We start from the raw sequence: 57,671 nt of genomic DNA on the forward strand, positions 1-57,671 counted from the left end.
GCGAGCATTAGTTCCGCGAACGGCAGCAGCGTGGGTGCCTTCAGCCGAGTCAGCGCGCTGGGAAGACGCAGGCTGACAAACGCTTCACCGACCGTCTCGCGGTCCACGAGCTTGGCCACCCCCGAGGCTGCGAGTACGAGCGACAGGAGCAACGGAGCAGTGGTCAGTGGCGCGTCATACACAGCGCTCAGCATAGGTGGCACCCCGCGCGTCGTCGGGCGCGGTGACGGTGCGCCACTACACTCGGTGCCATGACTTCCGCCCCCTCACGAAGCGTCGCCGTCGTCACCCTCGGGTGCGCACGGAACGAGGTCGACTCCGAGGAACTGGCCGGTCGCCTCTCGGCCGAGGGCTGGACCCTCGTCGACGACGCCGCTCAGGCCGACGTCGCCGTCGTGAACACGTGTGGCTTCGTCGAGCAGGCGAAGAAGGACTCCATCGACGCTCTCCTCGAGGCGAACGACCTCAAGGATTCGGGCCGCACGCAGGCCGTCGTCGCCGTCGGCTGCCTCGCCGAGCGTTACGGCAACCAGCTCGCGGAGCAGCTTCCCGAGGCGGACGCCGTGCTCGGCTTCGACTCCTACTCCGACATGAGCTCCCACCTCACTGCCGTGCTCAACGGCCACAAGCCGGAGGCCCACACGCCAGGGGACCGTCGTAAGTTACTGCCGATCTCGCCGGCCAAGCGTCAGGAGGGAGCCTCCGGCCTCGCGCTGCCTGGCCACGGCGACGCTCCGACGCTCGAGCCCTCCGACGTGGAAGTCGCCTCGCCCGTCAGTACGCCGCGCGTCATCCGCGCCCGCCTCGACGGTCGCCCGTGGGCCCCGCTCAAAATCGCGAGCGGTTGCGACCGACGGTGCGCGTTCTGCGCCATCCCGGCCTTCCGCGGCGCGTTCCTGTCCCGCCGTCCCTCCGACGTTCTCGCCGAAGCGCGTTGGCTCGCGGAGCACGACGTCAAGGAGGTCTTCCTCGTCTCGGAGAACTCGACGTCGTACGGCAAGGACCTCGGCGACCTGCGTCTGCTCGACACCATGCTTCCCGAACTCACCGCCATCGACGGCATCGAGCGTGTGCGTGTGTCGTACCTGCAGCCTGCGGAAATCCGACCCGACCTGCTCGACGTCATGGCGAACACGCCCGGCGTCGCGCCGTACTACGACATCTCCTTCCAGCACGCCTCCGGGCCGCTCCTGCGCACGATGCGCCGCTTCGGTGACCGCGAGTCGTTCCTCACGCTCCTCGACGACGTGCGCCGCCGCACGCCGAACGCCGGCATCCGCTCGAACGTCATCGTCGGCTTCCCCGGCGAGACCGAGAAGGATCTCGAGGAACTCGAGCAGTTCCTCGTCGCCGCGCGTCTCGACGTCGTCGGTGTCTTCGGTTACTCCGACGAGGACGGCACCGAGGCCGAGAGCTACGCGGACAAGCTACCCACGGACGAGATCGAAGCCCGCCTCGAGCACTTCCGTACGCTCACCGAGGAACTCAACCTCCAGCGAGCCGAGGAGCGCGTCGGAGAACGCCTCGACGTCCTCGTCGAGGCGGAGGACGAGGACGGCGAACTGCGCTTCGTCGGCCGCGCCGGACAGCAGGGCCCCGACGTCGACGGCGTCACCTACGTCGAGACGAGCGACGAGCGCCCCCTCGCCACCGGCGACATGGTGAGCGTCGAGGTCGTCGCCACCGAAGGCATCGACCTCGTCGCCGAGGTGCGGTGAAGCGGATGAGCGATCACGAGACCGAGACGCCCACCGCGGCGCGCAAGCCCGTCAGCACCTGGAACCTCGCGAACGTTCTCACGATGGGCCGTATCGCCCTCGTACCGTTCTTCGCCTGGTTCCTGCTCGCCGACGGCGGTGAGAACACCACCTACCGCATCATCGCGTTCGTCCTGTTCGTCGTCGCCTCGATCACCGACCGCATCGACGGCCAGATCGCCCGATCCCGCGGCCTCGAGACCGAGTTCGGCAAGCTCATGGACCCGATCGCCGACAAGGCGCTCATGGGCATGGCCTTCATCGGGCTGTCGATCATCGACGTGCTGCCGTGGTGGGCCACGATCGTCGTGCTCGCCCGCGAGCTCGCCATCACCGCGCTGCGCTTCGTCGTCATCCGTCACGGCGTGATGCCCGCGAGTCACGGCGGCAAGCTGAAGACAGCCCTGCAGGCGCTCGCCGCCGGGCTCTTCGTCCTGCCGCTTCCGGACTGGGGCCACATCGGGGCATGGGTCGTCATGGCGGCCGCCATCGTCGTCACCGTCGCGACAGGCATCGACTACTTCTTCCGCGCCGCCAAGCTGCGACGTGAGAGCGCCCGGACGGCGCGGGCGCGCTCGACGCAGTCATGAGCGAGCAGGACCGACGCGCCGTGACCGAGAACGACTCGGCCGATCTCGCGACGCGTCTCGTCGAGCAGCTGCGTGACCGTGGCCTGACGATCGCCACGGCCGAGTCCCTCACCGCCGGCCTCGTGAGCGCGGGTATCGCCGACGTTCCCGGCGCCAGCGCCGTGCTGCGCGGGGGAGCCGCGACCTACGCGACGCCCACCAAGGCCGCGGTGCTCGGCGTCGATGCGGACCTGCTGCGTGAGCGCGGTGCTGTCGACGCCGACGTCGCTCTCGAGATGGCTCACGGTGCCGTACGCCTCTTCGCGGCAGACCTCGCCGTGGCCACCACTGGCGTCGCAGGACCCGCCATCCAGGACGGCCAGGACGTCGGAACCTGTTACGTCGCCGTCGCGTTCTCCGGGGAATCTTCGGGTGAGCGAGGGCGTTGCCATGTCGACAGGTTTCAGTTCGTGGGGGATCGCGCCGAGATCCGTCGGGCAGCCGCCTGGGCGGCCTGGCAGATGGCGCTCGACCACACGCGGTGAACACCCGTTGGGGTTGTCACCCCTCAGCGCTATGTTGGAACCTGACATCGCCAATCGCGCGCACCGATGCGCCGTCGCCAGGAGGAAAGCATGATCTTGCTTCGCGAACAGCTCGGTGACGTGCTGCGCCAGCAGCGCCGCGCACAGGGGCGCACCCTGCGCGAGGTTTCGAAGACGGCCCGCATCTCGCTCGGATACCTCAGCGAGATCGAGCGCGGCGAGAAGGAAGCCTCCTCGGAGCTGCTCGCTGCGGTTTGCGAGGCTCTCGAGCTGCCCATGTCCGAGACGCTGTCGCTCGTCGCCGCGAGCGTTCAGGCCGCGGAGAAGGCCAGCGCCCCCGTCGTGCTGCACCCGCAGCGTGACGCGGTGGCCCGCGCCGCCTGACGCATCACGCCAGGACGAGGCCCGTCACCCGCTTCGAGCGGGTGGCGGGCCTTCGTCATGCTCGGACCGCGGAACGTCAGCGGCGTTTGCGGATGCCCTGGGGTGAGGAATGGAAGCCCGCCTCCAGCAGCGCCGCGACGAGGGGAGCCTCGTTGCCGAGGGCGGTGAGGCCGTTGACCGTGCGCACGGTGAGCGACGAGAGCGCACCACGCGTCACGAGGTCGGCGAGGGCGTGGGCTACGGGTGCCCAGGCGGCGTCGTCAGCCGGCCACGTGAGGGCGGTTCGACCGCCACGTTCGAGATAGGTGACGAGCTCGCCGTCGGCGATGACGACGAGGGCACCCGCCTTACGGCCAGGACGATGCCCGGCGTGAGCATCCTGGGCGGCCGGCCACGGCAGGGCCGCGCCGAACGGGTTGGCGGGATCGCAGGCAGCGAGCACGAGGATCTCCGGTTCGCGTCGACCCCACGGATCGGGCTCGGGCGCTCGCGTGGCACGCAGCGAGTCGACGGCGACGGCGGCACCGAACTGGGACGCCCCGAGGCCCTCGACGAAGTAACCGCGGCGCACGAGGCCACGCTCCTCGGCGCCGGCGAGCACCCGGTAGACGGCGGAGAACCCGCCGGGTATTTCTTCGTCCACGACGGCGCCGCGCGTGACGACCCCGTGTCGGACGAGCAGGAGTTCAGCAGCCATGAACGTGCGCTCGGTGAGGTCGTCGTGGGCCTCCGGCAGGAGCCGCCACCGGCCCGCGCCGTGCGCCGGTCCACGACCCGTCGCGAGACCGGCGGCGCTCGGTCGCGAGCGGGTGGAGAGCGACGGGCCACGCAGGCGCGCGTACCGAGAACCGCGGTTACTCGGAACCCGCGGCTTGTGGGCACTGGTGCCGCCGCTGAGCAGGGCCCGAACCGGCGCGAAGGTGTCACCGCTCGCGGCGCCCTCCCACACGAGTTGCCAGAGGGCTGTCGCGACGGCGGTGTCATCGTGTGATCCGAGAGCTCCCGCGATGTCACGGAACAGGTGACTTCCGCCGCGGGCGAGGACGTCGCGCACCGAGCGCGACGTGACGCGCTGCGCAGCGACAGCGGTCTCGTGGCTCGTGGTGGTGTCAGTGTCGGTGGTGTGCGCTTCGGTGTGATCGGTGGTCTCGTCGTGGGCGCGCGACGCAGGAGCGTGAGCATCGACTGAATCGCCGGCCGGTGCGTCGCCGGCGCCCGACCGAAGCGTCAACGGTGCCGAGTCGGGCGTGTGGAAACTGATCCATCCGTCGTCGGCCGAGATACTGCCGTGGCCCTGCCAGAGCAGTTCACCAGAGGCGAGCAGTTCGTCGAGGTCGGCGGGCCGGTAGCCGCGAACTCGTGCGGGCAGGACGAGGCTCTCGATCGCGGACGCCGGCATGGGCACACCGAGCAGGGGTTCGAGCGCGGCCAGCACGCCGTCGGCACCGCGCAACGTGTCGCCAACCTGCTGCCAGCGGGGCAGGAACCGGGCGTACTGCGCGGCGGACACCGGTTCGATCTCGGCGCGAAGAGCCGCGAGGGACAGCCGACGCAGGGAACGCAGGACGGCGTTGTCGCAGTATTCGCCGGAGACGTCGCCGCCGCCCAGCGCGTCGGGCAGCAGGGCGCCGTGCGTGAGGCGTCCGGCTCGTGTGAGGCGCGTGAGGGCGTTTGCGACGACGGACACCCCGAGGGCGAAGGCCTCGGCCGCCTGCTGCGCCGTGAACGGTGCGTGGCACGCGGCGTACCGCGTGAGCAGATCGTCGAGGGGCGTGTCGCCGGGCTCGAGGAAGGCCTGTGGGACGCCGGGCGGCAGGGCGACTCCGAGTGCGTCGCGCAAGCGAGCTGCGTCCTCGACGGCTGCGAGCCTCGTCCGAGAGCCCCACCGAACCTCGATGGCGCGGCGCTCACCGACGAGGGCGTTCCACCAGGCACGGCACTCGTCGGAACTCAGATTCGGGGCGGCATCGCTGTCCGGTGAGGCATCAGGTTCCCCGGGATCCCGGCTCCCGGAATCATCGTCAGCGGAGTCGTGACGCCCCGAGCGCGCAACGATCTCGTCGAGCGTCAACGGGCCGAGGGTGCGCAATGCGTCCGCGAGGTCTTCCGCGTGACGCATCCCGCGGCTCGGATCGAGCAGTTGCAGTCGGCGTTCGTGGCGACGGACGACGTCGGGGTCGAGCAGTTCCGCGATCGACAGGCCACCGGCCGAGCCGAGCAGGTCGGCGAGCAACTCCGGGTCGAGGGACAGCGCGGCGGCGCGGCGTTCGGCGAGCGGCGAGTCGCCCTCGTAGAGGAACTGGGCCACGTAGCTGAACAGCATGGCCTTGGCGTACGGACTGGGTGACGTCGTCTCGGTGTGCACCACCTGGATGGCGCGGCGCTCCACCGAGCGCATGAGCTCGACGAGGCCCGGCACGTCGTAGACGTCCTGGAGGACCTCGCGCACGGCCTCGAGCACGATGGGAAAGCTCGGATAGTCGCTCGCCACCTCGAGGAGCTGGGCGGCCCGCTGGCGTTGCTGCCACAGCGCCTGGCGGCGTCCCGGGTTCTGACGCGGGAGCAGAAGCGCCCGGGCGGCGCACTCCCGGAAGCGGGAGGCGAACAGCGCGGTGCCGCCCACCTCGTCGGTGACGCGGGCGGTGATCTCGTCGGGGTCGAGCACGATCGCTTCGAGCAAGGCCGCCGTGAGGGTGTCGTCGTCGCCCTCGGTGTCGAGCAGCCGGAAGACGAGACCGTCATCGGTGTGCATGGCCTGGACGTCGGCGCCGAAGCGTTCGCGCATCCGCGCGCCCACGACGAGGGCCCACGGCGCGTGGATGGCTGCGCCGAACGGGGAGTGGACGACGACCCGCCAGTCGCCCATCTCGTCGCGGAAGCGTTCGACGACGATGGTGCGGTCGCTGGGAAGGCGTCCGGTCGACTCCTGCTGCTCGCGCAGGTACGTGACGAGGTTGCGGGAGGCGAGGTCGTCGAGACCGACGGCGCGAGCCCGGGCGGTGGCTGCGGCGTCGTCGAGGTCGCCGAGTTCGCGGGCGAACGCACCGATGGCTCGTCCCAGTTCAAGCGGACGACCGAGGGAGTCGCCCTTCCAGAACGGCAGGCGCGCCGCCTGACCCGGAGCCGGCGTCACGAGCACCTGGTCGCGCGTGATGTCCTCGATGCGCCACGTGCTCGTGCCGAGCGTGAAGACGTCGCCGACGCGGCTCTCGTAGACCATCTCCTCGTCGAGCTCACCGACGCGACGGCCGGGGCCGTCACCGCCCGCGAGGAAGACTCCGTACAGCCCACGGTCGGGAATCGTGCCGCCGGACGTGACCGCGAGACGTTGGGCGCCCGGGCGTGAGCGCAGGACGTCGTCGGTGCGATCCCACACGATGCGTGCGCGCAGCTCGCGGAACGAGTCGCTCGGGTAGAGGCCGGACAGCATGTCGAGGACGGAGTCGAGCACCCCGGAGGTGAGCGAGGCGAACGGCGCGCTGCGCTGCATGAGCGCGAGCAGATCGGCGCGGGGGACGTCGTCCATCGCCACCATGGCGACGACCTGCTGGGCGAGGACGTCGAGGGGGTTGCTCGGCACCCGGAGAGGCTCGATCTCACCCGAGCGCATGCGCTCGACCACGACGGCTGCCGAGAGGAGGTCGCCACGGTACTTCGGGAAGAGCACACCGTGGCTCGTCGCACCCACCTGGTGGCCCGCGCGTCCGATGCGCTGCAGGCCGCTCGCCACGCTCGGCGGCGACTCCACCTGGACGACGAGGTCGATGGCGCCCATGTCGATGCCGAGTTCCAGCGAACTCGTGGCGACGACGGCCGGCAGGCGCCCGGCCTTGAGTTCGGTCTCGATGTCGGCGCGCACGTCCTTGCTCACGGAGCCGTGGTGCGCGCGGGCCAGGACCGCCGGAGCGCCTCGGCTCGTGCCGGCCCCACCGATGAGTTGGGCGGCCGGCTTGCTCGCCCGGGCGTCGTACCCGTGCATGAACTCCCCGGAATCAGCGTCGGCTTCCGGCTCGTGCGCGTCTGCGGGGTCACCGGGGCCCTCGGATTCCCCTGCGCTCGTGGCACGCTCGGCCTCGGCCGCCTCGAGGCGTTCGCTCCAGATCTCGTTGAGTCTCGCCGTGAGGCGTTCGGCGAGGCGCCGAGAGTTGGCGAACACCAGTGTCGAGGTGTGCGAGGCCACGAGGTCGACGATGCGCTCCTCCACGTGAGGCCAGATGGAGGCCGTCGCTTCGGGCGCGTGATCGTCGTACGAGGCCTCGGCGTCCGGTGTGGGCGTCGTCGCGAGGTCGGCCATGTCCTCCACGGGCACGACGACGTCGAGCTCCCAGTTCTTCGTGCTGGGCGGCTGCACCGTCGTGACCGGGCGGCCGCCCGCGAGGAAGCGCTCCACCTCGCTCACCGGGCTGACCGTCGCCGACAACCCGATGCGCTGCGCCGGAGAGTCGAGCAACGCATCGAGCCGCTCGAGCGTCACGGCGAGGTGCGCTCCGCGTTTGGTGCCGGCGACGGCGTGGATCTCGTCGACGATGACGTACTCGACGCCCCGCAGGCGCTCGCGGGCGCTACTCGTGAGGAGGAGGAACAGCGATTCCGGCGTCGTGATGAGAACGTCCGCCGAGCGCGACGCGAACGCGCGGCGCTCCGCCGGCGTCGTGTCGCCCGAGCGGACGGCGACGCCGAGATCCGGCTCCTCGAGGCCGAGGCGCGTGCTGGCGTGCCTGATGCCGACGAGCGGTGAGCGCAGGTTGCGCTCCACGTCGACGGCGAGGGCCTTCATCGGCGAGACGTAGAGCACTCGGCAGCGACGGTCGACGTCGTCGGGGCGTGGCGTGCTCGCGAGCCGATCGAGCGCCCAGAGGAACGCACTGAGGGTTTTGCCCGAACCGGTCGGGGCGACGACGAGCGTGTGCCGACCTTCACTGATGGATTCCCACGCGCCCTCCTGCGCGGGAGTGGGCTCGCCGAACGTTCCCGTGAACCACTCACGCGTGGCAGGGGAGAAGCGCTCGACGACGGAACTGCTCATGACGGCAGCCTCCCACGAGCCGCCGACAACCCCGTCGTCGCGGTGTTTACCCGAAGCGCCACCGGCGTCGGTGGGCTCTCAATCACGCCGTGCGTCGGGGCGCATCCGGTTCGACGCGCAGCACACGCAGCGTCGTGGCGAGCATGACGTAGTGGTTGGTGAGCTGGACGAGTTCGATGGCCTCGCGCTCACTGAGCTGACCGCGCACTCGCTGCCAGGTCGCGTCGGTGAGGTCACCCGTGCGGGCCACCTCGTCCGCGGCTGCGAGCACTGTGAGTTCCCGCTCGCTCCACAGCGCCGGGCTGAGGTCGCCCGTGTCGTTGGCGTCGTCGACCTGGGCCGCGTTCAAGCCCGCGCGCTCGCCGAGGTGACGGTGGTGGGCGCTCTCGTAGGCGCACCCAGTGACGGCCGCGACGCGCAGGATGACCGACTCGCTCTCGCGCCGCGTCAGCGTGCCGAAGGGCATGAGTGAACCGGCGAACGCGAGCCACCCCCAGAACTGCCGCCGTCCCCGCCCGAGCGTCGTGATGAAGGCCGGTGGCTCGGTTCCTGTGACCCGACCCGCGATCCGCGAGCCCAGCCAGGCGACGGCTCCGATCTCGCGACGGCCGCCGGGTGCGATGCGCGCCGTCATCGTGCGTGCTCCCCGTGACGTGCGCTCGGCCTGCCGTCGGGCTGCGGAGTCGTCCACGGGGCGTCCTCGCTGCGGGCCAGCTCGAGGGCTTCGCGCAGGTTGGGAAAGCCCCGCAACTCGACGGCACGCTGGGCCAAATGACGCAGCGGGACGACAGGGCGCACCCACGCCGGGGCGCAGACGGTGCGAGAACGGCGGGCGATACCGCGTTCGATGCGGTCGACGGCCTGGGGCAGGGAGCCGAGGCCACTCAACGTGCCCCGGGACCCGAGCAGGGCGTGCGCTGCTCCCGTGTCGAACCCGCGGGAGGTCATCTCTGTGTCGAGTTCGGCGAAGTAGGCGACGCCGACGCGGGCTCCGTCGGGGCGCAGTTCGATGCGTAGGGTGTCGCCGACCGCCTCGACGGCCGCCTTCGACGCCGAGTATGCACCGAGCAACGGTAGGTGCACCGCCGCCGCGAGCGAGGACGTCATGAGGAGGTAGCCGCCGAGGTGCGCCACGTGTCGCGCGGCCGCGCGGGCCGTGTAGTACGCGCCGAGGGTGTTGACCTCGAGCATGCGCTCCATGACACTCGGGTCGCCGCCCGTCATCGGCAGTTGCCGTGCGATGCCGGCGTTCGCGACGACGACGTCGAGGCCGCCGAAGTCGGCTGCGACGCGATCGACGACCTCGTCGACGGCGTCACGGTCGCTGACATCGAGTGCGTACGAAGGGCTGTCGGCGGCCGAAGCAGCCGCTTCGAGCGCGTCGGGCTCGATACCGGTGAAGGCGACACGTGCGCCGTGGGAGGCGAGTTGCGTGGCCAGCGCGGCTCCGATGCCACGTGCAGCGCCGGTGACGAGCACTCGGGTTCCGGGGCGGACATGGGCGGGCGTACGTTCCAGCATGTTCTCCACCCTGGCACGCAGGGACGTGGCGCGTCCGCGGAGTCGGGGAGGTCGGCCGTCAGGCAAAGCGCTCGTTTGGCGAACCGAGTGCGGGCGGGAGAGTCTGGGGGAGTGCGTGAGAGTGAGTTCAATCGTCTGATGCTCGGCGAGTTCGGTGATGCCTACGGCCCGATGGTCGCTTCGAGCCACGTGCTCACCGACCTCGGCGGGCGCACCGCGAACGAGGCGCTCGCCGAGGGGGTACCCGCGCGCCGCGTGTGGGAGGCCGTGTGCGACGCCTTCGAGGTGCCGGAGTCGCGCCGTCTGGGTGAGGATCTCCCCATCGTCGAGCGCCCCTTCGAGTAGCCGGGACGCCTCCCGCCACGCCACGCTGCACGTGATCGAACGCGTGTTCTAACTTTCGTGTATCGTCATCCACAGATGCGACGCCGGGGAACCCCCGTCCACAACGTGCGTGGGCTGCCATTGCGGGGTTGTCGGTGTTCGCCTCTAGCGTCTGATTCGACACCAGGTCACCCGCACGTGGACCGAGGGCTCGATCGTCTGTAGGCGCGCTCATCCACGATTCGACGAAGGAGAACGCCATGGCCAAGTCCCAGGCTCCCACCACTTCCCCAGGCGGCGACAAGATGAAGTCGCTCGACACCGTGATGGCTCAGATCGAGAAGGCTCACGGCAAGGGCTCGATCATGCGCCTCGGTGAGGACGTGCGCCCGCCCATCGAGGTCATCCCGACCAGCTCGATCGCGCTCGACGTCGCGCTCGGTATCGGCGGTCTTCCGCGTGGTCGTGTCGTGGAGATCTACGGCCCGGAATCGTCCGGTAAGACGACCGTCGCGCTGCACGCCGTGGCCAACGCCCAGAAGTCCGGCGGCATCGCCGCCTTCATCGACGCCGAGCACGCGCTCGACCCGGAGTACGCCCGCAAGCTGGGCGTCGACACCGACTCGCTCCTCGTCAGCCAGCCCGACACCGGTGAGCAGGCGCTCGAGATCGCCGACATGCTCATCCGCTCCGGTTCGCTCGACATCATCGTCATCGACTCGGTCGCCGCACTCGTGCCCCGCGCCGAGATCGAGGGCGAGATGGGCGACAGCCACGTCGGTCTGCAGGCGCGCCTCATGTCCCAGGCACTGCGCAAGATCACGGGTGCGCTCAACTCCACCGGCACGACGGCGATCTTCATCAACCAGCTGCGCGAGAAGATCGGTGTCATGTTCGGCTCCCCGGAGACGACCACCGGTGGTAAGGCGCTCAAGTTCTACGCCTCGGTTCGCATCGACGTGCGCCGCATCGAAACGCTCAAGGACGGTTCGGAGCCCGTGGGTAACCGCACCCGCGCCAAGATCGTCAAGAACAAGGTCGCTCCGCCGTTCAAGCAGGCCGAGTTCGACATCCTCTACGGCCAGGGCATCTCCCGTGAGGGTGGTCTCATCGACATGGGTGTCGAGCAGGGCTTCGTGCGCAAGTCCGGTGCTTGGTACACGTACGAAGGAGACCAGCTCGGTCAGGGCAAGGAGAACGCCCGCAACTTCCTCAAGGACAACCCGCAGCTCACCGACGAGCTCGAGCTGAAGATCAAGCGGAAGCTGGGCATCCTCGTCGACCCGGACGCCGAGGACACGGCAGGCGTTCTCGATCCGGATGCGCCGATCGACGCCGAGGTTGCGGTCGACTTCTGATCGACGCCGGCGCGCGACCGGTAACCCGGCGCGCGCCGACTCGTGCACGCGCATGAACCACCGACCTGACGACGTCGGGCAGTCTCTGGGGCTGCCCGACTTCATCGACCCCTCCGACGTCGTCGAGGCGAGCTTCGACGCATCGACCACCTGGGGTGAGGCGCGCCCGAGCCCGGCATCGGGTGGTTTCGAGCCTCGCGATGACGAACCGTCGTCTTCGGCCGGCTGGCGAGGCTCCTCGTGTTCGTCCTTCGGCGAGGGCGCGCGGTCGGCGGGCCGTGGCGCCAAGGGCAAGGGGCGTAAGAAGAAGCAGCTCACGTGGGCCGAGAAGGCCGAGCGCCGGGAGAAGCGGGCGCAGAAGCGCCGCGAGGAGGAGGCGGCCGAGCGCGAGAAGGATCCGCTGGGGTTTGCTCGCGAGATCGTTCTGCGTCAGCTCACGGCCGCCCCGAAGAGTCGAGCGCAGCTCGCGGACAAACTGCGCGAGAAGGAGGTCGACGACGACGTGGCGGAAGCCGTGCTCGACCGCATGGAGGACGTGAAGCTCGTCGACGACGAGGCCTACGCGGGCATGCTCGTGCGTTCACAGGTCGCCTCCCGCGGACTGGCGCGCAAGGCGCTCGCGCAGGAGCTCAAGCGCAAGGGCATCACCCCCGAGGTGGCCGAGGGCGCCCTCGAACAGGTCGACGACGACGCCGAGCGCGCCGTCGCCCTCCAACTCGCGCGCAAGAAGATGACAACGATGTCGCGCCTCGACGAACAGACGCAGACGAGGCGTCTCGCCGGGCTCCTCGCCCGCAAGGGATATCCGCCTTCGCTCGTGTGGTCGGTCATCAAGGAAATCCAGGGTTCGGCCGCACCCGACGAGGCGCACTAGAATCGATGGGCCATGGCTAAGACGTATGAGGTGCGCACCCACGGGTGCCAGATGAATGTCCACGACTCCGAGCGCATCTCGGGGCTGCTCGAGCAGGCCGGGTACACCGACTTCGCTGCGGTGCCCGACACCGAGCGCCCGGAGAACCCCGACCTCGTCGTGTTCAACACGTGCGCGGTGCGTGAGAACGCCTCGAACAAGCTGTACGGCAACCTCGGCCACCTGCGCCCGGTCAAGGACAAGACGCCGGGCATGCAGATCGCCGTCGGTGGTTGCCTCGCGCAGAAGGACCGTTCCGACATCGTCAGCCGCGCCCCCTGGGTCGACGTCGTCTTCGGAACGCACAACGTCGGCTCCCTGCCGGTGCTGCTCGAGCGCGCGCGCCACAACGCCGAGGCGCAGGTCGAGATCCTCGAATCCCTCGAGGTCTTCCCCTCGACGCTGCCGACGCGCCGTGACTCTGCCTACTCGGGCTGGGTCTCCATCTCGGTGGGCTGCAACAACACCTGCACGTTCTGCATCGTGCCCGCGCTGCGCGGCAAGGAGAAGGACCGCCGACCCGGCGAGATCCTCAACGAGGTCAAGGCACTCGTCGACCAGGGCGTCGTCGAGATCACCCTGCTCGGCCAGAACGTCAACACCTACGGCGTGGAGTTCGGCGACCGCCAGGCCTTCAGCAAGCTGCTGCGCGCCTGCGGTGAGATCGAAGGCCTCGAGCGGGTCCGGTTCACGAGTCCGCACCCGGCCGCCTTCACCGACGACGTCATTGAGGCCATGGCCGAGACGCCGAACGTCATGCCGAGCCTGCACATGCCCCTGCAGTCGGGCAGTGACAAGGTGCTCAAGGACATGCGTCGCAGCTACCGCAGCAAGAAGTTCCTCGGCATCATCGACAAGGTGCGCGAGCGCATGCCCGACGCTGCCATCACCACCGACATCATCGTCGGCTTCCCCGGCGAGACGGAGGAGGACTTCCAGGGCACGCTCGACGTCGTCGAGAAGTCGCGCTTCAGCTCCGCGTTCACGTTCCAGTACTCCATTCGCCCCGGCACCCCGGCGGCCACGATGGACGGCCAGATCCCCAAGGAAGTCGTGCAGGAGCGCTTCGAGCGCCTCATCGAGCTCCAGGAGCGCGTCTCCTGGGCGGGCAACCGTGAGCAGGAGGGCCGCACGGTCGAGGTGCTCGTCGCCCCGGCCGAGGGCCGCAAGGACGCCGAGACCAACCGCATGTCGGGCCGTGCCCGCGACAACCGTCTCGTCCACTTCGCCGTTCCCGAAGGAGCCGAGCGCCCTCGCCCGGGCGACATGGTGACGGTCGAGGTCACCTACGGTGCGCCGCACCACCTCGTCGCGGACTCCGGTCTCGACGGGGGCACGTACGACGTGCGTCGCACTCGCGGCGGCGACGCCTGGCAGGCTCTGCAGGACGCGGCCTCAGCGGGAACGCCGGCCGGCGCGGCCAAGCCCGCCGTCGCGCTCGGCATGCCGTCGATCGGCAAGCCCGATACCCCGGCGCCGAGCGCCCCCGCCTGCGGCATCGGCTGACGCCGCTCCTCATCCCACGCCACGCGCCCCTACTGCCCGAAAGGTAGTGGGGGCGCTTCCGCGTCGGCGAGCGAACGTGCCACGGCGGGGAGCACCCGATCGGCGGCGCGCACGATGCCGATCTCGCGCGTGAGTGCCGGGTCGCACAGAGTCACGAGGCGCACACCGTCCGCGCCTGATCGACGCTGTTCGCGGGGGAGCAGGGCTACGCCCAGCCCCGCTTCGACGAGCCCGCGCACCGTACCCAACTCCTGGCACTCGGTCCCCAGACGCGGGCGGAATCCGGCCTCGGCGCAGGCCTCGTCGAGCACGCGTCGCATGCCGTAGTGAGCCGGCATGGTGACGAAGGTTTCCTCGGCTGCGTCGCGTAGCGTCACTTCCCCGCGTGAGGCCAACGGGTGGTCTTCGGGAACGGCCAGGGCGATGGGCTGCTGGATGAGCGAGCGCCACTGGAGGCCTTCCTCCACGCGCGGCTTCGGAGAGACGATCCCGACGTCGAGGTCGCCCTCGCGCACGAGGCGACAGATCGTCTCGGCGGCGTCCTGCACGAGTTGGAAGCGTGCGTGCGGGTGACTCCGACGCACGTGGCCCAGCAGGTGGGGCACGAGCCAGGGGCCGAAACTGTGGAGGAAGCCGAGGCGCAGTTCGTCGTCGCCCCCGTGCATCTCGGCGATGCGCGCGCGGGCGACGGCCATCGTGAAGTCCGCGCGGCGGGCCGCGTCGACGTAGATGCGTCCGGCGTCGTTGAGGCGCAGCCGCCGCCCCGGTCGATCGAACAACGACGCTCCGAGCGCTGATTCGAGCGTCGCAAGCCTCCGGGAGAGGGTCGGCTGGGTCGTCCCGAGCATCGCCGCGGCATCGGTGACGTTCTCCACCTCGGCCAGGGTCACGATCCAGTTGTGACCTGAGAGAACCTCCGGATCCTGCTCATGCGTCATGTGCATCAGTGTGGCATTGAGAACGTATTTCCGTATGTGGGCCGCCCGGCGCAGAGTGAGGGACATGACAGCGACAGCGGAGACCGAGCAGCCCGGGGCGGCACAGCACGCCGATGCACTGCGTGGCTATGTGCGCGGCGACGCCGGCTATACCCGCATCACGACGGCGCTCTTCGCGGCCGGTATGGCGACCTTCGTGTCGATGTACTCGGCGCAGGCCGTCCTGCCCGACCTCGCGCGTGAGTTCGATGCGTCCCCGGCCGTGGCAGCCCTCGCCGTCAGCGCGACGACCGGTGTGCTCGCCTTCGCCATCGTTCCGGCCAGCATCCTCTCGGAACGCTTCGGACGCAGCCGCGTCATGGTCGCCTCGGCGTTGCTCTCCGCGATCATCGGCCTGCTCATTCCTCTCGCGACCTCGCTCGAGGTCGTCCTCGCCGGCCGTGCCCTCCAGGGCCTGACCCTCGCCGGTGTGCCCGCCGTCGCCATGGCCTACCTCGCCGAGGAGGTGGACGGCGCGTCCCTCGGAACGGCCATGGGCCGCTACATCGCAGGCACGACGATCGGTGGGTTGGCCGGACGCATCGTGGCCTCGTTCGCGCTCGACGTCACGACGTGGCGGTGGGCACTCGAAGCGGCTGCCGTCGTCGCGCTGGTGTTCACCGCCCTCTTCGTGAAGCTCGCCCCCGCGAGCCGATTCTTCGAACCCAAGCGGATCGGTCTTCGCGCGTCGAGCGCCAACCTGGCCCACCACCTGCGCAACCCGCGCCTCATGGCGCTTGTCGCCGTCGCCTTCCTTCTCATGGGCGGTTTCGTCTCGATCTACAACGTGCTCGGGTTCCGCCTCCTGCGCGAGCCCTTCGCTCTGCCGCAGGCCGTGGTCGGCCTCGTGTTCTGCCTCTATCTGTCGGGCACGCTCACGTCCGCCTGGGCCGGACGCTTGGCCGACCGATACGGTCGCGGGCCGGTACTCGCCGTCTCGACCCTGACGATGGCACTCGGCCTGCTCCTCACCTGGTTCGACAACCTCGCGACGCTGCTCGTCGGCATGCTGGCGTTCACCGGTGGCTTCTTCGCCGCCCACGCGAGCGCGAGCGGGTGGGTGACGGCCCTCGCAACGCGCCATCGCGCCGAGGCGAGCTCGCTCTATCTGTTCGGTTACTACACGGGCTCGTCCGTCATCGGTGCGCTGGCCGGGTGGCCCTTCGCCACGCTGGGATGGGGCGGGACGCTCGTCCTCGTGCTTGCCACCGTCCTCGCGGCGCTCGGTCTCGCCCTCACCCTGTGGCGTAGCGCAGACCAGGCGCCGACTCCCGCCGCGGCGTAAGCACCGCCGTGCGCCGCTGGTGCAAGCGTGCTCCGAGCTTTGGGAGAATAGGCGCGTGAACACCCCCGGTACCGATCGAGCACTCGTGCGACCGCGCGTCATCGCCGTCGTCGGCCCGACGGCAACCGGCAAGAGCGATCTCTCGCTCGACCTTGCCGAGCGACTCGGCGGCGAGATCGTCAACGCGGATGCGTCGCAGTTCTACCGCGGTATGGACATCGGTACGGCCAAGCTGCCTGTGGGGGAGCGGCGCGGCATCCCGCACCACCAGATCGACACCCTCGACATCCTCGACGAGGCGACGATCGCGCGCTTCCAGCGCGAGGTTCGGGCCGACATTCAAGGGGTGCTGGCTCGTGGCAACGTTCCGATCGTCGTGGGTGGCTCCGGCCTCTACCTGCGGGCCGCGCTCGACGTCCTGGAGATCCCGCCGACAGATCCGCAGGTGCGCGCCCGCTTCGAGCGGCGCCTCGAGGACGAGGGCTCCGGCGCCCTTCACCGGGAGTTGGCCGAGCAGGATCCCGCGGCGGCTGCCGACATCCTTGCGAGCAACGGGCGCAGGGTCGTGCGCGCGCTCGAGGTGATCGCGTTGACCGGACGCCCCTTCAGCGCCACGGCGCCGACGAAAACCTTCCTCGAACCGACGATCGTGCTCGGCCTCCAGGCCGACCCGACGGAACTCGTGACCCGCATCGAGCGACGTGTCGACCTCATGTGGGAACGCGGGTTGCTCGACGAGGTGCGTGAACTCGACGCCCGAGGCCTGCGCAACGGGCGGACGGCGAGCCGGGCCATCGGCTACTCCCAGGCGCTCGAGCACCTCGACGGCCTCCTCGACGAGCAGGCCGCGAAGGAGGCGACGGCGATCGCGACGCGCCAGTTCGCCCGTCGTCAGCGCGCGTGGTTCCGCCCGGATCCGCGGCCGGTGTGGCTGCCCTACGACGCGCCGGATCTCCTCGCCCGCGCCCTGGCGGAAGTCGACGGCTACAGTCCGGCGCGGCACGGAAGGGTCGCGGCTGCGTCTGACGCCGTGTGACACGATGAGCGCGTGACGCGCATTCCATTCACCAAGGGCCACGGCACGCAGAACGACTTCGTCCTGGTGCCCGATCATGACGGCACCCTCGACCTCAGCGTCGACGACGTCGCCTTCCTGTGTGACCGCCGCGCCGGCATTGGCGGCGACGGCATGATCCGCGTCGTGCGCACGGCTGCGGTGCCCGAGGTCGCGGCGCTCGCCGGAGAGGCTGAGTGGTTCATGGACTACCGCAACGCCGACGGGTCGCTCGCCGAGATGTGCGGCAACGGAACGCGCGTCTTCGCCGAATACCTGCGCTCGCGCGGACTCGTCGCGAGCGAGCATTTCGCCATCGCGACGCGCGCCGGCGTCAAGGAGATGGTGTCCGTCCCGCACGGCTGGGCCGTCGAGCTCGGCCAGTGGCGCCTCGCCCGGGAAGAGGAGGCCGAGCGCCGCGGGATGGACTCTGTCGTCCAGGTCCACGGTTCGCCCGACCCCTTGCCCGCGCTCAGCCTCGAACTCGGCAACCCGCACACCGTCGTCGCGCTACCTCCGTCGGTGCACCTGGGCTCCCTCGAGCTGCACGAGGCACCGCACGTCGACCCTCACCCGGAGCACGGCAGCAACGTCGAGTTCGTCCATGCGATCGAGCACGCCCACATCAGCATGCGCGTGCACGAGCGCGGCAGCGGCGAGACGCGCTCGTGCGGCACCGGCGCTGCGGCCGCGGCTATCGCGACGTGGTGGTGGGGCGGCAAGCCTGAGGGCCAGCTCGACTGGAAGGTCGACGTTCTCGGCGGCACGCTCGGCGTGCACATCAAGGGCGACGAGGTTGCGCTCTCGGGGCCGGCTCAGCTCGTCGCCGACGGTGAGGTCGACCTGCCGCAACGCTGAGTCGCCCGGTCGGACAACGCTCGACGTGTGGTCGGCGAAACGGTTTGTGTCCCAACGAAAAACGTCGTCAGTGAACGTGAACCTGAGCGATACTCAATGGCCTAGACGTCCGCGTTTGGCGCCGGTGCGCCAGTGTCCTCCGCAGCCTCCAAGGGCGTGGGTCCGCCGTCGGACGTGCGCACCACTTCGAGAATGCGGAACCCCTTGACCGATGTCAGGCGCGTGACCTCGTAGGCGTCGCCCAACTGCTCCACGAGCCACTTCGCCAGTGAGTCCGAGCCGAGGTTGCGCTGGACGACGAGGTAGGCGCGCCCGCCGACGACGAGGCGGGGTAGCCAAGTGAGCAGCATCGAATGCAGCACCTTCTTGCCCACCCTGATCGGCGGGTTGGACCAGATGAGATCGAACCGAACGTCGGCCGGAACCTGCGACGGGCGAGCGGTCGTCACGTTTGAACACCCCTGAGCCGCAACGTTCGTCGCGCACAGGTCGAGGGCGCGTTCGTTGACGTCCACCGCCCACACGTGCGCATCCGGGCTCTCCAACGCGAGCGTCGTCGCGATCGGCCCCCAGCCGCACCCCATGTCCAGGAAAGTGCCTGCCTCGGGCGGCGCCGGTGCGTGGTTGAGAAGAACAGCAGTGCCCGAGTCGAGACGGTCGGGGCAGAAGACACCGGGTGCGGTCTGCATGGCGACGCTGCGCCCGGCCAGGCGCAAGGTGAGGGTGCGCCGTTCGTCGGGTGACGCCGGCTCCGCAGTGAAGTAGTGATCGCTCATCACGGCACAGCCTACGACCGCCGCATTGGCTCGAGAACCGGCGCGGGAGCGGAGAACTCCGCCCGGGCGAGTCGCAACCGCGGGAGTAAATCGCTGGCCTCGCTCGTTGAACCCTGCAACGATCGAACTCTGCGCGTCACCTCGACCGCAGCGACGCACAACGTGAGGATCAGCCCTGAACGAGCGCAACCCCGCCGACTTCCTTTCCCGCCGAGCCCAGGCGCTTGCGGACGGCGACGACGCAACGGTCGTCTACGACGACCGCGGATTTGTCGTCGACTCCTACGACGGTGACCAGATCGAGCGCGAAGAGCGCGCCGCTCTGCGCCGTGTGCACGGCCTGTCGACGGAGCTCGAGGACGTCTCCGAGGTCGAGTACCGCCAACTGCGCCTCGAGCGCGTCGTCCTGGCGGGCGTCTGGTCCGAGGGTTCGAGCGAGGACGCCGAGAACTCCCTGCGTGAGCTCGCCGCTCTCGCGGAGACGGCCGGCTCCCAGGTGCTCGCGGGCGTCGTCCAGCGTCGCCTGCGCCCCGACCCGGGCACCTGGCTCGGTAAGGGCAAGGCCGAGGCACTCAAGGAGATCGTCGTCGCCGAAGGCGCCGACACCGTCATCGCCAACGGCGAGCTCGCCCCGAGCCAGCGCCGCGCTCTCGAGGACGTCGTCAAGGTGAAGGTCATCGACCGCACCGCGCTCATCCTCGACATCTTCGCCCAGCACGCGAAGAGCAAGGAGGGCAAGGCCCAGGTCGAGCTGGCTCAGATGCAGTACCTCCTGCCGCGTCTTCGCGGTTGGGGTGAGTCGATGTCGCGTCAGGCCGGTGGTCAGGCCGCGGGTGGCCAGGGCATGGGGTCGCGCGGTCCCGGTGAGACGAAGATCGAACTCGACCGACGTCGCATCAACACGCGCATGGCCAAGCTGCGCCGCGAGATCGCGGAGATGAAGACGACTCGCGACACCAAGCGCAGCGGGCGCCGCAACAACAACGTGCCGAGCGTCGCCATCGCCGGCTACACGAACGCCGGCAAGAGCTCGCTCCTCAACCGCCTCACCAACGCCGGTGTGCTCGTGCAGAACCAGCTGTTCGCCACGCTCGACCCGACGGTCCGCCGCGCCGAGACGCCGGACGGGCGCGGTTACACGCTGGCCGACACCGTCGGCTTCGTGCGCGACCTGCCGCACCAACTCGTCGAGGCCTTCCGCTCGACACTGGAGGAAGTGGCCGACGCCGACCTGCTCCTGCACGTCGTCGACGGCTCCCACCCCGACCCGGAGTCGCAGATCTCCGCGGTGCGCGAGGTACTCGCCGACGTCGACGCGAGCGATGTCAAGGAAGTCATCGTCATCAACAAGGCCGACATCGCCGCCCCCGACGTCATCGACCGCCTGATGCGCCACGAGAAGCACTGCATCGCCGTGTCGGCTCGTACGGGCGAGGGGTTGCCCGAACTGCTGCAACTCATCGCGGACGAACTGCCCCACCCCGACGTGCGGGTCGAACTCCTGCTGCCGTACGAGCGAGGTGACCTCCTCAGCCGCGTGCACGCCGACGGTGACGTGCTCGGCGTCGAGCACCGCCCCGAAGGCACCCACGTGCACGCCAAGGTGACGAAGGAACTGGCCGGCGAGTTGGAGCCGTATCTGACGTCCAGCGTCGCCTGAGCTTCGCGCCACGGATTCGTCCGTCCCCAGCGGGCCTCAATAGGATGCGCTCGTGAGTTCGTCTTCCCGCACCACGGCCACCGCCGAACACCGCCGTCTGGCCCAGGCACCGAAGGACAGCGACCCGTGGCGTCTGTGGGGGCCGTACATGGCCGCTCGCCAGTGGGGCACGGTCCGTGAGGACTACTCTGCCGACGGCAACGCGTGGGCTTACCTGCCGTTCGACCACGCCCACCAGCGCGCCTACCGCTGGGGCGAGGACGGACTGGCGGGTCTGTGCGACCGCTTCGGGTTCTTCAACGTCTCGCTGGCGTTGTGGAACGGTGAGGACGACCGCCTCAAGGAACGTCTGTTCGGCCTGACGAACGGTGAAGGCAACCACGGCGAGGACGTCAAGGAGGTCTGGTGGCCCACCGACGCCACCCCCACCCACTCCTACGGCACGTGGCTCTATCGCTACCCACAGGCCGCGTTCCCGTACAACCACCTGCGCGCCGAGGCCGCCTCGCGCGGGCGAACCGACGACGAGTACGAGCTCATCGACACGGGAGTCTTCGACGAGAACCGCTTCTTCGACATCGAGGTCACGCACGCCAAGGCGAACCCGACCGACATCTGCCTCGAGTACACCGCGACCAACCACGGCCCCGACGCCGCGCCGCTCGACCTCGTGCCGCAGGCGTGGTTCCGCAACACGTGGTCGTGGGGACGAGACGAGCGTGAACCCTCGATCTCCCTCGTCACGGAGAACTGCGTGCGCGCCGAACACGGCTGGCTCGGCGACTACGAACTGCACGCCGACGGCGAGCCGCGCATCATCTTCTGCGACAACGAGACGAACGAGATCGCCGTGTTCGGCGCGGAGACCAACCCCCGTGAGCTGACGAAGGACGGCATCAACCAGCGCATCGTGGCGGGGGAGAGCGACGGCATCCGCCTCGACCACGGCACGAAGGTCGGCTTCTGGTACCACTTCGAGGCCATCGCGCCGGGTGAGAGCGTCACCGTGCGGCTGCGTCTGCGCGGCGTCGGGCGCTCGAGCGCCCACCAGCCCAAGGGAACCGCCCACCAGGAGCCGGTGCCCGGCGACCCGGCCTTCGGTGAGGGCTTCGACATCGTCCGTCGGGTGCGCGCCGAGGAGGCCGACGAGTTCTACGCCGCGGTCATCCCGGCAACGGTGAGCGACGACGACCGTCACATTGCCCGTCGCGCTTTCGCGGGCCTCTTGTGGGGCAAGCAGCTCTACCGCTACTACGTCGAGGAATGGCTCGAGGGCGACCCGGCCGTCAAGGCGCCGCCGCGTGAGCGCGTCACCGGCGTCGAGGGCCGACACGGACGCAACGTCGGCTGGCGCCACCTTGCCCTGGCCGACGTGATCTCGATGCCGGACGAGTGGGAGTACCCCTGGTTCGCCGCGTGGGATCTGGCGTTCCACACCGTGCCGCTCGCGCACATCGACCCCGAGTTCGCCAAGCACCAGCTCGTGCTCATGTGCCGGGAGTGGGCCCAGCACCCCAATGGTCAGCTGCCCGCGTACGAATGGGCCTTCGAGGACGTCAACCCGCCCGTCCACGCGTGGGCCTGCTGGCAGGTCTACGCCATTGACGGCGGACAGGACCAGGCCTTCCTCATCCAGGTCTTCAACAAGCTGCTTCTCAACTTCTCGTGGTGGGTCAACCGCAAGGACGCCGAGGGCTCCTACCTCTTCGAGGGCGGCTTCCTCGGCATGGACAACATCGCGCTGTTCGACCGCTCGACCGCCGTGCCCCCGGGCTACAAGCTGGAACAGTCCGACGCGACGAGCTGGATGGCGTTCTTCTCGCTGTCGATGCTGCGCATGGCCCTCGAACTCGCGCGCCACGAGCGGGCCTACGACAACACGGCCACGACGTTCCTGCAGTACTTCATCAACCTTGCCCACGCGATGGACCGCACGACGCCGGAGAAGGTGTCGAGCCTGTGGAACGAGGAGGACGGCTTCTTCTACGACGCCCTCCAGCGCGAGGACGGCGAGATCATCCAGCTGCGCGTTCGCTCGATGGTCGGCCTGCTGCCGCTCATGGCCGTGCTCATCGCCCCGAGTTGGGTGCAGCACGAACTGCCCGACTTCGTGCGCGAGGTCGAGTGGATGATGGAGCGCGAGCCGGCCATGATGAAGGCCATCACGCAGGCCGAGGCCGACTCCGGCGGCGAGAAGCTGACGATGACGCTCATCTCCAAGCGACGCCGCGGCCTGCTGCTCGAACGACTCTTCGACGAGAACGAGTTCCTCTCCGAGTTCGGTATCCGTTCGCTGTCCGCGGCCTACCGCGAGGAGTACACGGCGGAGATCGGCGGACGCTCGATGTCGATCCGCTACACCCCCGGAGAGTCCGACATCGACCTGTTCGGCGGCAACTCCAACTGGCGTGGGCCGGTGTGGTTCCCGGTCAACTTCCTCGTCGTCGACTCGCTGCGTCTGTACGCCGCGTCGGCGGAGGGCGACGTCGAGTACGAGTACCCGACCGGATCGGGGCGGATGGTCAAGCTGTCCGAGATCGTCTCCGACCTCGAGGACCGGCTCGTCAATCTCTTCCGTCTCGGACCCAACGGCCGCCCGGGCGACCAGCGTGAGTACCCGAACGGGCCGCTGTGGGACGAGCACGTCACGTTCAGCGAGTACTTCCACGGCGACACCGGCGTCGGCCTCGGCGCCGCGCACCAGACGGGGTGGACGGCGCTCGTGGCGCACTACATTTGCTCCGATCACGCGCCGCACCTGCCGGGGGTTCTGCCCGGCGAGTGAGCCGCATGCGGTGGCCTGTGCGGGCGTCGTCCACAGTGACGACGCCCGCACAGGCGTTTCCACAGCCGTGCCCGCGTCGCGACTCGGAGGGCGTCCCGGTGCTGCCATAGGGTGGGCGCATGCCCGAACTGCCCTCGCTCGACGAACTCATGTCCGCGGCCGTCTCCGGCGTCGGCGGCGTCCCGCGGCCGGGGCAGTCGACGATGGCGAACGCCGTCCAGGAGGCCATCGAGCGCGACGAGCACCTGCTCGTGCAGGCGGGTACGGGCACGGGAAAGTCGCTGGCCTACCTCGTGCCCGCGATCCGTCACGCGTTCGAGGTGAACAAACCGGCCATCGTGGCCACGGCCACGCTCGCCCTCCAGGCGCAGATCGTCGATCGCGACATGCCGCGCCTCGCCGACGCGCTCGAACCGCTACTCGGGCGCCGGCCCACGTACGCGCTCGTCAAGGGGCGGCGTAACTACCTGTGCCAGCACAAGCTCACCGGTGGCTACCCGGACGACGACGAGGGCGCGCTCATGGGCGTCGGCCAGGTCGACGAACACGCCGGACGCACCGGCCGCGAGGTCGTGCGCCTGCGGGAGTGGGCCGACGAGACCGAATCCGGCGACCGCGACGAACTCGTGCCCGGCGTGTCCGAGAGGGCGTGGCGCCAGGTCTCCGTCTCGAGCCACGAGTGCCTCGGCAGCAAGTGCCCCGTCGTCGAGGACTGCTTCGTCGAAATGGCGCGCGCCGACGCGAAGGAGGTCGACGTCGTCGTGACGAACCACTCCTTCATGGCGATCGACGCCTTCGAGGGGCGCCAGATGCTGCCCGAGCACGACCTGCTCGTCGTCGACGAGGCCCACGAGCTCGTCGACCGCGTCACCGCGACCATCACCGACGAACTGACGACCGGAACGATCAACGCGGCCGCCAAGCGCTGTGGCCGCCTCGCCGAGACCGACGACCTCAAGCGCGGGGCCGAGGTGCTGGGCGAGGCACTCGAGCAACACCAGGAAGGGCGGCTGCTCGGAGTCTCCGACGTTCTCGAGGCGGCCCTGCGCACGATTCTCGACGCCTCACGTTCCATCGCCTCGGAACTGAAGCCGAAGAACCCGCAGGACAACGACGGCGTTCGCCAGATGGCTCGAGCCGCGATCGACGAGATCTTCGAGACGTGCGAACGCATCCTCGAGGAGCGGGAGCTCGACGTCCTGTGGGTCTCCCACAACCAGCGCACCGGCGTCTCCGCGCTGCGTGTCGCGCCGATGAGCGTGGCCATGCTCATGCGGGACAAGATCTTCGGTGAGCGATCGGTCGTCATGACGTCGGCCACCCTCGAACTCGGTGGCTCGTTCGACGCCGTGGCCGGAACCCTCGGCCTGCGCGGAGCGGGCGGCCCGCAGTGGAAGGGCCTCGACGTCGGCTCGCCGTTCGACTACCCCAAGCAGGGCATCGCCTACGTCGCCCAGCACCTTCCTCCGCCCGGGCGTGACGGACTCTCACCGCAGGCCCTCGACGAGATCGAGACGCTCGTGCGCGCGGCCGGTGGACGCACGCTCGGCCTCTTCTCCTCGATGCGCGCCGCCCAGGCCGCCGCCGAGGCGATGCGGGAGCGCTTCGGCGACGAGATCCCCGTGCTGTGCCAGGGCGAGGACCAGATGGGCACCCTCGTGCGCACCTTCGCCGCCGACGCCCGCACGTGCCTCTTCGGCACGCTGACGCTGTGGCAGGGCGTCGATGTGCCCGGAAGCAGCCTCCAACTCGTCATCATCGACCGCATCCCGTTCCCGCGACCGGACGACCCCCTCGCCTCGGCTCGCTCGCAGGCCATCGCGAAGATGGGCGGCAACGGGTTCATGGCCGTCTCGGCCACCCACGCCGCGCTGCGCCTCGCGCAGGGCGCCGGGCGCCTCATCCGGCACACCGACGACCGTGGCGTCGTCGCGTTCCTCGACTCGCGCATGATGACGGCCCGCTACGCCGGTTTCCTCCAGCGCTCGTTGCCGCCGTTCTGGCCGACCACCGATCGTGCGCTCATCCTCAAGGCGCTCGCTCGTCTCGACGAGAACGCCCCGGACGTCACCCCTCCGCCGGCGGCCGGTACGCGCTCGACGAAGCAGCCGTCGGTTCCCAGCCCCTCGTCGAGTTCCGTCCGCTCGTCGGGCGCTTCGTCGGCGTCCTCGGCAGCGTCGTCGGGGTTATCGGCAGGTTCCGCGGCGGACGCGAAGGAGCGGGCGCTCGCCGCCGCAGCGGCAGCCGGTGTCAGCGGAATGGGGACGGCCAGCGCCATCAAGGCACCGACCAAGTCGACGCCGCCTCCGGTCGACGACACGGCCCGAACCGCCGTCACCGGCGGCGAGGCGTGGACGGCGGAGTCCGACGAGGAACTGCGCGAGGGCGTCAGCATGGGCCTGTCAGCCGAAGAGCTGGCCGACCACCTCGAACTCTCGGCGGAGTCGGTGCTCGCCCGTTGCGCGCAACTCGGCATCCGCCCGGCGGGGGAGTGACGTTCGCTGTGAGCAGCACGACGATCGGGGTGTTCGTCTCGCGAGGTGTGCTTCCCACGTCGCTGTTGCACCGGTCGGCGCCCCGGTTGTCGGTGGCCGATGAGAGGCTGACGCCATGAACGAATCGTCGGCGCTGCCTCAGCTGGTGCTCATCACCGGCCCCGAGCGTGTGCTCGCGCAACGAGCGCTCTCGCACGTGCTCGAGGCGCTCGGTTCGAGCCACCCCGACGCGGAGGTCATCCGCCTCGACGCGCTCGAGTACGAGCCGGGCCGCCTGACGATGGACCTGTCACCGAGCCTGTTCGGCGGGCACCGCGTCGTCGTCGTGCGCGACCTCGTCGAGGCCACCGATCCGCTCGTCGACGAACTCTCCGACGTGCTCAAGCATCCGCTCGACGACGCCCACCTCGTCGTCCTCCACAAGGGCGGCAACCGCGCCAAGCGTGTCCTCGACGCGATGAAGAAGGCGAAGGCGCACGTCATCGAGGCGCCGGCCATGAAGTCGGACCGCGACAAGTCGGCCTTCATCACGAACGAATTCCGGATCGCGCGCCGCAAGATCACCCCCGAGGCTGTACGGGCGTTGCTCGAGGCAGCGGGCAAGGACACGTCGGAGCTGGCTGCGGCGTGCAAGCAACTCGTCGACGACACGACGGGCGTCGTCGACGAGAACGTCGTCGCCACCTATCACTCGGGCAAGGTCGAGGCCACGGGCTTCCGGGTTGCCGACGCCGCCATCGCCGGCAATGCTCCCGAAGCGCTTCGACTCCTGCGTCACGCGTTCGCCTCCGGGCTCGACCCGGTTCCGGTCGTGGCGGTCCTCGCCTCACAGCTGCGGCAGGTTGCCAAGGTGGCCACCGCCGGGGGAGGACGCAGCGCTGAACTCGCCAAGCAGCTCGGTATGCCCCCGTGGCAGATCGATCGTGCCCGCGGCGCGTCGCGCGGCTGGGACGGCGTCAGGTTGGGCCGCGCGATTCAGACCGTGGCTGCGGCCGACTTCGCCGTCAAGGGCGGCGGGCGCGATCCGCAGTACGCCGTCGAGCACGCCGTGCTCGAGATCTGCAAGCAGCGTCACGCGCCGCCCGAGCGAGGCTGAAGCTGGTCGGACGCCGAGCGCTTAGGCCGATTGCGTGCCCGCGGGGTCCGGCTGGTAAGTTTGGACGAGTGCGTGTGGGCTCAGGTCGTGCGCACACGCAAGCAGTAACCAGCGGTCTCTCATCGCCAGGTGTCCCCACGCCATATCCGAGAGGCCGACTGTCGCCCTCACGACAGAATCATTCGACCGAAGAAGTGAGTTTTTGTGGCAAACATCAAGTCGCAGATGAAGCGGATCAAGACGAACGCTGTTCGTACGGAGCGCAACAAGTCCTACAAGGCTGAGCTGCGTACCTGGATCCGCAAGTTCCGCGCCGAGGTCGAAGCCGGTAACAAGGACGCCGCTACCACGGCCCTTGCTGCCGCTTCGAAGAAGCTGGACAAGGCTGTCTCCAAGGGAGTCATCCACAAGAACCAGGCCGCCAACAAGAAGTCGGCCATGGCGAAGCAGCTCAACAACCTCTGAGTGCTTCCGTGAGTCCTCACGAGGACTCAGCACGACGAAGGGTCGTCACCGTCCGCGGTGACGGCCCTTCGATGTTGAGCGGGGACCGCGGCACAGGTGCCGCGTTTCCGAGGCAACATCGAAGGTCGCCAGAGCCCGGTGCCCGGGCGGCGACGGCGGCTGCTGACATAATGACGGGCGAACAATCCGGCGTCGCGCTGACGCCGTACGACGCGAGTGAGGTACTTCCTTGAGCGACACCGAGCACGGCCACCGCTACACCGCCGAACTGGCGGGGCAGATCGAGAAGCAGTGGCAGGACGTGTGGGAGGAGCAGGGAACCTTCGAGGCCCCCAACCCCACGGGGCCGTGGGCCGACCCGCAGGGCGTGGCCGAGCGCGAGAAGGTCATGATCCAGGACATGTTCCCCTACCCCTCCGGTGCGGGACTGCACGTCGGGCACCCGCTCGGCTACATCGCCACCGACGTCTACGCGCGCTACCAGCGCACCCAGGGCAAGAACGTCCTCTACACCCTCGGTTACGACGCGTTCGGCCTACCGGCGGAGCAGTACGCCGTCCAGACCGGCCAGCACCCGCGCAAGACGACCGAGGACAACATGGTCAACATGCGTCGCCAGCTGCGTCAGCTCGGGCTGTCGCACGACATGCGTCGCACCTTCGCCACGATCGAGCCGTCCTACTACAAGTGGACGCAGTGGATCTTCCTGCAGATCTTCAACGCCTGGTACGACGAGGACGCGGGTAAGGCCCGTCCGATCGACACGCTCGTCGAAGCCCTCGAAAGTGGTCGCGTCGCCACGCCGGACGGCCGCGCATGGGCCGAACTGGACGCCACCGAGCGCGCCGCTGCCGTCAACGCCCGTCGCCTCGCGTACAAGTCGGACGCTCCGGTCAACTGGTCGCCCGGCCTCGGCACCGTCGTGGCAAACGAGGAGGTGACGGCCGACGGCCGCACCGAGCGCGGCAACTTCCCGGTCTTCAAGCGCAATCTGCCGCAGTGGATGATGCGTATCACCGCCTACGCCGACCGCCTCGTCGACGACCTCGAGCGCCTCGACTGGCCGGAGTCGATCAAGCTGCAGCAGCGCAACTGGATCGGTCGCAGCAACGGCGCGAGCATCCGCTTCGACGTCGAGAACCACGAGGGCGCTCAGCTCGAGGTCTTCACGACGCGCCCCGACACGATCTTCGGCGCGACGTTCATGGTGGTCGCCCCGGAGCATCCGCTCGTCGACACGCTCGTGCCCGACACGTGGCCCGAGGGCACGAAGGACGCGTGGAGCGGGGGCGCGACAAGCCCGCGCGAGGCCGTCGACACCTATCGTCGTGAGGCCTCCCGCAAGAGCGACCTCGAGCGTCAGACCGGCGAGAAGGGCAAGACCGGTGTCTTCACCGGTGCCTTCGCCACGAACCCGGTGACAGGTCGACGCATGCCCGTCTTCGTCGCCGACTACGTCCTCATGGGCTACGGCACCGGCGCCATCATGGCCGTGCCCGCGCAGGACGAGCGCGACTGGGACTTCGCGGCCGCGTACGACCTCGACGTCATCCGCACCGTGCAGCCGTCCGAGGGCCACCCGGAGAACAAGCCGTTCACCGGCGCGGGCGTCGCCATCAACTCGGCCACCTCGGGCCTCAGCCTCGACGGGCTCGGCATCGAGGACGCCAAGGTCAAGATCATCGAGTGGCTCGAGGCGAACGAGCGCGGAAGCGGCACGACGACCTACCGCCTGCGCGACTGGCTGTTCAGCCGCCAGCGCTACTGGGGCGAGCCCTTCCCGGTGGTCTACGACGAGAACGGCGAGGCGCACGCCCTGCCGGAGTCGATGCTGCCGGTCGAACTGCCCGACGTCGCGGACTACTCGCCGAAGACCTACGACCCGGAGGACGCCCAGTCCATGCCGGAGTCGCCCTTGTCGCGTGCGAGCGAGTGGGTGAGCGTCGAGCTCGACCTCGGTGACGGTCGCAAGACGTACACGCGCGAGACGAACACGATGCCCAACTGGGCCGGTTCGTGCTGGTACGAACTGCGTTACGCAGACCCCGCAAACGACGAGCGCTTCGTCGACACGGGCTGTGAGGAGTACTGGCTCGGCAAGGGCCGCGGCTTCGGCAAGGGCGTCGCGAACGACCCGGGCGGCGTCGACCTCTACGTCGGCGGCGCCGAGCACGCCGTCCTGCACCTGCTGTACGCGCGTTTCTGGCACAAGGTGTTGTTCGACCTCGGCCTCATCTCGAGCGAGGAGCCATTCCGCAAGCTCTACAACCAGGGCATGGTGCAGGCCTATGCGTACCGTGACGGGCGCGGCCAGCCGGTGCCGGCTGCCGAGGTCACCGAGCGCGAGGTCGACGGCGAGACGGTGTTCGAGTGGCAGGGCGAGCGCGTCACCCGTGAGTACGGGAAGATGGGCAAGTCGCTCAAGAACGTCGTCACGCCGGACGAGATGTGCGACGCGTTCGGCGCCGACACCTTCCGCGTCTACGAGATGTCGATGGGCCCCCTCGACGCGTCGCGTCCGTGGGAGACCCGTGCCGCCGTCGGCTCGCAGCGCTTCCTGCAGCGTCTGTGGCGCAACGTCGTCGACGAGGGCAGCGGCGAGGTCACCGTCACCGATGCGCCGATGGATGACGCCACGAAGCGCGCACTCCACCAGACGATCGACGCGGTGAGCGCCGACTTCGAGAACCTGCGTTTCAACACGGCGGTCGCTCGACTCATCGAGCTCAACAACACGCTGACGAAACTCGACGCCGTGCCGCGCGAGGCGGCCGAGGCGCTCGTGCTCATGACGGCGCCGCTGGCCCCGCACATCGGTGAGGAGCTGTGGAAGCGCCTGGGTCACGACACGACGCTGGCGTTCGAGCCGTTCCCGGTCGCCGACCCGGCGTTCCTCGTGCAGGACACCGTTGTCGCCGTCGTCCAGGTGGCCGGCAAGGTGCGCGATCGCCTCGACGTCGCCGCCGACATCAGCGACGCCGACCTCGAGGCCGCAGCCATGGCGAGCGAGCGCGTGCAGTCGTTCCTCGAGGGCAAGACGGTTCGCAAGGTCATCGTCCGAGCTCCCAAGCTCGTCAACATCGTCGCGAACTGATGGCTGCGCGACGACGGGACGCCCCTCGCGTGGGTGTCGTCACAGACTCGACGGCGTGCCTGCCGGACGAGCTCGTGGCGGCGCTCGGCGGGACGCTCGCCGTCGTGCCGCTGACCGTGACGATCGACGGGCGCTCGCTCGTCGAGGGTGAGGGCGTCACCGGGGAGACGGTGGCCCAAGCCGAACAGAACGAGCGGGAACTGTCGACGGCCCGGCCGGCGCCTGCGCGCATGGTCGAGGCGTACGAGTACCTCGCGGGTCAGGGCTGCACCGAGATCGTCTCCGTTCACGCGGCGGCCCAGCTGTCGTCCACGGTGAGTTCGGCGCGCCTCGCGGCGGCCGAATCGCCTGTGCCCGTCTCCGTCGTGGACTCCACGACGATGGGCATGGCGATGGGTTTTGCGGCGCTCGCCGGGGCTCGTTCGGCCGTGCGCGGTGAAGGCTTCGCCGCGGTCGAGGAGGTCATCCGTTCCGTGGCGACGACGTCGCGCACGGCGCTCTACGTCGACTCGCTGGAACCGCTGCGCCGCGGTGGTCGCGTCGGTCGGGCCGGTGCCCTTCTCGGCTCCGCGCTGTCGATCAAGCCGCTGCTGCGCCTCGAGGACGGGGTGATCGAGCCCTTGGCACGCGTGCGAACGACGGGCAAGGCCATCGAACGCCTGGGGCGGTGGGCGCTCGCGGAGGCGCGGGCCCTCGGACCGGGCCCGGTCGTCTGCGCCGTGCACTCCGTGACGCGACAGGACCTTGCCGAGCGACTCACGGGGCTCCTCACGGAAACGGCGGAGAAGGACACTGACGGAGCAGAGCCGGTGACCTGGGCAGAACCCATCGTGCAGGCACCGCTGGCCGCCGCTGTCACGGCGCACATCGGCAGCGGAGCGATCGGCGTGGCCGTGGCCCGGATGCCGGAGGATTCGTCGGGGGCCGACCCGAACGGGGAAACCGACGCCGCGTGACGGTCTGATTCCGTCGTGGGCCCGGTGCGCCGTGTCCGAGCTTCCTCCACAGGCGTGATGCCTGCGCATGACCCCGAACTGTCGCAGCAGGCGCTTCCACAGGCTCAAGCGGCGCAGGATGGTGTTCACTCCGGAGGCCTTCGTAGCGTCACGCCATGACGACTCGACACGACAGCGACGACCGGCTCGACGAAGTGCTCGCGGAGATCGAACGGGCACGTCGCGAACCCGCGTGGACCCCTGAGCCGGAGCGCACGCCCCGACGGCTCATCCGCCCTCCTGCTCCGCTCGACGAGGCTCGCTGGGCGCCGTCACGCACGGCCGTTGTCGTGGTTGCACTGTGTGCACTGCTCGCTGCTCTCGTCTTCGGTGTGCGTGTCATGCTCACGCCGGACACATCGAGCGCCGCAACAGGCTCTTCAGCCAAACCGCTGCAGGTCGCGGGTCGTGCCACAGTGTCGAGCACCCCATCGGGCGCTGCCGCGGCGCCCACGAACGCTGCCTCGACAGCGGCCACCCCCGCCGCTGCGGCGTCGCCGTCGGTGCTCAATATCCACGTCGTCGGGGCGGTGCGCACTCCCGGCGTCGTCACGGTCACACCGGGCGCCAGGGTCGAGGACGCCGTCAGGGCAGCCGGTGGGCTGAAGGGAGCCGATGCTTCCGGCATCAATCTCGCGCGGCCACTCGCCGACGGAGAGCAGGTCATCGTGCCGAGGCCGGGGGAGTCCCCGCCGGTTCCCAGCCCGCCCGCGGCTCCGGCGGGTGGTCAACCGTCAGCGGGTGCAGCGGCCATCACACCGGGAACCCCGGGGGCCTCTGCAGGGGCGTCCGCCCTCGTCAATCTCAACACGGCCGACGCGGCCGCGCTCGACACCCTGCCCGGAGTGGGACCGGTCCTCGCGCAGAGAATCCTCGACTGGCGCACGGAAAACGGCCGATTCTCGAGCGTCGAGGAGTTGGGTGAGGTCAGCGGCATCGGTGACAAGGCCCTGGAGCGGCTGCGCTCCAAGGTCACGGTGTGAGGAGCGAGCACGACCTCCGGCTGCTCGGCGCGGCATGTTGTGGCTGGGGCGTGCTCGCCGTGTTGCTCGCACTACGAGCCTCGGCCACCGAGGTCGTCGTGGTGGCGCTCGCCGCCGCAGCGCTGGGGGGAGCGCTGTTCCTGTCGCGGGTTCGGCGCGCGCTCGTCGTGGGCGTTGCCTTCTGTGCGGTCGTCACGGCGCTGATCGCCACGGCGGCCGGAGGACAACTCGCTCACCAACGTCAGGGGCCGCTCGCCGAGTTGGCGGCCGAACGAGCCAGCGGAACGTTCGAGGCCGTCGTCACGGGGCAACCCCGCGCCCTTGAACCTAAGGGGCCGGGCGCTGCGGAGACGCGGTATCTCGTTCCCCTCACCGTGCACCGAGTCCAGGCCCGCGGAACGCGGGTCGACGTGGCGACGCCGGTCGTCCTGATCGGTGACGGGCGGTGGCGGACCGTGCCGTGGAGAGCTCGGCTCGATGTGAAGGCCAGACTCGCGCCCTCGGAACGGCTCGGGTCTGCCCAGGCGCTGCTCGTGGCGCGCGGTGGACCTCATGTCCTTGACGGGTCGCCACCGGTCATCGCACAACTCGAAGTCTTGCGCCGGGGTCTGTCGCACGCGGCTCGAAACCTCCCGGACGACCCGCGCGGCCTCGTGCCGGCGCTCGTCGTCGGTGACGTCGCCGCGATCCCGACCGAGTTGAACGACGACATGAGCGTCACGGGCATGTCGCACCTCAACGCGGTGAGCGGGTCGAACGTCACCATTGTGCTCGTCGCGGCGTCGTGGTGTCTGTCCTGGTCTGGTCTGCGTCGGCGCGCCCGCACAGTGGTGGCTCTTCTTGTCGTCCTCCTCTACGTGCTCGTGTGCCATCCGGATCCGAGCGTTGTCCGTGCCGGAGCGATGGGCATCGTCGGCTTGCTCGGCACGTCGTGGGGCAGACCGAAAGCTGCCTGCCCGGCGCTCGGGGCGGCCATCACGCTGCTCCTCATGTGGGATCCGTGGCTCGCCGTGAGTGCGGGGTTCGCGCTCTCGGCGCTCGCCACGCTCGGCCTCGTGCTCTTCGCGAAGCGATGGGCGAACGCCCTGACGGAACGGTTGCCGCAAACGCCGTCGTCGAAGCTGACCCACGCGATCGAACTGTGTCTCATTCCCGTCGCCGCCCAGGCGCTGTGCTTGCCCATCCTCGTGGCGCTGAGTGGTGCCGTGTCGCTCGTTTCCCTGCCGGCGAACGTTCTCGCGGAGCCCTTCGTCGCACCGGCCACGCTCGCGGGGATGGTCGTTCTGCTCGTGGCACCACTCGTCCCGGCTCTGGCCGATCTGCTCGTGTGGGCGGCGGGTCTTCCCGCCTGGGTCATTTCCACGATTGCCCACGTCGCCGCGTCCGTGCCAGGGGGTTCGTTGCCGTGGCCGAGCGGGGCGCCCGGCATCGTGCTGGCCGGCGTCCTCCTCGCGGCGCTCCTGTTCGGGTGGCGAATCGTCCCGTGGCTCGGCCTTCGAGGGTGGGCATCCGTCACGTTGGTGGCGCTCGTCCCCGCGGCCCTGTGGCTTCCGATCCCCGGAGAGGGACGCGCAGATCCGGGGTGGCTGTATGCCCAGTGCGACGTCGGGCAGGGAGATGCCGCCTTGGTACGCACCGGTGAGCAGGCGGCGATCCTCGTCGACACCGGACCCGAGGAAGGGGACGTCACCGGGTGCCTCGATCGTCACGGCGTGACGCGTGTGGACGCCGTCGTGCTCACGCACCTGCATGCCGACCACGTCGATGGTCTGGGGGCCGTACTCGAGCGGCAGCCGTCGGTCGAGGTCTTCGTGACGTGGCTGACGAGCCACAGCTCGAGCCCTCGTGGTGGCCGAGGGGAGAGGGATGCCGATGCCCAGACGAGGCAGGTGTTGCGCCGTTACGGGAAGGTTGCGCAACGCCTCGCACCGGGTCAGCAGGTCCGTGTCGGTGACGCCGTGCTCGACGTCCTCTGGCCGCGCCGAGCGTTGGCGGCGGGTTCGCCGGTCAACAATGCTTCCCTCGTGCTCGATGTGGCGACGCCGAGCGTGCATGCGCTCATGCTCGGCGACGTCGAACGGGAGGCGCAGGCCGCGTGCATCGGGGAGGTGACGCGCCGAGCAGCGTCGCGTCCCTACGACCTCGTCAAGGTCGCTCACCACGGCAGCGCGAACCAGAGTGCCGGGCTCTATCGGGCGGCTTCGGCGCGGGTCGGCCTCATCGGGGTGGGGGAGGGCAACGATTACGGACACCCGAAGGAATCGCTCCTGTCGTTACTCGCCCAGAGCGGAACAGCCGTCTACCGAACGGACCTTTCAGGAGACCTCGATGTCGTACCCGTCGGTAGATCGCTCACGGTCGAACCGCAGAGATGACACCGGTGAGAGTCGCAGGAGATTCCACTCGCGAGCCGGAGGGAACCGGCTACAGGTTCGGCAGAGCGTCGGTTGCTTCCCGCAGCGCGTCGAGGGTGGCCTTGACCGCCGGCACACGCTGGAGGTCGGGCGTGGTGACAGCCTGAACCGAACGACGGCTCGCCGGCTCGATGGCGATGGTGGCCACGCGGGGGTGCTGGGTCGAACGCAGGATGAGCTCCGGGATGAGGGCCACGCCCAACCCCTCGGCCACGAGTCCGAGCACGGTGACGTAGTCCTCGGTCTCGAACGCGACGTCAGGGGTGTAACCCGCCGAGGTGGCGAGCGAGAGCAGGTGGCCCCGGCAGCGCGGGCATCCGGCGATCCACGACGCGGACTCGAGCTCCTCCATCGACACGGAGCCCCTTCCGGCAAACGGGTGATCGGCCGGTACGGCGAGGCGCACCTCGTCCTCGAGCAGGTCGAGCGTGGTGAGCCCCTCGAGATCCTCCGCGTGTGCCGCGATCTCGTCGCCGTCGTAGGAGAACGCGACTGCAACATCGCAATCTCCCGCCCGAAGCGCCGCGAGTGACTCCGGCGGCTCCGCTTCCGCGAAGGTGACCTGAACGTCGGGGTAGCGCTGCTTGACGAGCGACAGCGCTCGTGGGACGACGGTCGACGAGGCCGAGGGGAAGGCCATGAGGCGCACTCGTCCCGCCCTCAGGCCGGCGATCGAGGCCACTTCGCCCTCCGCCGCCTCGAGAGCGGCGAGCACCGGAGTGGCTGTGCGGGCGAGCACGTGGCCCGCCTCGGTCAGACGCACCGAACGTCCGAGGCGCTCGACGAGAGCCGTGCCCGTCTTGTCCTCCAAGCGGCGCACCATCTGGGACACGGCAGGCTGGGAGTAGCCCAGGGAAGCAGCGGCAGCGGTGAAGCTACCCTCCTGGGCAATGGCTTTCATGACCCGAAGGCCGGCGGCGTCGATCATCCGTAGAGAATAACCCGGCGTTATCGGATGTTGTAGTTTCTATCGATTGTCGAATGAGAGGGGCCACCTGTGACTGCAGAGTTGGCGGAGTTCGTCGCGCAGGGCGACCTGTTCGTGCTCACCGGGGCGGGTCTCTCGACCGAGTCGGGCATTCCCGACTACCGCAAGCCTGACGGCACCCGCCGAACGGTTCCCATGACGTTCCAGCAGTTCCTCAGCGGGGACGACGCGCGCCGACGCTACTGGGTTCGCAGCGCCGTCGGGTGGGAACGTTTCGCCGCGGCTCGGCCCAACGGCGGCCACCACGCTGTTGCAGCCTTGCAGCGCGCAGGTCTCGTGCAACACCTCGTGACGCAGAACGTCGATGGTCTTCATGCGGCCTCCGGGGCGGACGCCCTCGAACTGCACGGTTCGCTCTCCTCGGTGCAGTGCGTCGAGTGCGGCAGCCGCTCGAATCGAGCCGAGTTCCAGGGGCGCATCCGCGACGCCAACCCGAACCTCCCGCGCGACGTGGCCCTGTTGGCCGACGGAGACGCCGAGGTTGCCCGGAGTGCAGAGGATGCGTTCGTCCTCGTGGCCTGTCCGCACTGTGATTCGCTCGTCGTCAAGCCCGACGTCGTGATGTTCGGCGAGAGCGTGCCCACCGCGACGGTTGAGCACTGCTACGCGCAGCTCGAACTGTCACGGGCGGTTCTCGTTCTCGGAAGTTCGCTCAAGGTGATGTCGGGCTTCCGGTTCGTCTCGGCCGCGCTCAAGGCGGGCAAGCCCGTGGCCCTGGTCGGTCTGGGAAGCATGCGCGGTTCGGAGCGCGCCGATCTCGTGCTGCACGAACCGCTTGGTGCCACCCTCACCGCGACATGCGAACGCCTCGGCCTGCAGGTGCAGACCGAGGCGAACGCGACGACGTGAGGGTGGGCGAGAGTCAGACGCTGCGCAGCACCGCCGTGACCTTGCCCATGATGCTGGCTTCGTCGCCGTCGATCGGCTCGTAGTTCTCGTTCGCGGGCAGGAGCCACGTCTTGCCGTTCGTGCGCTTGAACGTCTTCACGGTGGCCTCGCCGTCGAGCAGCGCAGCCACGATCTCACCGTTGGACGCCTCCGGCTGCTGGCGCACGACGACCCAGTCGCCGTCGCAGATGGCGGCTTCGATCATCGAGTCGCCGACAACCTTGAGCAGGAACAGTTCGCCGTCACCGACGATCTGACGGGGGAGGGGGAACACGTCCTCGACGGCCTGCTCGGCCAGGATCGGCCCGCCGGCGGCGATGCGTCCGACGACGGGGACGAAGGAGGCCTGCGGACGCTCGTTGCCCGAGTCGGTCTCGTCGTACGTGCTCTCGGACGCTGCACGCACCGAGGTGCCTCCGCGGTAACCGCGGGTGTCGGCGCCGTCGTCGGGGGAGACGACCTCCATGGCGCGAGGGCGGTTGGGGTCGCGACGCAGGTAACCCTTGCGCTCGAGCGTGGCGAGCTGGTGTGCGACGGAGCTCGGGCTCGTCAGCCCGACGGCCTCACCGATCTCGCGCAGGCTCGGCGGGTAACCGCGCTCGTCGACCGAGCGCCGGATGACGGTGAGCACTTTCTGCTGGCGCGGGGTCAGTTTGCCCTTCGCGCGGTTGTTCATGGAGTGGACCTCACCCATGGCGTCTCCTCACATCGACGAAAACAGTGATCTCGCGGACGCGGACCTCGGTGCGGAGCCCTGATTCTCCCCGGAATTCCGGGGTTGTCGGTGGCCGCTGATTCGGTGTGAGCGTTCGGGATCAACGTAGGCACCACCGTACACAGTTTTCGCAAACATGTACGAGAAACACGCCGCCGACAGCCTTGCTTTCGAACGTTTGTGTCGTACAGTTGTTCTATCGCACGGATGTTCGATGCATCCGCGCCGAGTCAGGAGGAATGAACATGAGTGCTGTGCCCAGTCTGGACGTCCCGGCGGTCGCGCCGAGCCCCCGTCGTCACCTGCACCTCGTTCCGTCGGGGCCTGCGGTCGTCGATTCCCTCGAGGGTGGTCGTAGCGCGCGGCGCGCCCCGTTGACGCGTCGTGCCGTTCTCGCTCGCCGTCGCTTCGCTGCCCTTCTGGCGCTTCTGGTTCTCGTCGGCGGTGGCCTCCTTGCGGCCAAGGCCGTGGCCGAAGCTAACCCTGCCGGTGGCGCGACGTCGGTCACGGTGAAGGACGGGGAGACCCTTTCTCAGATCGCCGCTCGTGAGCTGCCGTCCTTGCGTAACGACCGTGGTGTGGTGGCCATCCAGGAGGCCAACAACATGAGCTCGATGCACGTTCAGGCCGGCCAGCGAATTCTCGTTCCGGCAGGCTGAGCGGCCCCCTCGGCGTGTCGCTGGGGCGAGCCGCACATCTTTTCCGCGTCATTGCTGGGGTTGGTGCGCCGGGTTTGCCGACACGGTTGCGAGCGGTCGCCAACGCAACCTAGGATTCCTAGATGTAGGGCACAGGCGCCCTAATGCCCCCAACATGTGGTTGTTTGCGGAAGAGTTCCCGCGATGCCGGTGTTGGGGTTCATACCGTCACGAGGCGGTGGAATCCTGCGATCGAGAGGCGTGGCACGTGCACTGTCCCTTCTGCCGCAACGCCGACTCCCGTGTGGTCGACTCCCGTTCGACCGAGGACGGCACCTGCATCAAGCGTCGCCGCCAGTGCCCCGACTGCGGCAAGCGTTTCTCCACCGTCGAGACCGCGAGCCTCACGGTCGTCAAGCGCTCCGGTGTGAGCGAACCCTTCTCTCGCGACAAGGTCATGTCGGGCGTGCGCAAGGCCTGCCAGGGCCGCCCGGTTTCCGACGATCAGCTCGCCGTCCTCGCTCAGCAGGTGGAGGAGTCGATCCGCTCCAAGGGGGCTGCGGAGATCGACGCCCACGATGTCGGCATCGAGATCCTCGGCCCGCTGCGCGAACTTGACCACGTCGCGTACCTGCGGTTCGCGTCCGTCTACCAGGCCTTCGAGTCACTGACTGACTTCGAGGACGCCGTCGCCGACCTGCGCAGGCACGCTCTGCGCGACGCCGGCTGAGCTCCACAGACTCACCCCCTACTTCACGACACACCACACCAAACCCACGAGAAGTGCCAGGAGGCATGCGGTCATGACCGAGACCACGAAGGCTCGAGCCAAGTCGGGTCGCCGGAACAACGGCGTCACGATCGAGCGGATCTTCACCACCCCGGGCGTCCACCCCTACGACGCGGTGACCTGGGAGCTGCGTGACGTCGTCCAGCAGAACTGGAAGACCGGCGAGACGATCTTCGAGCAGCGTGGTGTCGAGTTCCCCGACTTCTGGTCGCTCAACGCCTCCACCATCGTCACGACGAAGTACTTCCGTGGCGCGCTGGGGTCGGACGCTCGCGAGAAGTCGCTCAAGCAGCTCATCGACCGCGTCGTGCTCACGTACACGAAGGCCGGCAAGGACAACGGCTACTTCGCGTCCGACGCCGACGCCGAGATCTTCGAGCACGAGCTCACGTACGCCTTGCTGCACCAGGTCTTCTCGTTCAACTCGCCGGTGTGGTTCAACGTGGGTACGGCGAGCCCGCAGCAGGTCAGCGCGTGCTTCATCCTGTCCGTCGACGACTCGATGGACTCGATCCTCAACTGGTACAAGGAAGAGGGCTTCATCTTCAAGGGCGGCTCCGGTGCCGGCCTCAACCTCTCGCGTATCCGTTCCTCGAAGGAGCTGCTGTCCTCCGGTGGCACCGCCTCCGGCCCGGTCTCGTTCATGCGCGGCGCCGACGCCTCGGCAGGCACCATCAAGTCCGGCGGCGCCACGCGTCGTGCGGCCAAGATGGTCGTCCTCGACGTCGACCACCCGGACATCGAGGAGTTCATCGAGACGAAGGCGCGCGAGGAGGACAAGATCCGTGCGCTGCGTGACGCCGGTTTCGACATGGACCTCGGTGGCCGCGACATCGTCTCCGTGCAGTACCAGAACGCGAACAACTCCGTTCGTGTCAGCGACGAGTTCATGAAGGCCGTCGTGGACGGCACAACCTTCGGCCTGCGTGCCCGTGACACGGGTGAGGTCATCGAGTCGGTCGACGCCCGCGAGCTGTTCGACAAGATCAACAAGGCCGCGTGGGAGTGCGCCGACCCGGGTGTGCAGTACGACGACACGATCAACGCGTGGCACACGAACCCGGAGACGGGCCGCATCACGGCGTCCAACCCGTGCTCGGAGTACATGTCGCTCGACAACTCCAGCTGCAACCTGGCCTCGCTCAACCTCCTGAAGTTCCTCAAGGACGACGACACGTTCGACGCCGTCACCTTCCAGAAGGTCGTCGAGCTCGTCATCACGGCGATGGACATCTCCATCTGCTTCGCCGACTTCCCGACGGAGTCCATCGGCAAGACGACGGTCGACTACCGCCAGCTCGGCATCGGTTACGCCAACCTCGGTGCGCTCCTCATGGCCACCGGCCACGGCTACGACTCGGACGGCGGCCGTGCGCTGGCCGGTTCCATCACGTCGCTGCTCACGGGTGCCGCCTACAAGCGCTCCGCCGAGATGGCTTCCGTCGTCGGACCGTACGCCGGTTACGCCCGCAACGCCGACGCTCACAACCGCGTCATGCGCAAGCACCGTGCCGCGAACGACGAGCTCGCCTCGCACAAGGACATGGGCGCCATGGCCAGCGACATCCACGCGCTCGCGACGAAGGCCTGGGCCGACGTCGTCGAGAACGGTGAGAAGGGCGGCTTCCGCAACGCGCAGGCCTCCGTCCTCGCGCCCACCGGCACCATCGGCTTCATGATGGACTGCGACACCACCGGTATCGAGCCGGACTTCTCGCTCGTGAAGTTCAAGAAGCTCGTCGGCGGCGGTTCGATGCAGATCGTCAACCAGACGATTCCGCGCGCGCTGAAGAAGCTCGGCTACCAGGAAGAGCAGATCGAGGCGATCGTCGAGCACATCGCCGACAAGGGCCACGTCATCGACGCTCCCGGCCTCAAGCCGGAGCACTACGAGGTCTTCGACTGCGCCATGGGTGCGCGCGCCATCTCCCCGATGGGCCACGTCCGCATGATGGCCGCCTGCCAGCCGTTCCTGTCGGGTGCTATCTCCAAGACGGTCAACCTGCCGGAGTCGGCCTCGGTCGAGGACATCGCCGAGGTGCACCTCGAGGGTTGGAAGCTCGGTCTCAAGGCCATCGCCGTCTACCGTGACAACTGCAAGGTCGGCCAGCCGCTCTCGTCGGGCAAGAACGAGAAGAGCTCCGAGCCCGCGACGGCCACGGAGACCGTCGCCGAGACGCCGGTCGAGAAGATCGTCGAGTACCGCCCCGTGCGCAAGCGCCTGCCGAAGCGTCGCTCGTCGCAGACGACGTCGTTCGCCGTGGGTGGCGCGGAGGGTTACCTCACCGCCGGCACGTACGAGAACGGCGATCTCGGTGAGCTTTTCCTCAAGTTCGGTAAGCAGGGTTCGACGCTCGCCGGTGTCATGGACGCGTTCTCCATCGCCGTGTCGATCGGCCTGCAGTACGGCGTGCCGCTCGAGACGTTCGTCGAGAAGTTCACGAACCTGCGCTTCGAGCCGGCCGGTATGACGGACGACCCGGACGTGCGTATGGCGCAGTCGATCATGGACTACGTCTTCCGCCGCCTGGCGCTCGACTACCTCGACTTCGACACGCGTTCTTTCATGGGCATCCACACAGCCGAGGAGCGCGCTCGCCAGCTCGAGACCGGCTCCTACACGCCGACCGAGAGCGACGACGAGCCGTTCGACGCCGAGTCCAACTCGCAGTCCGTCGCCCCGGCGGCGGCACGCGGTGAGCGTCCGGCAGCTGCCACCTCCACGGAGGAGCACGCCGACGAGGTGAAGTCCGGTTCCGGTGCGGCCTCCGCCCGTGAGGTCGGCTCCGAGATCCACAGTTCGGCCGAGCTCATCGAGAAGTTCCAGGGCAAGGCAGCCGACGCCCCGATGTGCATGACCTGCGGCACGAAGATGCGTCCCGCCGGCTCCTGCTACGTCTGCGAGGGCTGCGGAAGCACCTCCGGCTGCAGCTGATCGCTCAGCCCTGATCGAGTGCGGGGCGTCGTCCTTCGGGGCGGCGCCCCGCGCTCGTCTTATTTCGTGAGATGCGTCGGCGTCCGCGGCGCCCGGTGCTGTCTCATGATGTGAGCAGCCCGCGATCTCATTGGCGGGCGCAACCGCCACACCGGAAAGGAACTCTCCCTGTGAAGGCACTGCTGCTCGAGAACGTCCACCCCCTCGGAGAGTCCTTGCTCCGTGATGCCGGTTTCGAGGTCGAGACCCGCGTCGGGGCTCTCGACGAGGACGAGCTCATCGAGGCGCTCGAGGGGGTTCAGCTGCTCGGCATCCGCTCCAAGACCGAGGTGACGGCCCGCGTCCTCGAGAACGCGCCGAGCCTCGAGGCCATCGGAGCCTTCTGCATCGGCACGAACCAGATCGACCTCGCCGTGGCAGCGCAGAAGGGCGTCGTCGTGTTCAACGCGCCGTTCTCCAACACGCGCTCGGTCGTCGAGCTCGCCATCGCCGAAATCATCATCATGGCCCGCCGTCTCACCGAGAAGGACCGCGCGCTGCACGACGGAGTCTGGTTCAAGGACGCCAAGGGCAGCCACGAGGTGCGCGGTCGCCGCCTCGGCATCGTCGGGTACGGCAACATCGGTTCCCAGCTGTCCGTCGTCGCCGAGATGCTCGGTTTCAAGGTCTACTTCTACGACACCGACGACAAGCTCGCGCTCGGAAACGCCACGCGGTGCAGCTCCCTCGAGGAGCTGCTGTCGGTCGCCGAGGTCGTCACGCTCCACGTCGACGGTCGCTCCGGCAACGCCGGCTTCTTCGGCGCCGAGCAGTTCGCAGCCATGCGTCCGCGGGCGCTGTTCCTCAACCTCTCGCGCGGCTTCGTCGTCGACTACGACGCGCTCAAGACGCACCTCGAGTCCGGTCACATCGCCGGTGCGGCCGTTGACGTCTTCCCCGAGGAGCCCAAGTCGAAGGGCGAACCGTTCAACTCGCCCTTGCAGGGCCTCGCGAACGTCGTCCTCACCCCGCACATCGGCGGCTCGACCGAGGAGGCGCAGGAGGACATCGGTCGCTTCGTCGCCGCGAAGCTGCGCGACTACATCCAGCGCGGTTCGACGACGCTCAACGTCAACCTGCCCTCGCTCAACCTGCCCGAGCGTCCCGGCCAGCACCGCCTCATCCACTTCCACCAGAACCTCCCCGGCGTCCTGGCCCGGATGAACGGCATCCTCGCCGAGCACGGCGTCAACATCGAGGGCCAGATGCTCGACACCTCGGCCGAGAGCGGCTACGTCGTCACCGACGTCGTTTCCCAGCTGCCCGAGGCGCTGCTCGACCAGCTGCGGTCGATGCCGGAGACGATCCGTCTGCGCGTCGTCAACTGAGGAGCCTGACGAGGCGCCCCGGGCCTTCCGCCGTGCGGCGAAGCGCCCGGGGAACGCCCGAGGACCGGAGGAGTCGGACGGGCGTTCCATGTCGTGCTGCGACGTAGGATGGATTCCGCTGCCTCGGTGACGAGACCTCACCTCGAGGCCGCGTACGAAGCCTTCACGACGAACGGACGACAGGTAGCCGATGGACGTGCACGCGCCGCAGCCTGACGCAGCGGAAGCCGCTCAGCGTCGGCTCGACCTCGCCCGGTGGGCGAGCACGTTCGACCTCATGCGAGCTCGGGCCGAAGCGGATCCGGTGTTCGTCGGGTCCTGGCACCAGCTCGACGCCCTCGCTCCCGTGCGGTGCGGCGAGGCGCGTGAGTTCATCGCCGACATGATGCGCTCGCCGAACGTCGACCTCTTCACGTCCCGTCTGGAGGAGTGGGCCGCTCGTCCCGGCCCGTACTCGGCTGCCGTGTCGCTGGCACGGCACTGGCTGCCGCGCGTCGTTGCCCATTGTGAGGGCCGACGCAGTGAACTCGAGGCGGCACTTGCCTGGGCGCTGCACACGCCCACGTCCTACGACGAAGCCACGGCCGCGATCCGTCTCGTCGAGGAGACCGTGGGGGGAGCAGGCCCGGACCTTTCACGCATTCCGTCGGTGCTGTCGCTCATGTGGGCCACGGACACGGAGGCCGACTGGCCGATCCTGTGGCCGGGTGGATCGGACACGTTCCAGACCCTGGGATGGATGGGGCGTCATCTCACCCACGCGGAGCGCTACGTCGCGTTCGTCGACCTCGCACGTGCCTTCGCGCCCGGGCAGTCGCACATCGCCCAGCGTGTCGTCAGCCACCTCGGTGACGACCCCTCGTTCGTCGGCTTCGGCGAGGCACTGCCCGCCCTCACGGAGGAAGCCGCTCGCCTGCACGCCACGTACACCCCCGGTGTCGGCTACGCCGCCGCCGAGGACGAGGCACGCGCTGCCTCCCTTGCGCTGCAGCTGCGTGGTCACGCCGCTCTCGTCGCGCGCACCCTGCACAAGGCGCTCGAGCGTGTCACCGGCGTCGACCTCGCGGAGACGAGCCTGCAGACTCGTACCGACACGACGGCACGCGCCGCGTACCGCTGTGACTCGCACACGACGTGGCTGCTGCCTGCGAGCAGCGGTGGCGCACCCGGCATCCGGGTCTGGCTCACGCGCTCCGGCATCGCCGTCGGTCTGGTCTCCGGGTGGGAGGGCGCCTCGAGCTCCGCGCGTCACGAAGCGCTCGGCACGCGCCTCGACGGTGCCCTACCCGAAGGCCTCGAGTTCATTCATGTGGCGCCCACCTCGTCGTCGGACCGTCTGCGTCCGACGGGCGACACCTACGAGGGCGGCGACGTCTTCGTGGGGCGCTGGTTCCCGCATCCCGAAGGAGTGGGACGCATCGACTTCGGCGACGAGATCGAGGAGACGGTTCGCCGTCTCATGCCGCTCGTCGACATCATGCGTGGCGCCGACACACGCGGCGCCGGCGTCGACGAGGAACTCGCCGTCGCCCTGCGCACGTTCCTCGCCGAGCGTCCGTACCCGGCCGAGCGCGACCAGTGGCACATCGAACGACGCCGTGAGTTCGCCGCGTCGTTGGAGCCCGAGGCGCTCGCGGCGTTCGACCTCGCGACGTTCCGGCGCATCGTCGCCGGGGGAGCATACGGCCCCACCGGCACGCACTCGGTCCTCGACGCCCGCCTCGCCGCGCTCGATGCGCAGGGCCTGGAGAACCTCTCGCGCACCCTGACGCACCTGCTGTGGGGCGAAGGCGACGACGCCGACCGCATCGACGCGGCCCTCGCGCCCACGAACTCCGACGACGTGGCACTCGACGAGTCCGTCGTCATGAAGCTTCTCGCCATCGCGCACCCGCACCGCTACCTGCCCGTCTACGCGATGGCCGGACGCGATGGCAAGGTGGCCATGGCGCAGGCCCTCGACGTGTCGCTGCCGCGCCGCCGTGAGCTCTCGCGCGGACGCCTGCACGTCCTCGCGGGCGATCGCCTGCGTGCCAAGCTCGAGCCCCTCCTGCCCGCCGATCCGTGGGGTCAGGCCCAGTTCGCCCACTGGCTGCTGCGCACCGGTGAGTCGAGCATCGACCCCGAGCGCGACCTGCTCGCCGAGGCCGCCGACGACCTGCTCGTCGACGAGGAGTTCGTCCGCGAGATCGACGGCCTGCTCAAGGACAAGAAGCAGGTCATCTTCTACGGCCCGCCCGGTACCGGCAAGACGTTCATGGCTCAGCGCTTCGCCGCCGCGCTCCAGCCGGACCCCGCCAAGCGCGCCATCGTCCAGTTCCACCCCTCGACCTCCTACGAGGACTTCTTCGAGGGCTATCGCCCGCGCCTCGACGCCGGCGGCGCGATGGTCTACGAACTGCGCAAGGGCCCGCTGGCGCTGCTCGCCGAGGCGGCCGAGGCCGACCCGACGACGCCGCACGTCATGATCATCGACGAGATCAACCGCGCCAACCTGCCGCGCGTCTTCGGTGAACTGCTCTTCCTGCTCGAGTACCGCTCCCACTCGGTCATGACGAGCTACCGCCCCGACGAAGGCTTCCAGCTGCCGACGAACCTGTACTTCATCGGCACGATGAACACGGCCGACCGGTCCATCGCGCTCGTCGACGCGGCGCTGCGTCGTCGCTTCCACTTCCTGCCGTTCATGCCGCACGAGGGTCCGATGGAGGGACTGCTCGCGCGCTGGCTCGCCAAGAACGACGGCCCCGTGTGGGTGGCCGGTCTCGTCGACCGCGTGAACGACGAACTGCGTCAGATCCTGCGCGGCCCGCACCTGCAGATCGGTCACAGCCATTTCATGTCGACCGATCTCGACGACGAGAAGCTGCGCCGTGTGTGGCAGTACGGCATCTACCCGTTCATCGAGGACCAGCTCTACGGCCGCGAGGATGTGCTCGCCACGTTCTCGTGGGACGCCGTCGAGGCGCGCCACGGCGAAGCCGCTCGTGCGGAGGCCGCTTCCGACAGCGCCACGGCGCGCGACGGCGGATGACCGAGGCGGTGGCCGGCGAACAGGTGCAGACGGTCGTCGTCGGTGAGCATGCCCGCTCCGCACCGGTCCGCCTGAGCGCCGAAGGACGCAGCGCCCTCTTCGCCGTCGCCGACGACAAGGTCAAGGTGCTCGCCACCGCCGACCCGCAGACCGTCGTCCTCGAGACGACGTCATGGGTCGGATCGATCAGCGTGCCGGGCCTGCAGATCCGTATTACTCCGGCCGCGCCGATGCACTCGCTCTTCGCGATGCTGGCCGGCCTCGGCGACGAGGTCGCCTGGGGGCAGGGCACGAGCGGTTTCGCGAGTGACGAACTGCTCGACGGGTCAGCGCTCGCGGTCCTGCGGGCCATCGAAGCGGCCACCCGTCGCGGCCTTCTGCACGGTTACCAGTCGCGTCAGGAACCACTCGCCACGATCCGTGGGCGCCTGCTCGTCGAGGAGATCGCCCGACGTCCGTGGACCGCTGCGCAGCCCGAGTGCCGCTACGACGACTTCACGGCCGACATCGAGGAGAACCGCGTCCTCGCCGCCGCGGTGCGCGTCATCCTCACGGGTCACGGCTTGTCGCCGTCCACTCGGCGTCGAGCCGTTGAACTGCTCGCCCGCTTCGAGGGCGTCGGCTCGCCGTCCGCCGCCGAGCGCGCAACCGACATCGTCATCACGCGACTCAACGAGCACTTCGAACAGGCGCTCGACCTCGCGCGTCTCGCGCTCGACGGTTTCGCCATCCGGCACGAGGAGGGCGTACAGCAGGCGCACGCGTTCCTGCTCGACGTCGAGTACGTCTTCCTGCGCTTCGTGGCCGGTGAGCTGCGCTCGCGTCTGTGGCCCGGGCTGCGTGTCGAACAGACCGAACAGCTCGACCCGGGGGAGTCGAGTGGGGTGCAGGCCAACGCCGACGTTCTCGTCAGTGGCCCGCGCGGTCCGGTGCTCGTGTTGGGCACCTGCTACCACCTCGGCACGCCGGACGCCGTCACCTCCGACGTGACGGCCCGCGCCCTGAAGCGCAGCGCAATGCCGCCATCGTTCGGCGCCACGACCGGCACCCGATCCCGCGGAGCGGCCGCTTCGGCGATGACGGCCATCGCGAACGACGCCGCCACGTTCTTCCCCGTCGTTGTCCAGGCCTCGTCCCTCGGTCTCGCGAACGCCCTCGTCGTCTACGCCCACGCGGCGCGCCGTCCGGCCTCACGCATCCGGATGCCCGGCACCGGAACCGACGTCCACGCGCGCCACATCGACCTCGAACAGACCTGGCCCGAGATCCAGCAACAGCTCGATTCCCTTGCCGATACCGTGAGGCGTCTCGCCGCCTGACGCACGCTCGCTATTCTGTCGGGGTGTCGACGAGCCTCGCCCTTCCCGAATCCGACGAACAGCGCCGAGCCGCCCTGCGCCGCATGCGCTTCGTGGCCACGGGCCTGCTGTCGTTCGCGGCGCTCGTCTTCGTCCTGACGCACGGCCGAGACGGCGTGTGGGGCTATGTCAACGCCGCCTCCGAGGCCGCGATGGTGGGTGCCGTCGCCGACTGGTTCGCCGTGACGGCGTTGTTCCGCCACCCGCTCGGCCTCAAGGTGCCGCACACCGCCATCATCCCAACGCGCAAGGACCAGCTCGGCAAGAGCCTCGAGGAGTTCGTCGGCTCGAACTTCCTCACGCCCGAGCTCGTCACCGAACGTATCGGCCAGGCCGAGATCCCGCGCCGGCTCGGGGAGTGGATCGAGCGTCCCGGCAACGCCGAGCGCGTCGTCGCCGACGCAGCCCCGGCCCTGTGCCGCGCCGTCGAGACCCTCGACGACGACGAGGTGCGTCACTTCCTCGACACCGTCCTCCTGCCGCGTCTGCGCCGCGAACCCATCGGTGAACTGGCCGGCCACCTACTCGAGGGCATCGTCGCGGACGGCACCCACCACGGTTTCGTCGACGTGTGCGTCACCGAGATGCACGTGTGGGTGAGCGAGAACAAGGAAGCCGTCTCCCGCATCGTCGGCGCCAAGGCCCCCTGGTGGTCACCGCAGTGGCTCGACGACGCCGTCGTCGATCGCATCCACCTCGAGATCGTCAAGTGGCTCGCCGAGGTGCGCGACACCCCGAACCACAACATGCGCAAGGCCATCGACGCCTTCCTCGCCCGCGCCGCCCACGACCTGCAGCACGACGAGCGCACGCAGGAGCAGGCGGAGAACATCAAGGAGCGTTTCCTCGACCACCCGAGCGTCGCCGACTCGGCGATCGCCCTGTGGGGGTCGGTACGCCGCATGCTCACTGACGCGCTCCTCGACGAGCAGGGTGCCCTGCGTGAGCGGATGGTCGAACACCTGCGCGCCCTCGGCGTCCGCCTCCAGCACGACGAGGCATTGCGCGCCAGCGTCGAGCGACGCCTCGAGTCGGGCGCGGCCACCTTCGTCACGAGCTACGGCCACGAGATCACGACCCTCATCTCCTCGACGGTCGAGCGCTGGGACGCCCAGGACGCGTCGGATCGCATCGAGACGTTCGTCGGGCGCGACCTGCAGTTCATCCGCATCAACGGCACCGTCGTCGGTGGCCTCGTCGGCCTCTTCATCCACGCCGTCTCGCAGCTGCTTCCCTGACGATGACGCCGCGCCGGAGCAGGCCAACACGAGTGCGACGTCGCCGTGTCGCACTCGTGGGGGCCACCGGCCTCACGCTCGCCTTCGGTGGCTGTACGCTCAGCGTCCCCGATTCCACCGATCGCATCGGGTCGCGACCCTTTCTCGACAGGGCCGACAAGGCGCTCGCGGCCGCACCGAACGCGCTCGTGCGCAGCGAGTGCAGCGCCGAGAAACGTGCAGTCACGCGGGCGTCGGCCGCCGAGCGGGGAAGCGACATGGCCTCGTTGTCGCTCGCGACCTGGCGCAGCGGCGACGTCGGAGTGACGACCCCGCTCAGCGATGGACGGGTGCTCTGGATCTTCGGCGACACCACACGGGCGAAGGGCACGAACCCACGTGTGGTCGCCAACAGCATGCTCGTCGGGACGGGGCGGTGCTTCGACGAGGTGCGCGCTCCGGGAAACGGCCCGGTCATCGGCGGATTCGAGGGACGCCGTGTGTGCTGGCCCAACAGCGCCATGACGGTGCCGATGCGCGGTGCCGACATCGTCCTCGTCGGGTGCTCCCGGATCGAACCGGGAAAGGAGGGCCTCTTCGACTTCTCCTACCGCGGCATGACGATGGCCGTCTACGCCGTCGAGCGTGGCGGCGCGCCGCAGCCCGTCACCCGTTTCGACGTGACGCCCGACAACGCCGATGCCGAGCAGATCAACTGGGGTTCGGCGCTCGTCGGCGACGAGGGCTGGGTCTACGTCTACGGCAGCCAGCAGCCCAAGGGCAGCACCGGAAAGGGCGCGTACGTGGCGCGAACCCGACTCGCGCAGCTGTCCGACGGCCCGGAGTGGCAGTTCTGGAACGGCCGCACGTTCGTCACCGACGCGGGGGCTGCCCGTCCGTTCCTTCTCGCGCACGAGGGTGTCTCACAGACCTTCTCCGTCGTGCGCCGAGGCGAGCGCTTCATGCTCGTGTCGAAGCAGGGCGGTGAGTTCGGGCAGAACATCGGGGTGTGGAGCGCGCCCACACCGTCGGGTCCCTGGCGGGGCGAACGGGCAGTGGCCGAGCCGTACTCCCAAGGTGACGGCGTCGTCGCCTACCAGCCGCTCGCGCATCCGGAACTCGCGACGCCGAGTGGAGACCTCCTCGTCACGCTCTCGCGCAACACCGAGTCGTTCGCCGACCTCCTGGCCGACCCGCGCAAGGGACGCCCCAAGTTCCTCGAGGTACCGGCGCACTGAGCGGTGCTCTGACGGTTCTCCCGCAGGGTTGACCACCGAAATCGCCTTGCCGAGCCGTGAGAGACTGGAAGGACTGTGACCAGTTCAGTGAATCCGTCCCCGTCCGCCGTATCCGAGGCTCCCGCACCTGACACGCAGGAGAGCGCCCCGTTCGTCCTCAACTACCCGGCGCACCTGCCCGTCGCCGAGGCTCGTGAGGAGATCATCGAGGCGATCCGAGACCACCAGGTCGTCGTCGTCGCGGGTGAGACCGGATCGGGCAAGACAACCCAGTTGCCGAAGTTCTGCCTGGAACTCGGCCGCGGCCTCGGCGGCGCCATCGGGCACACGCAGCCACGACGCATCGCTGCCCGTTCGGTGGCGGAACGTCTCGCCGAGGAACTCGCGGTCGAGCTCGGTGACGTCGTCGGGTACCAGGTGCGCTTCGTCGACGAGTCGTCGAAGAAGACGCGTGTGCGCGTCATGACCGACGGCATCCTCCTGTCGCAGATGCAGCGCGACCGCGACCTGCGTCAGTACGACACCCTCATCATCGACGAGGCGCACGAGCGCAGCCTCAACATCGACTTCATCCTGGGCTACCTCAAGCAGCTGCTTCCGCGCCGGCCCGACCTCAAGGTCATCATCACGTCGGCGACGATCGACCCGGAGCGCTTCGCGGAGCACTTCGCGAGCGACAAGGGCCCGGCGCCCATCATCGAGGTCTCCGGGCGGACGTATCCGGTGGAGATGCGCTACCGCCCGCTCGTGCGCGAGATTGCGCCGTCGTCACCCAAGGACGAGCCCAGGGTCGAGGACATCGACCAGGTCACCGGCATCGTCGAGGCCGCCCAGGAGCTCTGGCGTTCCGGCAGTGGCGACGGTTCGAGCCAGGACATCCTCGTCTTCTGCTCCGGTGAACGCGAGATCCGCGACGCAGCCGACGCCTTGCGCGGCGCCGACTGGGGTCGCGCCCGGTACGACGTCGAGATCGTTCCGCTCTACGCCCGACTCTCCGCGGCCGAGCAGCACAAGGTGTTCGCGCCGCACAACGGCCGACGCATCGTCCTCGCGACGAACGTCGCCGAGACATCCCTGACGGTGCCGGGCATCCGCTACGTCATCGACACCGGCACGGCTCGCATCTCGCGCTACAGCCAACGCACGAAGGTCCAGCGGTTGCCCATCGAGCCGATCTCGCAGGCGTCGGCCCGGCAGCGCGCCGGACGCTGCGGACGTGTGGCCGACGGCATCTGCATCCGCCTCTACTCGGAGGAGGACTTCGAGTCGCGTCCGGAGTTCACCGACCCGGAGATCCTGCGCACCAACCTCGCGAGCGTCATCCTGCAGATGACGTCGCTCGGACTCGGCGACATCGCGCGCTTCCCCTTCGTCGATGCGCCCGACGCCCGTCAGATCAAGGACGGCCTAGCGCTCCTCGAGGAGCTGCACGCGCTCGACACGAAGGCGAGCGGGCAGCGCAAGAAGCTCACACCGACGGGCCGCACCCTCGCGCGCCTGCCCGTCGACCCGCGCATGGGGCGGATGCTCGTCGCCGCCGCGGCCAACGGGTCGCTGCGCGAGGTGCTCATCATCGTTGCTGCCATGTCGATCCAGGATCCGCGGGAGCGACCGGCCGACGCGCAGGCCCAGGCCGACCAGCAGCACGCCCGGTTCAAGCACGAATCGAGCGACTTCCTCGGCTACCTCAACCTGTGGAACTACGTGCGTGAGCAGCAGCGGGAGCTCTCCTCGAGCGCCTTCCGCCGCCTCGCCAAGCGCGAGTACCTGCACTATCTGCGCCTTCGGGAGTGGCAGGACCTGCACGCGCAGCTCAAGGCGGCGTGCAAGCAGGCGAAGCTGTTCATGAGTGACAACGCCGCGAGCGAGAACGCCATCCACGAAGCGCTGCTCACGGGACTGCTCAGTCACGTTGGTGTGCGTGATCGGGAGAAGCGTGAGTACCTCGGTGCCCGCAACGCGCGCTTCGCCATCCAGCCCGGATCGACGCTCTTCCGCCGCCAGCCCGACTGGGTCATGGCGGGCGAACTCGTGGAGACCACCCGGATGTGGGCGCGCACCAACGCCGTCGTCGACCCGCTGTGGGTCGAGAAAGCCGGCGCGCATCTCGTCAAGCGTTCGCACGCGGAGCCGCACTGGAAGCGCAAGCGGGCGTCCGCCGTCGCGCTCGAACGCGTCACGCTCTACGGCGTCCCGCTCGTCGTCGGGCGCCGGGTGGCGCTCGGACCGCTCGAACCCGAGACGGCCCGGGACCTGTTCATCCGTCACGCTCTCGTCGAGGGTGACTGGGATGCGCAGCACGCGTTCCTCAAGGACAACGCCCGCCTCATGGCCCGCATGGCCGACCTCGAAGCGCGCGCTCGCCGCCGCGATCTCGTCGTCGACGACGACACGCTCTTCGACTTCTACGACGAGCGCCTGCCCGCATCCATCGTCTCGGGTGCGCACTTCGACAGGTGGTGGAAGGAGAAGCGGCGCACCGAGCCCGAGCTCCTCACCTTCACCGAGGACTTCCTCGTCGCCGACGACGCGGAGGCCGTGGATGAGACGGCCTACCCGAAGTCGTGGCGCCAGGGGAAGCTCAAGCTGAGGTTGACGTACCAGTTCGAGCCGGGCGCGGACGCCGACGGGTTGACCGTTCACATCCCACTGCCGGTGCTCAACCAGGTCAGTGACGAGGGCTTCGACTGGCTCGTGCCCGGTATGCGTGAGGAACTCGCCACCGCCCTTGTGAAGTCGCTGCCGAAGAACGTGCGCCGCAACTTCGTGCCCGCGCCGGATCATGCGCGCCGGGCGCTCGCACTCATGGACGCGGGTGGCGCGGCGGGCGAGCGTCCGTTCACCGACGAGCTCGCCGACGCCCTGTTCGACCTCGCCAAAGTGCGTGTGCCCGAGGGGAGTTGGGACACCGACCGCCTGCCCGATCACCTCAAGGTCACCTTCAGGGTGGAGGACGCTCGGGGCAAACGACTGCGTGAGGGCAAGCACCTCGCCGAGCTTCAGGACGCGCTCGCGGGGCGTCTGCGTCAGTCGATGTCCAAGGCCGCCGGCGACCTCGAGAAAAAAGGCCTCACCGCCTGGACCCTCGACGACCTGCCGTCCACCTTCACGAAGACCACGGGGCGCCAGCGCATCACCGGCTACCCGGCCCTCGTCGATCACGGCGAGAGCGTGGCCGTCGAGGTGCTCGGAACGCGCTCCGAAGCGACGCAGGCGAGCCGCCTCGGCACGCGTCGACTTCTGCTGCTCAACACCCAGGTGCCGTGGAAACGGATCCTCGGTCTGATGTCGAACCGCCAGAAGCTGGCCCTGGGCAACAACCCGCACGGTTCGATGACGGCCCTCATGGACGACGTGCTCGCCGCGGCGGTCGACTCCGTCGTCGCGGGGATGCCGAACCACGAGGTGCGCACGCCCGAACAATTCGAGGAGGCGCTGCGCACGGTCCGTCAGCAGGTGGCACCGCTCGTTCTCGAGGCGTCGGAGAAGCTCGCCCCGGTGCTCGAGCACGCGCACGAGGTGGAGCTCGCGCTGGGCAAACTCACGTCGCCGGCTGCCAAGGCGTTGCACGACGACGTCGCAGCCCACCTCGTCGCGCTCATCCATCCGGGTTTCGTCGCGCAGACCGGCATGGCTCGCTTGCCGCGCCTCGACGTCTACGTCCGCGCGCTGCTCGAGCGTGTGACGAAGGGCGTCACCGACACCGCGCGGGACGCCGACCGAGCCGATCAGCTCGCCACCGTGCGCGCCGAGTACGAGGACATGCTCGCGGCGCTGCGCCCCGAACGCCGCACCGACGCCGACGTCGTCGACATCCGCTGGATGATCGAGGAACTCGCCGTGAGCCTGTTCGCGCAGCGTCTCGGCACGGCTCATCCTGTCTCGCCCCAGCGCATCTACAAGGCGATGGACGCTGCCGAAGCGCTCTGATCTCCTCTAGGTTGGAGATATGGCGAGCATCTTCACGCAGATCATCGACGGCAACATCCCCGGTCACTTCGTCTGGCAGGACGAGACGTGCGTGGCCTTTCTCGTGATCGACCCGATCACCGACGGGCATACCGTCGTCGTGCCCCGCGAGGAGATCGAGGAGTGGACGGCCGCGGACCCGCAGGTGCTCTCGCACCTGATGGACGTGGCGCAGAAGATCGGGCAGGCACAGCAGGAGGCCTGGTCGGCCAAGCGCATCGGCCTGCTCGCGGAGGGCTACGAGGTGGCCCACCTGCACCTGCATGTGTGGCCGACGCAGTCGCCTGCGGACTTCGACCCGCACGACGTCGTTCACGGCCAGGACCAGCAGATCCTCGCAGCCAACGCGCAGAAGCTGCGCGAGAGCCTGCGCAGCGCCGGTCACGGCGAGCACGTCGTGGACGCGGCCGCGAACTGAGCGTCCCGCGAGTCGGTTGTTCGCCCGCACGCTGCGGGAATCTTCCGTGTGACGGGGACGTTGCACCAGGCACATCGAATCGAAGGAGAGGCCAGTGCTCGACCCGGCTCAGCTGTTTCGTCTGGAGACGGACACGACCTCGCACGACCTGCGTGCGAGCACGATGGTCGTCGCCCTCGGCGGCTTCATCGATGCGGGCTTCGCTCAGAAGCTCATGTCCCAGCACATCCTCGGCACCCTCGAGCACACGGTCGTCGCGTCGTTCGACCTCGACCAGCTGCTCGACTACCGCGGCCGTCGTCCGGTCATGACGTTCGACCGCGACCGCTTCAGCGAGTACGACGACCCGTCGCTCGTGCTCTACCGCGTCATCGACGCCGAGGGCACGCCGTTCCTCCTGCTCACCGGCCCTGAGCCCGACTACCAGTGGGAGCGCGTCGCCGAGGCCACGCGCATGCTCGCCTCGATGTTCGGCGTCAGTCTCATGGTGAGCGCGCACGGCATCCCGATGGCGGTGCCGCACACGCGTCCCATCGGCTTCACGCGCTACGCCTCGAACCAGCGCTACCTCACCGAGAACGAGCCGCTGTTCGGCAACGTCCAGATCCCGGCCAGCGCCGAGGGGCTGCTCCACATTCGTCTCGCCGAGGCCGGCATCGACACGGCCGGATTCGCCGTCCACGTGCCGCACTACCTCGTGCAGGTCGAGTACGGCGACGCCGCCATCGCGGCTCTCGAGTGCGTCACCGGGCTCACCGGTCTCGCGATTCCGGCGCAGGAGCTGGCCGCCATCGCCGGGTTGCACCGGGCCGACATCGCCAAGCAGGTCGGGGAGAACGACGAGGTCACCGAGGTGGTCTCCGGCCTCGAGCAGCAGTACGACACGTTCACCGAGGGCCGCCGGCGCCGGTCGTTGCTCGCGGCCGAGATGAACGAACTGCCCAGCGCCGACGAGATCGGCGAGGAACTCGAGCAGTTCCTGCGTTCGGGCAGAGACGAGAACGAGGACACGCCCGGCGGCGAACGTGGCGCCGCCCACCACGCCGACGACTCGGACGACTCCGACGGTTCGCCGAATCGCCCCCAGGCCGACTGACGAGGCCCGCGTTCGCGGTACCGGTTGCCCAGTCATCGGTGCGCTGCAAGGATCAGCCCATGTTCGGATTCGGTAAAGACAAAGACGACAAGCAAATTGAGCCGGCTCAGGGCTCGAACGGCACCTTCGATCGCGCCGCCAACTCCCTGGCCCAGCACCTCATCTCCACCGGCATCGACGGCGTCGCCACCTTCGACTCCGCGGCGAAGGTGGCCGACGAGGCGTTGAAGAAGAACGGTTCACGCGAAGCCGCGGTCGACGCCATCGTGCGTTCACACACGAAGCTCGCGGGTGCGAACGGGTTCGTCACCAACCTCGGTGGCTTCATCACGATGCCCGTGGCCCTGCCCGCCAACATCGTCGGCTTCTACACCGTTGCCACGCGCATGGTGGCCTCCATCGCGCACCTGTACGGCCACAACCTGCGCGACGAGTCGGTCCGTTCGGCCATCCTGCTCGACCTCATTGGCGCCGATGCCACGCAGGTTCTCAAGGGCATGGGTGCGTTCAGCGGCGGTGTCGCGACGAATGTTGCGACCCGTCGTCTGCCCCCGGCGGCGCTCGCGGTCGTCAACAAGTCCGTCGCGTTCCGCCTGGGCACGCAGGTCGGGCGCAAGTTCCTCTCGCGCATCCCGCGCGTCATCCCGGTTGCGGGTGGCTTCATCGGTGCGGGGCTCGACGTCATGCTCCTGCGCAAGATCGCCGACGCGGCGCGCAAGGACTTCATCGCGGCCGTGCCGCCCACGGCCTGACGCTCCGCCGATCGTGACGACGCCCGCGCCCGCGGAATGCACCGCGTGGCGTCGGCGTTGTCGCTTTGTTCACCTGAACGCTCGTCAACCGGAGGCACTTCGATGGCACGTCCCACCTCGCTCGGTCGCCGCGTCACCCGACTCGCCGGCCTGAAATCCCTCGCTGCTGCAGTGACGGCGGCGTCCGCCGCCGGAGGTCCCTCGCTCACGACCCGCCTCAGCGCACTTCCGCGCCTGGCTCGCGCTGTGCGCTCCGGTTCGTACCGGGGCGTGAGCACCGCGCAGCTCGCGCTGCTCACGGCTGCTGCGGCCTACGTCGCCTCGCCGGTCGATCTGCTGCCCGAGGCGCTCCTGGGAGTCGTGGGTCTTGCGGACGACGCCGCCGTCCTCACGTGGCTGGCGAGCTCGCTCGTGCACGTCACCGACGACTTCCTCGACTGGGAGAAGCGCACAGGTGTGACGCTGGCGGGGGAGCGCGTGCGCTGAGGACGCCCTTGTCCACAGGCGCCAGCGCCTCGCACTGGTCGTGAGAAGTGTGGTCATGGCTTCGTGAAGCCATGACCACACTTCATCTCTCGGGCATGGGCCCGCTGCTCGCCCTCATGCCGTACGAGTTCGGCTTCGCTCCGACGGCGTCCCTCGTCGTCACGTTCATGGACGGCGGGCGAGTTTCGGGGGCTGCCCGCTTCGACGAAGCCGTCGTCACCCCGGAGCACGTTCACCACGTGCGCGATCGCGTCGTCGAGGCGTCGAATCGTCTCGGCACGAGTGGCGTCGTCGTCACGGCCTACCAGTGCAGTCCCGGCGTCGATCTCGACCTGGTCACGCGGGCTCTCGCACCGGCCGTCGAGGTGGAGCACGCCCTCGTCGTGGCCCCTGACGTCTGGTGGGCAACGACGTGCACCAAAGGCTGTTGTGACGGTGCACTGGCCCCAGTGCCGACTGCCGCCGATGTGCCCTCCCTCGCATCGGCCCTCGAGGGACGCCTCGAACCGGCGTCATCGCGTGACGAAGCCGTGGCCGCCCTCCACGCGGTTTCGCCACTGGCCCAACGGGCCGTCGCCGACCTGCTCGTCGGGCTACCGGGCGAGACCGGCCGGGTGCGCGCGGCCTGGCGTGAGGTGGCCTCAGGCTCCGGGCACCCCCACAGCACTCGCGAGCGTGAGGCTCTGGCACTCGTCGTCGACGCCATGCCCGATCCACTCCTGCGCGACGAGATGGTGTGGAGCGTCGTGCCCGAACTGGCCGCGGGAGCCCGTACCACGCGGCAGTGCTGGTCCGAGCCGGTGAGTTCGCAGCGCCTGTTGGAGATCCTCGTCGCCGTGCCCGAGCCGGCGCGAGCCCATTGGCTGTGTCTCGTGGCACTCGCGCGCTGGCGGGAAGGGGAGCGGCCCAGCGCTGTGCTCGCCGCCGCCGAGGCCCAGGAAC

At 69.0% G+C, this 57,671-nt stretch carries 43 protein-coding genes (2 of these 43 only partly in view); 35 read left to right on the top strand and 8 right to left on the bottom strand.

Annotation, left to right across the window (positions count from 1 at the left end; genetic code table 11):
* Positions 1–182, bottom strand: partial view of a MauE/DoxX family redox-associated membrane protein gene (locus EVU97_RS01590; protein ID WP_165357831.1) — the beginning only. It extends 1,453 nt beyond the left edge of the window; 182 of the gene's 1,635 nt are visible here — the first part of the coding sequence; it begins with the start codon at positions 180–182; its stop codon lies off the left edge, out of view.
* A 69-nt stretch (positions 183–251) separates the two neighbouring features.
* Here EVU97_RS01590 and rimO point away from each other — a divergent pair, with 69 nt between their 5' ends.
* The 4 genes from rimO (at position 252) to EVU97_RS01610 (ending at position 3,255) form a co-directional block, all read left to right on the top strand.
* Positions 252–1,718, top strand: a complete 1,467-nt coding sequence (rimO, locus tag EVU97_RS01595; protein ID WP_129662944.1) for a 30S ribosomal protein S12 methylthiotransferase RimO — start codon at positions 252–254, stop codon at positions 1,716–1,718.
* A gap of 5 nt (positions 1,719–1,723) precedes the next feature.
* Positions 1,724–2,347: a CDP-diacylglycerol--glycerol-3-phosphate 3-phosphatidyltransferase gene (gene pgsA / locus EVU97_RS01600; RefSeq protein WP_129662946.1), complete on the top strand. Its 624-nt coding sequence runs from the start codon at positions 1,724–1,726 to the stop codon at positions 2,345–2,347.
* Positions 2,344–2,871, top strand: a complete 528-nt coding sequence (locus EVU97_RS01605; protein ID WP_129662948.1) for a CinA family protein — start codon at positions 2,344–2,346, stop codon at positions 2,869–2,871. The genes pgsA and EVU97_RS01605 overlap by 4 nt, the downstream gene beginning before the upstream one ends.
* 90 nt (positions 2,872–2,961) lie before the next feature.
* Positions 2,962–3,255: a helix-turn-helix domain-containing protein gene (locus tag EVU97_RS01610; RefSeq protein ID WP_047311399.1), complete on the top strand. Its 294-nt coding sequence runs from the start codon at positions 2,962–2,964 to the stop codon at positions 3,253–3,255.
* Positions 3,256–3,331: 76 nt separating this feature from the next.
* Here EVU97_RS01610 and EVU97_RS01615 read toward each other — a convergent pair whose 3' ends face one another.
* The 3 genes from EVU97_RS01615 to EVU97_RS01625 form a co-directional block, all read right to left on the bottom strand.
* Positions 3,332–8,281: a DEAD/DEAH box helicase gene (locus EVU97_RS01615; protein ID WP_129662950.1), complete on the bottom strand. Its 4,950-nt coding sequence runs from the start codon at positions 8,279–8,281 to the stop codon at positions 3,332–3,334.
* An 82-nt stretch (positions 8,282–8,363) separates the two neighbouring features.
* Positions 8,364–8,915 carry a carboxymuconolactone decarboxylase family protein gene (locus EVU97_RS01620; RefSeq protein ID WP_129663232.1) on the bottom strand — a complete coding sequence of 184 codons (552 nt, stop codon included), beginning with the start codon at positions 8,913–8,915 and terminating at the stop codon, positions 8,364–8,366.
* The gene (locus EVU97_RS01625; RefSeq protein WP_129662952.1) at positions 8,912–9,802 is read right to left on the bottom strand and encodes an SDR family NAD(P)-dependent oxidoreductase; all 891 of its coding nucleotides are present in this window, start codon (positions 9,800–9,802) and stop codon (positions 8,912–8,914) included. The genes EVU97_RS01620 and EVU97_RS01625 overlap by 4 nt, the downstream gene beginning before the upstream one ends.
* Positions 9,803–9,913: 111 nt before the next feature.
* Here EVU97_RS01625 and EVU97_RS15080 point away from each other — a divergent pair, with 111 nt between their 5' ends.
* From EVU97_RS15080 to miaB, 4 genes are all read left to right on the top strand, one after another.
* On the top strand, positions 9,914–10,147 hold the full coding sequence (locus tag EVU97_RS15080; RefSeq protein ID WP_182434682.1) for a DUF3046 domain-containing protein: 234 nt from the start codon (positions 9,914–9,916) through the stop codon (positions 10,145–10,147).
* A 284-nt stretch (positions 10,148–10,431) separates the two neighbouring features.
* Complete coding sequence (gene recA, locus EVU97_RS01635; protein WP_370448511.1) at positions 10,432–11,484, top strand: recombinase RecA; 1,053 nt, start codon at positions 10,432–10,434, stop codon at positions 11,482–11,484.
* 52 nt (positions 11,485–11,536) lie between these two features.
* Positions 11,537–12,358, top strand: coding sequence for a regulatory protein RecX (locus tag EVU97_RS01640; RefSeq protein WP_129662958.1), 822 nt, complete (start codon positions 11,537–11,539; stop codon positions 12,356–12,358).
* A 12-nt stretch (positions 12,359–12,370) separates the two neighbouring features.
* The gene (gene miaB / locus EVU97_RS01645) at positions 12,371–13,903 is read left to right on the top strand and encodes a tRNA (N6-isopentenyl adenosine(37)-C2)-methylthiotransferase MiaB (RefSeq protein WP_129662960.1); all 1,533 of its coding nucleotides are present in this window, start codon (positions 12,371–12,373) and stop codon (positions 13,901–13,903) included.
* Between the two features lie 29 nt (positions 13,904–13,932).
* Here the strand turns inward: miaB and EVU97_RS01650 are convergent, their stop codons facing one another.
* Positions 13,933–14,841 carry a LysR family transcriptional regulator gene (locus EVU97_RS01650; RefSeq protein WP_165357832.1) on the bottom strand — a complete coding sequence of 303 codons (909 nt, stop codon included), beginning with the start codon at positions 14,839–14,841 and terminating at the stop codon, positions 13,933–13,935.
* A gap of 64 nt (positions 14,842–14,905) precedes the next feature.
* Between EVU97_RS01650 and EVU97_RS01655 the strand changes: the two genes are divergently transcribed.
* The 3 genes from EVU97_RS01655 to dapF are packed head-to-tail and all read left to right on the top strand — an operon-like array spanning position 14,906 to position 18,077.
* Positions 14,906–16,165, top strand: a complete 1,260-nt coding sequence (locus EVU97_RS01655) for an MFS transporter (protein ID WP_129662964.1) — start codon at positions 14,906–14,908, stop codon at positions 16,163–16,165.
* A gap of 55 nt (positions 16,166–16,220) precedes the next feature.
* Positions 16,221–17,201 carry a tRNA (adenosine(37)-N6)-dimethylallyltransferase MiaA gene (gene miaA, locus EVU97_RS01660; RefSeq protein WP_240730087.1) on the top strand — a complete coding sequence of 327 codons (981 nt, stop codon included), beginning with the start codon at positions 16,221–16,223 and terminating at the stop codon, positions 17,199–17,201.
* A 12-nt stretch (positions 17,202–17,213) separates the two neighbouring features.
* On the top strand, positions 17,214–18,077 hold the full coding sequence (dapF, locus tag EVU97_RS01665) for a diaminopimelate epimerase (protein ID WP_129662966.1): 864 nt from the start codon (positions 17,214–17,216) through the stop codon (positions 18,075–18,077).
* Positions 18,078–18,178: 101 nt separating this feature from the next.
* Here dapF and EVU97_RS01670 read toward each other — a convergent pair whose 3' ends face one another.
* Complete coding sequence (locus EVU97_RS01670) at positions 18,179–18,853, bottom strand: class I SAM-dependent methyltransferase (RefSeq protein WP_129662968.1); 675 nt, start codon at positions 18,851–18,853, stop codon at positions 18,179–18,181.
* 175 nt (positions 18,854–19,028) lie between these two features.
* On the opposite strand from EVU97_RS01670, the gene hflX reads away from it, so the two are divergent.
* From hflX to EVU97_RS01715, 9 genes are all read left to right on the top strand, one after another.
* Positions 19,029–20,513, top strand: a complete 1,485-nt coding sequence (hflX, locus tag EVU97_RS01675) for a GTPase HflX (protein WP_129662970.1) — start codon at positions 19,029–19,031, stop codon at positions 20,511–20,513.
* A gap of 52 nt (positions 20,514–20,565) precedes the next feature.
* Entirely contained in the window at positions 20,566–23,298 is a 2,733-nt protein-coding gene (locus tag EVU97_RS01680; protein ID WP_129662972.1) for a glucosidase, read from the top strand.
* 119 nt (positions 23,299–23,417) lie between these two features.
* Positions 23,418–25,793 (top strand): ATP-dependent DNA helicase, encoded by a 2,376-nt coding sequence (locus EVU97_RS01685; protein ID WP_129662974.1) that lies wholly within the window; start codon positions 23,418–23,420, stop codon positions 25,791–25,793.
* 115 nt (positions 25,794–25,908) lie between these two features.
* Complete coding sequence (holA, locus tag EVU97_RS01690; protein WP_129662976.1) at positions 25,909–26,889, top strand: DNA polymerase III subunit delta; 981 nt, start codon at positions 25,909–25,911, stop codon at positions 26,887–26,889.
* Between the two features lie 204 nt (positions 26,890–27,093).
* Positions 27,094–27,354, top strand: coding sequence for a 30S ribosomal protein S20 (gene rpsT, locus EVU97_RS01695; protein WP_047311410.1), 261 nt, complete (start codon positions 27,094–27,096; stop codon positions 27,352–27,354).
* A 229-nt stretch (positions 27,355–27,583) separates the two neighbouring features.
* Positions 27,584–30,448, top strand: coding sequence for a leucine--tRNA ligase (gene leuS / locus EVU97_RS01700; RefSeq protein WP_129662978.1), 2,865 nt, complete (start codon positions 27,584–27,586; stop codon positions 30,446–30,448).
* 29 nt (positions 30,449–30,477) lie between these two features.
* A complete protein-coding gene (locus EVU97_RS01705) occupies positions 30,478–31,404 on the top strand; it encodes a DegV family protein (protein ID WP_165357833.1) in 927 nt (308 codons plus the stop codon).
* 155 nt (positions 31,405–31,559) lie between these two features.
* Positions 31,560–32,426, top strand: coding sequence for a ComEA family DNA-binding protein (locus tag EVU97_RS01710; RefSeq protein WP_240730088.1), 867 nt, complete (start codon positions 31,560–31,562; stop codon positions 32,424–32,426).
* The gene (locus tag EVU97_RS01715) at positions 32,423–34,801 is read left to right on the top strand and encodes a ComEC/Rec2 family competence protein (RefSeq protein WP_129662982.1); all 2,379 of its coding nucleotides are present in this window, start codon (positions 32,423–32,425) and stop codon (positions 34,799–34,801) included. The genes EVU97_RS01710 and EVU97_RS01715 overlap by 4 nt, the downstream gene beginning before the upstream one ends.
* Before the next feature lie 49 nt (positions 34,802–34,850).
* On the opposite strand, the gene EVU97_RS01720 is transcribed toward EVU97_RS01715, so the two are convergent.
* Entirely contained in the window at positions 34,851–35,768 is a 918-nt protein-coding gene (locus tag EVU97_RS01720; RefSeq protein WP_129662984.1) for a LysR family transcriptional regulator, read from the bottom strand.
* Positions 35,769–35,837: 69 nt separating this feature from the next.
* On the opposite strand from EVU97_RS01720, the gene EVU97_RS01725 reads away from it, so the two are divergent.
* Positions 35,838–36,677: a Sir2 family NAD-dependent protein deacetylase gene (locus EVU97_RS01725; RefSeq protein WP_129662986.1), complete on the top strand. Its 840-nt coding sequence runs from the start codon at positions 35,838–35,840 to the stop codon at positions 36,675–36,677.
* 13 nt (positions 36,678–36,690) lie between these two features.
* Here EVU97_RS01725 and lexA read toward each other — a convergent pair whose 3' ends face one another.
* On the bottom strand, positions 36,691–37,410 hold the full coding sequence (gene lexA, locus EVU97_RS01730; RefSeq protein WP_047311416.1) for a transcriptional repressor LexA: 720 nt from the start codon (positions 37,408–37,410) through the stop codon (positions 36,691–36,693).
* Positions 37,411–37,676: 266 nt separating this feature from the next.
* Between lexA and EVU97_RS01735 the strand changes: the two genes are divergently transcribed.
* From EVU97_RS01735 to EVU97_RS01800, 14 genes are all read left to right on the top strand, one after another.
* Complete coding sequence (locus EVU97_RS01735; protein WP_165357834.1) at positions 37,677–38,090, top strand: LysM peptidoglycan-binding domain-containing protein; 414 nt, start codon at positions 37,677–37,679, stop codon at positions 38,088–38,090.
* A 247-nt stretch (positions 38,091–38,337) separates the two neighbouring features.
* Positions 38,338–38,799, top strand: coding sequence for a transcriptional regulator NrdR (gene nrdR / locus EVU97_RS01740; protein WP_047311683.1), 462 nt, complete (start codon positions 38,338–38,340; stop codon positions 38,797–38,799).
* 73 nt (positions 38,800–38,872) lie between these two features.
* The gene (locus tag EVU97_RS01745; RefSeq protein ID WP_129662990.1) at positions 38,873–41,794 is read left to right on the top strand and encodes a vitamin B12-dependent ribonucleotide reductase; all 2,922 of its coding nucleotides are present in this window, start codon (positions 38,873–38,875) and stop codon (positions 41,792–41,794) included.
* A gap of 170 nt (positions 41,795–41,964) precedes the next feature.
* Entirely contained in the window at positions 41,965–43,161 is a 1,197-nt protein-coding gene (gene serA / locus EVU97_RS01750) for a phosphoglycerate dehydrogenase (protein WP_129662992.1), read from the top strand.
* A 190-nt stretch (positions 43,162–43,351) separates the two neighbouring features.
* Complete coding sequence (locus EVU97_RS01755) at positions 43,352–46,195, top strand: McrB family protein (RefSeq protein WP_129662994.1); 2,844 nt, start codon at positions 43,352–43,354, stop codon at positions 46,193–46,195.
* A complete protein-coding gene (locus EVU97_RS01760) occupies positions 46,192–47,514 on the top strand; it encodes an McrC family protein (protein ID WP_129662996.1) in 1,323 nt (440 codons plus the stop codon). Before EVU97_RS01755 ends, EVU97_RS01760 begins: the two co-directional genes overlap by 4 nt.
* A 23-nt stretch (positions 47,515–47,537) precedes the next feature.
* Positions 47,538–48,791, top strand: coding sequence for a DUF445 domain-containing protein (locus EVU97_RS01765; protein WP_129662998.1), 1,254 nt, complete (start codon positions 47,538–47,540; stop codon positions 48,789–48,791).
* Positions 48,792–48,823: 32 nt separating this feature from the next.
* Entirely contained in the window at positions 48,824–50,008 is a 1,185-nt protein-coding gene (locus EVU97_RS01770; RefSeq protein ID WP_165357835.1) for a DUF4185 domain-containing protein, read from the top strand.
* A 75-nt stretch (positions 50,009–50,083) separates the two neighbouring features.
* Positions 50,084–53,938, top strand: a complete 3,855-nt coding sequence (gene hrpA, locus EVU97_RS01775) for an ATP-dependent RNA helicase HrpA (protein ID WP_129663002.1) — start codon at positions 50,084–50,086, stop codon at positions 53,936–53,938.
* A 19-nt stretch (positions 53,939–53,957) separates the two neighbouring features.
* Positions 53,958–54,395: an HIT family protein gene (locus EVU97_RS01780; RefSeq protein ID WP_047311423.1), complete on the top strand. Its 438-nt coding sequence runs from the start codon at positions 53,958–53,960 to the stop codon at positions 54,393–54,395.
* A gap of 94 nt (positions 54,396–54,489) precedes the next feature.
* On the top strand, positions 54,490–55,491 hold the full coding sequence (locus EVU97_RS01785; protein ID WP_129663004.1) for a PAC2 family protein: 1,002 nt from the start codon (positions 54,490–54,492) through the stop codon (positions 55,489–55,491).
* 59 nt (positions 55,492–55,550) lie between these two features.
* The gene (locus EVU97_RS01790; RefSeq protein ID WP_129663006.1) at positions 55,551–56,243 is read left to right on the top strand and encodes an EcsC family protein; all 693 of its coding nucleotides are present in this window, start codon (positions 55,551–55,553) and stop codon (positions 56,241–56,243) included.
* A 102-nt stretch (positions 56,244–56,345) separates the two neighbouring features.
* Positions 56,346–56,729 (top strand): YkvA family protein, encoded by a 384-nt coding sequence (locus EVU97_RS01795; protein ID WP_047311425.1) that lies wholly within the window; start codon positions 56,346–56,348, stop codon positions 56,727–56,729.
* A 71-nt stretch (positions 56,730–56,800) separates the two neighbouring features.
* On the top strand, positions 56,801–57,671 hold the 5' portion of the coding sequence (locus EVU97_RS01800; RefSeq protein WP_129663007.1) for a DUF4192 family protein. Its footprint extends 116 nt past the window's final position; only the first 871 of its 987 coding nucleotides appear in the window; the start codon lies at positions 56,801–56,803; its stop codon lies off the right edge, out of view.

This window comes from Dermacoccus sp. 147Ba, assembly GCF_004151355.1.
GTDB classification, from domain to species: domain Bacteria; phylum Actinomycetota; class Actinomycetes; order Actinomycetales; family Dermatophilaceae; genus Dermacoccus; species Dermacoccus abyssi.

What these genes read in the sequence shown, in the direction of transcription:
- rimO (WP_129662944.1), top strand. Translation starts at nt 252, where the DNA reads ATGACTTCCGCCCCCTCACGAAGCGTCGCCGTCGTCACCCTCGGGTGC.
- pgsA (WP_129662946.1), top strand. Translation starts at nt 1,724, where the DNA reads ATGAGCGATCACGAGACCGAGACGCCCACCGCGGCGCGCAAGCCCGTC.
- EVU97_RS01605 (WP_129662948.1), top strand. Translation starts at nt 2,344, where the DNA reads ATGAGCGAGCAGGACCGACGCGCCGTGACCGAGAACGACTCGGCCGAT.
- EVU97_RS01610 (WP_047311399.1), top strand. Translation starts at nt 2,962, where the DNA reads ATGATCTTGCTTCGCGAACAGCTCGGTGACGTGCTGCGCCAGCAGCGC.
- EVU97_RS01615 (WP_129662950.1), bottom strand. Translation starts at nt 8,281, where the DNA reads ATGAGCAGTTCCGTCGTCGAGCGCTTCTCCCCTGCCACGCGTGAGTGG.
- EVU97_RS01620 (WP_129663232.1), bottom strand. Translation starts at nt 8,915, where the DNA reads ATGACGGCGCGCATCGCACCCGGCGGCCGTCGCGAGATCGGAGCCGTC.
- EVU97_RS01625 (WP_129662952.1), bottom strand. Translation starts at nt 9,802, where the DNA reads ATGCTGGAACGTACGCCCGCCCATGTCCGCCCCGGAACCCGAGTGCTC.
- recA (WP_370448511.1), top strand. Translation starts at nt 10,432, where the DNA reads ATGAAGTCGCTCGACACCGTGATGGCTCAGATCGAGAAGGCTCACGGC.
- EVU97_RS01640 (WP_129662958.1), top strand. Translation starts at nt 11,537, where the DNA reads ATGAACCACCGACCTGACGACGTCGGGCAGTCTCTGGGGCTGCCCGAC.
- miaB (WP_129662960.1), top strand. Translation starts at nt 12,371, where the DNA reads ATGGCTAAGACGTATGAGGTGCGCACCCACGGGTGCCAGATGAATGTC.
- EVU97_RS01650 (WP_165357832.1), bottom strand. Translation starts at nt 14,841, where the DNA reads ATGACGCATGAGCAGGATCCGGAGGTTCTCTCAGGTCACAACTGGATC.
- EVU97_RS01655 (WP_129662964.1), top strand. Translation starts at nt 14,906, where the DNA reads ATGACAGCGACAGCGGAGACCGAGCAGCCCGGGGCGGCACAGCACGCC.
- EVU97_RS01670 (WP_129662968.1), bottom strand. Translation starts at nt 18,853, where the DNA reads ATGAGCGATCACTACTTCACTGCGGAGCCGGCGTCACCCGACGAACGG.
- EVU97_RS01685 (WP_129662974.1), top strand. Translation starts at nt 23,418, where the DNA reads ATGCCCGAACTGCCCTCGCTCGACGAACTCATGTCCGCGGCCGTCTCC.
- holA (WP_129662976.1), top strand. Translation starts at nt 25,909, where the DNA reads ATGAACGAATCGTCGGCGCTGCCTCAGCTGGTGCTCATCACCGGCCCC.
- EVU97_RS01710 (WP_240730088.1), top strand. Translation starts at nt 31,560, where the DNA reads ATGACGACTCGACACGACAGCGACGACCGGCTCGACGAAGTGCTCGCG.
- EVU97_RS01720 (WP_129662984.1), bottom strand. Translation starts at nt 35,768, where the DNA reads ATGATCGACGCCGCCGGCCTTCGGGTCATGAAAGCCATTGCCCAGGAG.
- lexA (WP_047311416.1), bottom strand. Translation starts at nt 37,410, where the DNA reads ATGGGTGAGGTCCACTCCATGAACAACCGCGCGAAGGGCAAACTGACC.
- EVU97_RS01735 (WP_165357834.1), top strand. Translation starts at nt 37,677, where the DNA reads ATGAGTGCTGTGCCCAGTCTGGACGTCCCGGCGGTCGCGCCGAGCCCC.
- EVU97_RS01745 (WP_129662990.1), top strand. Translation starts at nt 38,873, where the DNA reads ATGACCGAGACCACGAAGGCTCGAGCCAAGTCGGGTCGCCGGAACAAC.
- EVU97_RS01755 (WP_129662994.1), top strand. Translation starts at nt 43,352, where the DNA reads ATGGACGTGCACGCGCCGCAGCCTGACGCAGCGGAAGCCGCTCAGCGT.
- EVU97_RS01760 (WP_129662996.1), top strand. Translation starts at nt 46,192, where the DNA reads ATGACCGAGGCGGTGGCCGGCGAACAGGTGCAGACGGTCGTCGTCGGT.
- EVU97_RS01780 (WP_047311423.1), top strand. Translation starts at nt 53,958, where the DNA reads ATGGCGAGCATCTTCACGCAGATCATCGACGGCAACATCCCCGGTCAC.
- EVU97_RS01790 (WP_129663006.1), top strand. Translation starts at nt 55,551, where the DNA reads ATGTTCGGATTCGGTAAAGACAAAGACGACAAGCAAATTGAGCCGGCT.
- EVU97_RS01795 (WP_047311425.1), top strand. Translation starts at nt 56,346, where the DNA reads ATGGCACGTCCCACCTCGCTCGGTCGCCGCGTCACCCGACTCGCCGGC.